General features: G+C 64.0%; 12 protein-coding genes. 2 read left to right on the top strand and 10 right to left on the bottom strand.

All coding sequences use genetic code 11. From position 1 onward, the window contains the following. Positions 1-568: 568 nt before the first annotated feature. The 10 genes from QMX88_RS19280 to QMX88_RS19325 all read right to left on the bottom strand — a co-directional run bounded on the left by QMX88_RS19280 (position 569) and on the right by QMX88_RS19325 (position 37,710). Positions 569-2,767, bottom strand: coding sequence for a TonB-dependent siderophore receptor (locus QMX88_RS19280; RefSeq protein ID WP_282371857.1), 2,199 nt, complete (start codon positions 2,765-2,767; stop codon positions 569-571). A gap of 176 nt (positions 2,768-2,943) precedes the next feature. Further along, positions 2,944-4,374, bottom strand: a complete 1,431-nt coding sequence (locus tag QMX88_RS19285) for an aspartate aminotransferase family protein (RefSeq protein ID WP_282371858.1) — start codon at positions 4,372-4,374, stop codon at positions 2,944-2,946. Next, a complete protein-coding gene (locus QMX88_RS19290) occupies positions 4,367-20,533 on the bottom strand; it encodes a non-ribosomal peptide synthase/polyketide synthase (protein ID WP_282371859.1) in 16,167 nt (5,388 codons plus the stop codon). Before QMX88_RS19290 ends, QMX88_RS19285 begins: the two co-directional genes overlap by 8 nt. Beyond that, positions 20,533-30,279, bottom strand: coding sequence for a non-ribosomal peptide synthetase (locus QMX88_RS19295; protein WP_282371860.1), 9,747 nt, complete (start codon positions 30,277-30,279; stop codon positions 20,533-20,535). Before QMX88_RS19295 ends, QMX88_RS19290 begins: the two co-directional genes overlap by 1 nt. 129 nt (positions 30,280-30,408) lie before the next feature. Beyond that, positions 30,409-31,755, bottom strand: a complete 1,347-nt coding sequence (locus QMX88_RS19300) for a lysine N(6)-hydroxylase/L-ornithine N(5)-oxygenase family protein (protein WP_282371861.1) — start codon at positions 31,753-31,755, stop codon at positions 30,409-30,411. 164 nt (positions 31,756-31,919) lie between these two features. Then, entirely contained in the window at positions 31,920-33,614 is a 1,695-nt protein-coding gene (locus QMX88_RS19305) for a multidrug ABC transporter permease/ATP-binding protein (RefSeq protein WP_192174278.1), read from the bottom strand. 45 nt (positions 33,615-33,659) lie between these two features. Next, positions 33,660-34,133: a sigma-70 family RNA polymerase sigma factor gene (locus QMX88_RS19310; protein ID WP_282371862.1), complete on the bottom strand. Its 474-nt coding sequence runs from the start codon at positions 34,131-34,133 to the stop codon at positions 33,660-33,662. 225 nt (positions 34,134-34,358) lie between these two features. Beyond that, positions 34,359-34,937 (bottom strand): GDP-mannose pyrophosphatase NudK, encoded by a 579-nt coding sequence (gene nudK, locus QMX88_RS19315; protein ID WP_282371863.1) that lies wholly within the window; start codon positions 34,935-34,937, stop codon positions 34,359-34,361. Positions 34,938-35,529: 592 nt separating this feature from the next. Next, positions 35,530-36,456: a Gfo/Idh/MocA family protein gene (locus QMX88_RS19320; protein ID WP_282371864.1), complete on the bottom strand. Its 927-nt coding sequence runs from the start codon at positions 36,454-36,456 to the stop codon at positions 35,530-35,532. Positions 36,457-36,522: 66 nt separating this feature from the next. Beyond that, positions 36,523-37,710 carry a XylR family transcriptional regulator gene (locus QMX88_RS19325; RefSeq protein ID WP_282371865.1) on the bottom strand — a complete coding sequence of 396 codons (1,188 nt, stop codon included), beginning with the start codon at positions 37,708-37,710 and terminating at the stop codon, positions 36,523-36,525. Positions 37,711-37,900: 190 nt separating this feature from the next. Here QMX88_RS19325 and xylA point away from each other — a divergent pair, with 190 nt between their 5' ends. Then, on the top strand, positions 37,901-39,217 hold the full coding sequence (gene xylA, locus QMX88_RS19330; protein ID WP_282371866.1) for a xylose isomerase: 1,317 nt from the start codon (positions 37,901-37,903) through the stop codon (positions 39,215-39,217). A gap of 287 nt (positions 39,218-39,504) precedes the next feature. Then, on the top strand, positions 39,505-40,506 hold the full coding sequence (gene xylF / locus QMX88_RS19335) for a D-xylose ABC transporter substrate-binding protein (protein WP_192174283.1): 1,002 nt from the start codon (positions 39,505-39,507) through the stop codon (positions 40,504-40,506). Positions 40,507-40,636: the final 130 nt, after the last annotated feature.

The following is a 40,636-nucleotide window of genomic DNA, read 5'->3' on the forward strand; positions in this document are numbered from 1 at the left end:
CGCTTGAGCTGGCCTCTTCCCGGCTGAAGCCGGTCCTACCAAGGCATCGCATGCGTCCAGTGGGATCGGCAGTGACATCGACTGTAGGACCGGCTTCAGCCGGGAAGCCTTTCGATCAATGCAGGGAGGGGGTGCGATCAGCACAATTGTTGGCGCCTGGGCTGGCCTCTTCCCGGCTGAAGCCGGTCCCACCAATCAGACCGCGCGCGCCTGTAGGACTGGCTTCAGCCGGGAAGCCGTTGCCATTGCCGTTGCCGTTGCCGTTGCCGTTGCTTTTGATCTTCGTACACAGGAAGTCCAGACGACACCCATCGCGACTTGGGTGCAGGCTGAATGGAGGTTTCGCGGAGTGGGCCGAGCGGCATGGATGCCGCGAGAGCGCCGTCAGGACATGGATGTCCGTTCGGCGCGGGCCCACGGAGCGGGACCGGAGTGAAGGAACCCGACGAAGTCGGGCCCAACCAGGAGCAAGCACCTTTGGTTACTTGGGGTGCTTTTCCAAGTAACTCGCCGAAGGCGAAACGTCTGCCCCTAGGCAGACGCTCTTGATCTTCTCGAGCCTGGCGCGTTACCAGCGGAACGCCACAGTCCCGAGCACGGTCCGCTCTTCGCCCCAATAACACCGACCCGCGTTATTGCAGCCGCTCACATACTTCTTGTCGAACAGATTCTTCGCATTCACATCCACCGACCAATGCTTATCGATGTCATACCCCACCAACGCATCCACCAGCGTCACATCACCCGTCTTCAACTTCCCGTACAGCGTCGGCGCGGTATACGCGAACGTATTGTCGAAATAACGCACCCCGCCACCCACACGGAAACCGCTCATCGGACCGTCGAGGAAGCGATACGTCGCCCACGTACTCGCCTGATTACGCGGTATGCCGGTCAACTGATGATCCTCGTACAACGACCCCGGACTGTCCTTCGTCACCCGCGCATCGGTGTAGGTGTACGACGCCGTCAGGCTCAGGTTCTTGGTCACGTCACTGTTGACCTCCAGCTCCACGCCCTTGGACTCGCTCTTGCCTATCTGACGGCTGAAGCCGTTGGAACCGGAAATCACGTCGTGGGTCTTGGTCAGGTCAAACACCGCTGCGCTGAACGTTGTGTTCCAGCCAGCCGGCTCGTACTTCAGACCCATCTCGTACTGCTCGCTGAGAATCGGATCGAGCAACTCGCCGTTCGGTTGCGACGACTGCTGCACCGGCGTGAACGCCGTCGAGTAACTCACGTACGGCGAAATGCCGTTCTCGAACTGGTACATCAAACCCGTCTGCCAGCTGAAACGATGGTCCCAGCCGTCCAGGTCCGATACGCCACTGATGGTGCCGGCGCGGTTGCGGTACTGGCTGTTGACGAAGTCCTGACGCCCGCCCAACAGGTAGATCCAGTTGTCGTACTTGCTCTGCAACTGGCCGTAAACGCCGTACATCTGCTGATCCAGCTGCGAGTTCTGAACCGTCGCGAGCATGCGCGGCTTGGCCGACGGAAACACCGGATTGAAGGCGTTGAACGTGCCGCCGTTGCCGGCCGCCCAGTCCTGGTTGTACGAAGTGCGGTCGTAGCTCGCGCCCAGAAGCACGGTGTTGTCCAGGGCGCCTGAGGTGAAGTGGCCTTCGAACTGGTTGTCCAGCGAGTAGGTGATGGACTTGTTGTCGCGATCGTACGCGGTGCTGGTCAGGGTGCTGCCGAAACCGGCGTTGTTCAGGTTGTTCGGCCAGGTCTCGTGACGGTCCAGACGCGATTCCATGAAGCGCGAGTTCTGGCGGAACTGCCAGGTGTCGTTGAGCTGGTGCTTGAACTCGTAACCCAGGGTCCAGGTTTCGCGCTCGAAGTCGTCCCAGTTCGGGTTGCCGTTGAACTGGTCCTTGCCGATCTTGCCGTTGACGTTGTTCAGCAAGGTGCCCGCAGCGGGGTAGCCGAGCAGCAGCTTGGTGCGGTCGCGCTGGTATGACGACAGCAGGGTCAGCGCGGTGTCTTCGTCGAAGTTGAAGGTCATCGACGGCGCGATGTAAATGCGGTCGTCCGGTACCGAATCGACCTGGGTGTCGGCGTTGCGACCGAGCATGACCACGCGGCCGAGGATGCGGTTGTCGTCGGTCAGCGGGCCGGAGACGTCGAGGGACAGTTGCCGGCGGTTGTTGCTGCCGTAGGTGAATTTGGCTTCGCCCTGGGCGGTTTCGGTCGGGCGTTTGCTGACCAGGTTGACCAGCCCGCCCGGCGCGTTTTCGCCGTAGAGGATCGAGCTCGGGCCACGGAACACTTCGGTGCGTTCCAGGCCATAGGGTTCGGTGGTGGTGTCGTAGCGGTTGCCCTGCAGACGCAAGCCATCTTTGAGCAGGCCGTAACCGTAGTCGGTGGCGTTGTAGCCGCGAATGGAGAACAGGTCGCCCGCGAGGCCGTCGCCGACGGCAAAGGGCGGGGCGAAGATGCCGGGGACGTAACCGAGGATGTCGGTCAGGCTTTGTGAGCCCTGATCCTGAATGCGCTGGCGTGTCACCACTGACACCGAGCGAGGGGTTTCCGACAGCGGTGTGCTGGTCTTGGTGCCCGCCGTGCTGTTTTTAACTTGATAGCCGACGGTTTCCTGCCCTTCAGGCGCTTCACCGCTGACCACCGAATTCTGCAGTTCGATAGTGGCGCCCTGCTCGGCCTTGGCCGGGGCATCCGCCGCCCATGCTGCGCCGTGACAGGCGACCGTTGCGACCAGCGCTGCCAAGGCATTGACCTTGAATTGACCCTTGTTATTGCTCGCCATCCGAACTCCCCCTCCCTTTAAAATCACACGGGGCAAAGCCCCAAAATTGACCACCAATGTCAAAAAAGCGTGAAAATGTAACAAAGAACGTTTCTCATTACCATTCTTATCATAAAAAAAGGGCGAAGGGCCATCGCTGGTCCTACGCCCTGTTTCAACGCTGTTACAACTAGGGTTTAACGCTGTTTGACGGCCGCTGAAACGGCGGCGGCAAAGATGTCGGCGATCTGGTCAATCTGCGCGGCAGTGACGATCAGCGGCGGCAGGAAGCGGATGACCGACGAGTGGCGCCCGCCCACTTCGATGATCAGCCCCCGCTGTAAGCATTCACGCTGGATGGTCGAGGCCAGCGCGCCGCTGTGGGGAAAGTGGCCGAGGGCGTCCGGGCGGCCGTCGAGATCGACCATTTCCACCCCGATCATCAAGCCCATGCCGCGCACATCGCCCATCTGCGGAAAGTCTTTCTGCAACGAGCGCAGGTGCCCGATCAGGCGTTCGCCCATGGCGGCGGCGTGCAGGTCCAGTTGCTGTTCGCGGACAATGCGCAGCGTTGTCGAACCGGCCACCATCGCCAGTTGATTGCCACGGAAAGTGCCGGCGTGGGAGCCCGGTTTCCACACGTCCAGGGACTTGTTGTAAACCACCACGGCCATGGGTTGGCTGCCGCCGATGGCTTTGGACAGCACCAGCACGTCCGGCACGATGCCCGCGTGCTCGAAAGCAAACGGCTTGCCGGTGCGGCCCACGCCACACTGGATTTCGTCGAGAATCAGCGGCACGCCGGCGTCGCGGGTAATGCGGCGGATTTCCCGCAGCCATTTCGCCGAGGTCGGCACCACACCGCCCTCCCCCTGCAGGGTTTCCAGAATCATCCCGGCCGGCGGCAACACGCCGCTTTCCGGGTCGGTCAGCTGGTTCTTGATGTAGTGCAGACCGATGCGCTCGCCGGCCTCGCCGCCGACGCCGAACGGGCAGCGGTAGTCGTAGGGAAACGGCAGGAACTGCGCGCCGTCGGCCATACCGTCCAGATAGGTCTTCGGCCCGAGATTGCCCATCAGCGCCAGCGCGCCCTGGGTCATGCCGTGATAGGCGCCGTGGTAGGCCATCAGGTTGCTGCGTCCGGTGGCGGTGCGCACCAGTTTCAGCGCCGCTTCCACCGCATCGGTCCCGGCCGGCCCGCAGAACTGAATGCGCGCGTCCTTGGCGAATTCTTTCGGCAGCAACGCGAACAGCTCGTTGATGAAGTCGTCCTTGGCTTCGGTCATCAGGTCCAGGGTGTGCAGCGGGCGCTGGCCGTCGAGGGTGGCGCGCATGGCCTGGATCACCTCGGGGTGGTTGTGCCCCAGCGCCAGGGTGCCGGCGCCGGCCAGGCAATCGATGAACCAGCGCCCTTCGCTGTCCTGCACGTGAATGCCCTGGGCGCGCTTGAGTTCCAGGGGAATGCGCCGCGGGTAGCTGCGCGCGTTGGATTCCACGGCGGCCTGCCGCTCCAGTCGCGGGGTCGGCGCAAAGCGGTAGTCGGCGTTGGCGACGGCGGCGTCCGGGCTGCTCGACAGCGCCTCGCTGTGGCGGGCGGCAATCGGCGTCACGTTGTGTTGGCTATGCATGTTCGTGCTCCTGGAAATCGTGGGAATGGGGGCGTTCGTTGACCTGCGCGAGGGCCTCGGCAAGTTGAGTGATGAACAGCTGATCACGGACGATCGAAAGGTGGTCGGCGTCGATCCAGGCCGAAACCTGCAAGCGAACACCCATGCCCTGCTCCAGAAGAGCCGGTGCGTTATCGTTATTTTCCGGCGAGCGCTCGGCCCACCAGGCGTAGACCGGCACGCTGAGGGAGTGGATCTGGCGGCATTGATTGGCCAACTGGCGCATGTGCCGCTCGACGCCGAGCAGCTGTTGCCAGTGCGCGTCGGCTTCCAGACCCTCGTCATCGGCGTCGAGAACCGGGGTTTCCGGCACGGCAGGACGCGGCTGACCGGCGCCCGGCACGTAACCGTCGATCAGGCCGACGAACTCGACGCGCTTGCCGAGTCGGGTCAGCAGCCGCGCCATTTCCAGCACCATCGTCCCGCCCATGGACCAGCCGATCAGCCGATATGGGCCGGACGGCTGCTGTTCGAGCAGCGCCTTGACGTAGTCGCGGGCCATTTGCTCGATGGAACTGTCGCGCCACTGGCCGTCCAGCACCTGGCGGTTCTGAATGCCCCACACGTCCCACTGCACAGACAGGCGCCGGGCCAGTGCGTAGTAGCCGACCACCGTGCCGCTGACCGGGTGCACGCAGAACACCGGCGGCTTGTCGCTGGCGCCGCTGCTCAGACGAATCAATGGATTCGGCGCGCCGTCACGGCTGACGACCACGCTTTGCGGCGCGGCAGGTGTTGATGAAGGCAAGCTGTCCAGCAACGCCACCAACCCGTCGCGATATGACGTTTGCAGGCGTTCGATGGTCTGACGCTGATAACGCTGACCGCTGAAACGGAAGGTCAGCCCCAGTTGCCCGGCAAAGACCTGGCCGTTGATTTCCAGCTCGCGATTGAGCGGCGTGGACGGGTCGACCAGCGCGCCCGCCGACACCTTCGACGGCGAGAAGCGGCCATCGCCCAGGTCCTGATCGAACTGACCGAGGTAGTTGAACACCACCTTGGGCTCCGGCAGCGCGGCCAGTGACTGACGCGCCGAATCGTCGCCCAGATAACGCAGCAGGCCGAAACCGACGCCTTTGTCCGGCAAGCCCCGCAGGCTGTCTCGCACCCCGATCAGGGTCTGGCGGATATCGGCAGCGGCACGCACCCGCAGCGGGAACAGGCTGGTGAACCAGCCCACCGTGCGACCGACATCTAGCCCCTCAGCCAAGGCTTCACGGCCGTGGCCTTCCAGTGCGACGAGACTGTCAGGCTGGCCAGTCCAGCCCTTCAGCGCTTCGGCGAGCACCGCCAACAAAATTTCATCGGTGCGCGCTGCCAGTGCCGCCGGGGCTTCGCGCAGCAAGCGACGGGTCAGACCCGCGTCCAGCAGCAGTTCGCACTGCTCAAGGTCCTGTTGCGTGGCGCGGCCTTCAGGGTGGTCCACCGGCCAGACCGGCTCGGCGGTGCCGACCTGTTTCAGCCACTGGCCCACTTCGGTTTGACGCTCAGGTGCCTGCGCCGCGTCGACCAGATGCCGCGCCCAGCGCTGGAAGCTGCTGGATTTCGGACCGAGATCCACCGCACCGCCCGAAGCGACCTGGGCGTACGCCCGCGCCAGATCCTCCAGCAACACCCGCCACGACACGCCATCGACCACCAGGTGATGAGCGACCAGCAACAGTTTTTGCCCTTCCGGCATCTGCGCCAGCACCACGCGCAGCAGCGGGCCGTCGTGCAGATCAAGGCTGCGCTGGGCCTGATCGCACAGCGCAGTCATGGCGTGCTCGTCGGCCACGTCACGCAGCCATAGATTGTCGGCAGCCGAAGCGTCTCGATACTGCTGCTGCCAGCCCTCGTCCGCGTGCTGACGGAAACTCAGGTTCAGGCCGTCGTGATGACCCAGCAGCGCGCCCAGCGCCTGGCTCAACAGCGCCGCCTCCAGCGGACGCTGCACGTCCAGCAACAACGCCTGGTTGAAGTGCGCGCGGTTGGCCATCGGTTGCTCGAAGAAGTGTGCCTGAATCGGCGTCAACGGCAGCTCGCCCTTCGGCGCGTCTTCGACCAACAGCGCTGCGCTGGCTTCGATGACCGTGAGGCGCAGGGCCAGATCCTTGAGCCGGGGATGGCTGAACACGTCCTTCGGCAGCAGCTTGAAACCGACCTGACGCAGACGGGTGATGACCGCCAGCGACTGGATCGAATCGCCGCCCAGCTCGAAGAAGCTGTCCTGACGGCTGATGCTTTCAACCCCCAGCAACTGCTGCCAGACCCGCGCCAGCTCGACTTCGCGCTCACCTTCCGGCGCTTCGAAGGCCTGACTGCCGACCTGCGGATCAGGCAGCGCGTTGCGGTCCAGCTTGCCGTTGGGCAACTGCGGCAAGCGCGCCATGACCACAATGTGCGCCGGCACCATGTATTCAGGCAGGGTGTTTTTCAGTTGATCCTTGAGGCTGTCTTCTGACAGGTCGTTGCCGCCGACGTAGCCGAGCAACTGCTTGCCGTTGCCTTTGTCGCGCACGATCACCAGTGCTTCACGCACACCGTCGCAGGCCTTGAGTGCCGCTTCGATTTCACCGGCTTCGATGCGGAAGCCACGGATTTTGATCTGGTGGTCGATACGGCCGAGGTATTCCAGCAGCCCTTCGCTGTTCAGGCGCACGCGGTCGCCACTGCGGTAGATGCGTTCGCCGGCACGGAACGGGTGCGGCAGGAAACGCTCGGCCGTTGCGCCGGGACGGTCCAGATAACCCCGCGCCACGGCGCCACCCAGATAGAGTTCGCCGGCAACGCCCTGAGGCAGCGGGTTCAAATCCGCGTCCATTACGTAGCCCTGACGATCCCCCACCAGATCACCAATCGGCGCGTACGCCGTGGTGAAATCAGCGGTCTCGGCAGACACCAGCCACAGCGTTGGCGTGACCACGGTTTCGGTCGGGCCGTAGCCGTTGATGATCCACAGCGGCTGCAGATTGCGAATCACGTCGTGGAGCATCTCGCGGCTGAAGGCTTCACCGGCAAAGCAGTAGGTTTTCACGCCCGGACCTTTGCCCTGCACGCCGGCCCAATCGGACAGCTGACGCAGGTAGCTCGGCGGGAACGAGGCCACGGTGATGCCTTCGCGAATCAGGGTGTCGTAGGTCTGCTCGACGCTCCACAGTTCCTGATCGCGCAGCACCACGCGGGCGCCGTAACACAGCGGCATCATCCAGCCTTCGTGGGCGCCGTCGAAGCTGATCGACAGGAAGTGGAACTTGCGGTCTTCCGGGGTAAAGCGGTACCGCTCGCCGATGGTCTGGATGTGCATCGAAATGTCGGCGTGGGCGATGGCTGCACCCTTTGGCTTGCCGGTCGAACCCGAGGTGTAAATCAGGTAGGCCAGTTGCTGCGGGTGAATCACCACATCCGGTGCCGTTTCCGGTTCGGACGAGCAATCGAGCTGATCGATGTTCAGCAGCGGCACATCGCCCACCGGTACCCGATCCAGCGCGGCGTCATGGCTGATCAACAGCTTCACGCCGCCGTCTTCGAGCATGTAGCGCAGGCGTTCGGTCGGGTAATCCGGGTCGAGCGGGATATACGCCCCACCCGCCTTGAGCACGGCATAAAACGCCAGCCACAGATCAATCCCGCGCTCCATGGCAATCGCCACCCGCACTTCGGTGCCGATGCCCCGGGCGCGCAAGGCGTGGGCCAGTTGATTGGCGCGACGGTCGAATTCGGCGAAGGTCAGGCGTTCATCACCATGGACCAGCGCAATGGCGTCGGGCCGAATACGCGCGTGGTCGGCGATCAGCTCGTGAATCGGCCGATCGACGTAAGGCGAAAACGGCGGCGTGTTCCATTGATCCAGCGCGGCCAGGTCGGTCTCGCCGAGCAACGGCAGGTCGCCGATGGCGGCGTCGGGTTGGGCACAGATCGCCCGCAGCAGCGTGACCAGTTGCTCGAACAGACGCGCCACGGTCGAGACGTCGAACAGGTCGGTGGCGTAATCGAGGTAGCCGCTGATGTGGCCATCGCGGTGCTCGAAGGTGCCGAGGACCAGATCGAACTGCGCACCCTTGATGTCCCACTGGCGGGCCTCGCAGCTCAAATCATCGAACTGCAGCAGCGACAGATCCGGCTGTTGCTGGTGGTTGTAGCTGACCTGGAACAGCGGGTTGACGCTCAGGCTGCGCGCCGGTTGCAGCGCTTCCACCAGTTGCTCAAACGGCAGGTCCTGATGGGCGTGGGCGCCGAGCAGGTTGTCCTTGACCTGGGCCAGCAGCGCGGTGAACGGCTGGTCGCCGCTGACCTGGGCGCGCAGCACCAGGGTGTTGACGAAGAAGCCGATCAGGCCCTGGGTCTGCACCTCGGCACGCCCCGCCACCGGCACGCCGATGCGCAGATCGCGCTGGCCGCTGAGGCGATAAAGCAGCGTGTCGAACGAGGCCAGGAACAGCATGAACAGCGTGGCGTCGTGGGCTTTCGCGGTATGGCGCAGTGTGTCGGCCAGGTCTTGCGGCAGCACGAAGGCATGGCGCCCGCCTTTGCCGTCGCGCTCGGCGGGACGCGAACGGTCCGCCGGCAGTTCCAGCACCGGCTGTTCGTCACCCAAGGCTTCACGCCACCAGTTCAACTGACGCTCGCGCTCGGCACCGCTCAGGTGCTCGCGCTGCCAACTGGCGTAGTCGGCGTAGTGGACGCTCAGCTCAGCCAGTTGGGCGTCGCTGCCCTGGGCGAACCGGCGATACAGCGCGGCGAAGTCTTCGAGCATGACCTGCACCGACCAGCCGTCGGAGATGATGTGGTGCATGCACAGCAGCAGGCGCCATTGATCGTCCGCCACCCGCGCCAGGGCCACCCGCCACGGCGCGCGCTCGGCGTCGAGGTCGAAGGGCTGGTTCATGAACGCTTCGGCCAGCGCGTCGAATGCCGCTTCTGGCGTATCGCTGTCGCGCAGGTCGTGACGGGCGATGTGCACGCTGCTGACCGGCAAAACCCGCTGCTGCGGCACCGCCTCCCCGTTTTGCATCGGCGACGGGCGGAAGCAGGTGCGCAGGGTTTCGTGACGGGCCGCGAGGGCGTCGAAGGTCTGCTGCAGGGCATCGAGCTTCAGCGCGCCGCTGAGGTTGAGCACGCACGGCAGGTTGTACGCAACACTCTCGGGCTCCAGTTGCGCGAGGAACCACAAGCGTTGCTGGGCGAAGGACTGCGGCGCGAACTCGCGGTCAGCACGGGGCTGCAGGGCCGACATCGCCGTGGCGAGCGCCTGGGTGTTCAGGTAGTGGGCCAGATCGGCGAGGACCGGCGACTCGAACAGCGCACGCAGGGGCAGCTCAAGCTTCAGATCGCGGCGGATCTGCGCCACCAGTTGGATGCCCAGCAGCGAGTGCCCGCCGAGGGCAAAGAAGTTGTCCTGACGCCCGACCTGGGCGACGCCGAGCAGGTCTTGCCACAGCGCGGCCAGTTGGGTTTCGACGCCCGCCAGTGGCGCCTCGAAGCTGCGCTGCTGGATCTGTGGATCGGGCAGCGCTTTGCGATCGAGCTTGCCGTTGGCGGACAGCGGCAGCTTTTCCAGTGCGACGAAGTGGGCCGGGACCATGTAATCCGGCAGGCGCTGTTTCAGCTGGGCGCGCAGGTGTTCTTCGTCGAAATCGTCAGCGACCAGATAGCCCACCAGCTGCATGCCGGTCGCCAGTTCACGGGCAACAACCACCGCTTCGCTGACCGCCGTGTAATCCAGCAGAGCCGCTTCGATCTCGCCGATTTCAACCCGTAAACCGCGCAGTTTGATCTGGTGATCGAGACGGCCAAGGTATTCCACCACGCCGTCGGCACGCCAACGGGCCAGGTCGCCGGTGCGGTACAGCCGCTCGCCGGTGCCGAATGGGCTGGCAACGAAACGCTCGGCGGTCAGGCCGGGACGCAAGTGGTAACCGCGAGCGAGGCCGTCGCCGCCGATGTACAGCTCGCCGGGAACGCCGATGGGTTGCGGATTCAGGCGGCTGTCGAGGATGTGGATTTGGAGGTTATTTAGCGGGCGACCGATAGGCACGGAAATGCCCGGCTCATCAACGCAGGTCCAGTGGGTGACATCGATGGCCGCTTCCGTCGGGCCATACAGGTTGAACAGGCCGGCATTCGGCAGGCGCTGCAGGGTTTCGCGGGCCAGATCGGCAGGCAAGGCTTCGCCGCTGCACACGATACGTTTCAGGGAGGCACAGCCGGTGAGATCGTCCTGGGCCATGAAGGCACCGAGCATCGACGGGACGAAGTGCAGCGTGGTGATCTGCTGTTTTTCGATCAGCTTGGTGAGCGCAACAGGATCGCGGTGATCACCCGGCTGAGCGACCACCAGACGCGCGCCGACCATCAACGGCCAGAAGAACTCCCACACCGACACGTCGAAACTGAACGGTGTTTTTTGCAGCACGGTGTCGGTTGCATCGAGCGCGTAGGCTTCTTGCATCCAGGCCAAACGGTTGAACAGCGCCGCGTGAGTGTTGCCCGCGCCTTTCGGTTTTCCCGTCGAGCCAGAGGTGTAAATCATGTAGGCCAGTTGCTCGGGGTGCAGCTCTACAGCAGGCGCGGTGAAGGGATAAGACGCCAGCGCCAGATGATCCAGATTTACGACACGAAGGCCTTCCACAACCGGCAGATCATCAATCACCGCATCGTGACTCAGCAGCAAGCCGATCCCTGCGTCTTCGAGCATGTAGCGCAAACGGTCCGCCGGGTACTCCGGATCAAGCGGCACGTACGCCCCGCCGGCTTTCAACACCCCGTACAGCGCCACCACCATTTCCACCGAACGCAACGCCGCCACGCCCACCAGGGATTCGCGCCCGACGCCCTGCTCGCGAAGGTAATGGGCCAGTTGGTTCGCGCGCTGATCCAGGTCGCGATAACTCAACACCTCCTCGCCAAAGCGCAACGCTTCCCGCTCGGGATACAGCTGCGCCAGCCGCTCAAAATGCTGATGCACAAACGGCTCCGAGTCCCAATCACGCGCCGTGTCATTGACCAGCGCCAACTGCGCGCGGTCTTCAGCATCCAGCAACTCGAAGTCGCCAATTGCCGCGTCCGGCTGCTCGATCAACTCGATAAACAGCTGCTCAAAGCGGGCATGCAAGCGCTCGATGCTGCCGTGATCAAACAGGTCCGTGGCGTAGTTCCACGACCCACCCAGCCCGCCGTCGGCGTCCTCAAAGGTGTTCAGCGCCAGGTCGAACTGGCTGCTGCCGTCGTCCAGCGGCAGCACGTCGGCACGCAGGCCGGGCAATCCAGCGAGGGATTCGAAGTCCTGCTGCTGGTGATCGTAGGCCACCTGGAACAGTGGGTTATGGCTCAGGCTGCGGTGGGGTTGCAGCACTTCGACCAGTTGCTCGAACGGCAGGTCCTGATGGGCCTGGGCACCGAGGGTCCGCGCCTTGGCCTGTTCCAGCACCTGGCGATAGGTCAGCTCGGCAGACACCTCGGCCCGCAGCACCTGAGTGCTGACGAAAAAGCCGATCAGCCCTTCGACTTCCAGCCGCGAACGGCCGGCAATCGGCACGCCGATGCGCAGGTCGTTCTGGCCGCTCAGGCGGTGCAGCAACACTTGATAGGCCGACAGGATCGCCATGAACGGCGTGATGCCCTGTTGTCTGGCGAACTCGCGCAGGCGCTGACTAAACGCGATATCGAAGGCGAACAGCACGCGATCACCGCGATAGCTCTGCTGGGGCGGACGCGGCCGGTCGGTCGGCAGTTCCAGCACCGGGTGCTCGTCACCCAGTTGCTCGCGCCAGTAGTTCAGTTGCCGCTCGCCCTCGCCCGCCGCCAGCCATTCGCGCTGCCAGGCAGCGAAGTCAGCGTATTGCACCGGCAATGGCGCGAGTTGCGGCGCGCGGTTTTCCACGGCCGCGCGGTACAGCTCGCAGAATTCCTGCAGCAGCACGCGCACCGACCAACCGTCCGAGATCATGTGGTGCAGGCACAGCAGCAGACGCTGTTCGTCAGGCGCGACACGCACCAGCGCCAGTCGCCAGACGGGGCTGCGCGACAGGTCGAACGGACGCTTGACGAAGTCTTGAGCCAGGGCGTTGAAGGCGGTGTCGATATCCCCTTCATGGCTGATATCCAGCCGCTCGATCTCCACCCTTGAAGCAGGCTCGATTTGTTGCATCGGCACGCCCTCGACCGCCAGGAACCGCGTGCGCAGCACTTCATGGCGTGCGGTCAGGCCGTCGAATGCCGCCTGCAATGCAACCTCGTTCAGCTCGCCGCACAAGCGCACGGCGCCCGGCAGGTTGTAGGCGTGACCGCCGGGTTGCAGCTGATCGAGGAACCACAACCGCTGCTGGGAAAAGGACTGCACGGCGCGGTTCTGCTGGCGCGGGGTCAGCTCAAGCTGCTTGGCTTCGGTGGATGCCAATCCGGTGATGCGCTGGGCGAAATCACTGAGGCGCGGCGCGTCGAACAGCGCACGCAACGGCACGCTCAGTTGATGCTCATGGCGCAGGCGGGAGATCAGCTGCATGGCCAGCAGCGAGTGGCCGCCGAGTTCGAAGAAGTGATCGTTGCGGCCGACGGCGTCGATGCCCAGCAGTGGCTGCCACAGCGCCGCCAATTGCTGTTCAAGGCGCGTTTGCGGCGCTTGGTAGTCGCTGGAGATCACCTGTGGATCGGGCAGCGCGTTGCGGTCGAGCTTGCCGTTGGGCAACTGCGGCAGGCGTTCCATGACCACGATGTGCGCCGGAACCATGTATTCCGGCAGGGTGTTTTTCAGCTGCTGCTTGAGGCTGTCCTCGGCCAGACCGTTGCCGCCGACATAACCGAGCAAGACTTTTCCGTTCGCGCCGTCACGGACAACGACCAAGGCCTCGCGAACGCCCTTGCAGGTTTTCAGCGCCGCTTCGATCTCGCCGGCCTCGATGCGGAAGCCACGGATCTTGATCTGATGGTCGATACGGCCCAGATACTCCAGCAGCCCTTCGCTGTTCAGGCGCACGCGGTCGCCACTGCGGTAAATGCGTTCGCCTGCACGGAATGGATGCGGCAGGAAACGCTCTGCCGTTGCGCCCGGACGGTCCAGATAACCCCGCGCCACGGCGCCACCCAGATAGAGTTCGCCGGCAATGCCCTGGGGCAGCGGGTTCAAATCTGCGTCCATTACGTAGCCCTGACGATCCCCCACCAGATCACCAATCGGCGCGTACGCCGTGGTGAAATCAGCGGTCTCGGCAGACGCCAGCCACAGCGTCGGCGTGACCACGGTTTCAGTCGGGCCGTAGCCGTTGATGATCCACAGCGGCTGCAGATTGCGGATCACGTCGTGGAGCATCTCGCGGCTGAAGGCTTCACCGGCAAAGCAGTAGGTTTTCACGCCCGGACCTTTGCCCTGCACGCCGGCCCAATCGGACAGCTGACGCAGGTAGCTCGGCGGGAATGAGGCGACGGTGATGCCTTCACGAATCAGCGTGTCGTAGGTCTGCTCAACGCTCCACAGTTCCTGATCCCGCAGCACGACTCGGGCGCCGTAACACAGCGGCATCATCCAGCCTTCGTGGGCGCCGTCGAAGCTGATCGACAGGAAGTGGAATTTGCGGTCTTCCGGCGTAAAGCGATAACGCTCGCCGATGGTCTGGATGTGCATCGAGATGTCGGCGTGGGCGATGGCTGCGCCTTTTGGCTTGCCGGTGGAGCCCGAGGTGTAAATCAGGTAGGCCAGTTGCTGCGGATGGATCGTGACGTCCGGGGCTGTGAATGGCTCGGATGAGCAGTCCAGTTCGTCCAGATTGAGCAGCGGCACATCACCCACGGGCACACGATCCAGCGCCGCATCGTGGCTGATCAACAGCTTCACGCCGCCGTCTTCGAGCATGTAGCGCAGGCGCTCGGTCGGGTAATCCGGGTCCAGCGGAATGTACGCCCCACCCGCCTTGAGTACGGCATAAAACGCCAGCCACAGATCAATCCCGCGCTCCATGGCAATCGCCACACGCACTTCGGTGCCGATGCCCCGGGCGCGCAAGGCGTGGGCCAGTTGGTTGGCGCGTCGGTCAAACTCGGCGAAGGTCAGGCGCTGTTCGCCGTGGACCAGCGCGATGGCGTCGGGACGAATACGCGCGTGGTCGGCGATCAGCTCATGAATCGGCCGATCCACGTAAGGCGAAAACGGCGGCGTGTTCCAGGCGTGCATGGCGTCGATGTCGCCTTCGGTGAGCATAGACAGCTCGCCGATGCGCGCCTCGGGGAAGCGGCAGAGGCCGTCCAGCAGTGCCTGGAAATGCCCGCACAGACTGGAAATCTGTTCGGCGCTGAACACGTTGCTGTGGTAGTTGACGTGAACGTGGGCCTGCTCGCCCGCCACCACGGCCAGGCTCAACGGGTAGTGGGTCTTGTCGCTGAGTTCCACGGAACCCAAGTTGACACCGTTGGCCTGCTTGTCCCGCAGCACCGCGTCCACCGGGTAGTTTTCGAACACCAGCAGGCTGTCGAACAGGTCACGGCCGGCGTGACCGGCATAGCGCTGGGCCTCGAACAGCGGCGTGTGTTCGTGCTCGCGCAGTTCCAGGTTGTGGGCTTGCAGGTCATTGAGCCAGTCGCCGACCTTCTGCTGCGCTTGCGGCGCCTGCACCAGCGGCAGGGTGTTGATGAACAGCCCGAGCATGCGCTCGATGCCCGGCACCTGCGCGGAACGACCGGACACGGTGGCGCCGAACGCGACCCGCTGCTGCCCGGTGTAGCGCTGCAACAGCAGGACCCAGACCGCCTGAATCAGCGTGTTGACGGTCACGCGCTGACGGCGCGCGGCGCTGTTCAGCAGTTCGCTGTTAAGGTCCATGGAAGTGACCCGCACCTGATTCGGCAACGGCTCGCCGGTGCTGGACGTCGGCGCGGTCAGCGTCGCCGCCATCATCGTCGGCTGGTCGAAACCGGCCAGGTGGGTCTGCCAGAAGGTCTTGCTACCCTCGGCATCGCGGCTCAGCAGCCAATCGACGTAATCCGCGTAATGCCCGGCGGGCTGCGGCGTGGTGTCGGACATCGCCGCCTGAATCACCTCGCCCAGCACCGCCGCGCTGCTCCAGCCGTCCAGCAGAATGTGGTGGAAGGTCCAGACCAGTTTCCACAGCGTCTCGCTCTGGCGAACCAGCAGCACGCGCATCAGCGGCGCGGCGTGCAGGTCGAACGGGGTTTCCCGCTCGGCCACCAGCACGTCCGCGAGGAATTGATCGCCAGCGCGCAGGTCAAGCTCACGTACGACCAGCGCAGCATCGCGACGAATCAGCTGCACTGGCTGTTCGCTGCCAGGCACGCGCAGGAACGCCGCACGCAGGATCGGATGGCGCTGAACCGCCGCCGCCCATGCCGATTTGAATCGGGTCACCGGCAGGTGCTCGATGTCCAGCGCCACCTGATTGATGTACAGGTCGCGAGCGCTGGCGGGATCGGCGACCTCGCTGCCGCTCAGCTCGGTGTGGAACAACAGGCCCTGCTGCATCGGGGTCAGTGGGTACAGCTGTTCGATGTCCCAAGCCGCGACCGGCAGTGCGTCGAGTTGTGCCTGAGTCAGAGCGAGTGCGGGGAAATCAGACGGCGTCACGGCTGAATGGCGACGGCAGTGTTCGATCACCTCGTCCAGCGCTTCGGCATAGGCGTCGAGCAGGCGCTGAACCGACGCGGATTCATGGCGGTCGCCGCTGAAACTGCAGGTCAGGCTGAATTGGCCGTCACGGATCTGCGCGTCGATGGACAGCTCGCCATTCAGTGGCGCATCGGCGGCGCGCTGGGCACCGCTGCCCTCCTCGGCCAGGCTGAAAAGCCCGCTGCTGTGTTGCAGCCGGCCCATGTAATTGAACAGCACGCAGCCGTCCAGCGCCGGCAAGGCTTCGCCGCGCAGATGGCGCAACAGGCCATAACCCAGGCCGCCATTGGGCACGGCGCGCAGGGTTTCCTTGGTGTGTTTGAGTGCCGCGTCGAGGTCGTCGTCGGCATGCAGGCTGACCGGGTACAGGCTGGTGAACCAGCCGACGGTGCGCGCCGGATCAACGCCGTCGAACAGGTCTTCGCGGCCGTGGCCTTCCAGGGCGATCATCGCCTGGGACTGGCCGCTCCAGCGCTTCATCGCCCGGACCAGTGCGGTCAGCAGCAGGTCGTTGATCTGCGTGCGATACGCCGCCGGGGCCTCGCTGATCAGCCGGTCAGTGCGCGCAACGTCCAGTTGCAGGTGCAGTTGACGCACGTGGCTTTGGCGCGCTTCCCCCTGGGGATTGGCGCACGGCAACGCAGGTGCTGACGGCAGGTTGCGCCAGTAATCGGCTTCGGCGAGCACGGCATCGCTGTAGGCGAAATCGAGCAGGCGGTTGGCCCAGCGCTGGAACGACGCGGTTTTGTCGCCGAGGTCGATAGCGAGGCCCGCTTGCACCTGGGTGTAGGCGCTTTGCAGGTCCTCCAGCAGGATGCGCCACGACACGCCATCCACCACCAGGTGATGAACCACCAGCAACAGACGCTCGCCGCCTTCGGCCAGGGTGAAATGCACGGCGCGCAACAGCGGGCCGTCTCTCAGATCGAGACTGGCCTGAGCTTCGTCGCAGGCCGCGGTCAGCTCGTTCAGGGGGATTTCACGCTGCCAGATCAGGCCGTTTCGGGACTGCTCGTCAGTAGAAAGCTCTGCACGATAGCGTTGCTGCCACGGGCCGTTGTCCTGCTGCACAAACCTCATGCGCAGGGCATCGTGATGGTTAAGTATGGCGTGAAGGGCCTGAGTCAGCGCCGGCAGGTCCAGCCCTTCGCTCGGGTTCAACAGCAGCGACTGGTTCCAGTGGCTGCGGTTCTTCATCGGTTGCTGGAAGAACCAATGCTGAATCGGCGTCAGCGGGATGTCGCGGTTCAGCTCGATGGGCTCGACAGCTGTCACATTCTGAGTGACCACCTGAGCGACCTGGGCCAGCTCGGCGATGGTCTGGCGTTCGAACATCTGCCGGGGCGACAGCACGATGCCGGCCTTGCGGGCGCGAGAGATGATTTGCAGGCTGAGGATCGAGTCGCCGCCGAGGGCAAAGAAGTTGTCCTGACGCCCGATTTGCGCGACGCCGAGCAGGTCTTGCCACAACGCCGCCAGTTGGGTTTCGACCCCGGCCAGCGGTGCTTCGAAAGCACGTTGCTGGATTTGCGGGTCTGGCAGTGCTTTGCGGTCGAGCTTGCCGTTGGCCGACAGCGGCAGGCTGTCCAGCGTGACGAAGTGGGCCGGGACCATGTAATCCGGCAAGCGCTGTTTCAGCTGGATGCGCAGGTGTTCTTCGTCGAAATCGTCAGCGACCAGATAGCCGACCAGCTGCATGCCGGTGGCGAGTTCACGGGCGATGACCACCGCTTCGCTGACCGCCGGGTGATCCAGCAGCGCCGCTTCGATCTCGCCGATTTCAACCCGCAGGCCGCGTAGTTTGATCTGGTGATCGAGACGGCCGAGGTATTCCACCACGCCGTCGGCACGCCAGCGCGCCAGGTCACCGGTGCGATACAGGCGCTCGCCTTTACCAAACGGGCTGGCAACGAAGCGCTCGGCAGTCAGTCCCGGACGCAGGTGATAGCCGCGAGCCAGACCGTCACCGCCGATGTACAGCTCACCGGGTACGCCGATGGGTTGCGGATTCAGGCGGCTGTCGAGGATGTGGATCTGCAGATTGGCGATGGGGGCGCCGATGGGTACGGAAGCGCCCGGTTCATCCACGCAGGTCCAGTGGGTGACATCGATGGCCGCTTCGGTCGGGCCGTACAGGTTGAACAGGCCAGCATTTGGCAGGCGCTGCAGGGTTTCCCGGGCCAGATCGGCAGGCAACGCTTCGCCGCTGCAGACGATCCGTTTCAGGGAGGCGCAGCCGCTCAGATCGTCCTGAGCCATGAAGGCACCGAGCATCGACGGGACGAAGTGCAGCGTGGTGATCTGCTGTTGTTCGATCAAGGATTTCAACAGCAGCGGATCGCGATGATCACCTGGCTGAGCTACCACCAGACGCGCGCCAACCATCAACGGCCAGAAGAACTCCCAGACCGACACGTCAAAACTGAACGGCGTTTTTTGCAGTACCGCGTCGGTGGTGTCGAGGGAATAAGCGTCCTGCATCCAGGCCAGACGGTTGAACAGCGCCGCGTGAGTGTTGCCCGCGCCCTTGGGTTTACCGGTCGAGCCCGAGGTGTAAATCATGTAGGCCAGTTGCTCGGGGTGCAGCTCTAATACCGGCGCGGTGACGGGATAAGACGTCAACGCCAGATGATTCAGATTCACCACCTGCAGGCCTTCAACCTGAGGCAGATCAGCAATCACCGCATCGTGGCTCAACAGCAAACCAATCCCGGCGTCTTCGAGCATGTAACGCAGGCGATCAGCCGGATATTCAGGGTCCAGCGGCACATACGCGGCACCGGCTTTCAGCACTGCGTACAGCGCAACCACCATTTCCACCGAACGCAACGCCGCGACGCCGACCAGCGACTCCCGGCCGACGCCCTGCTCCCGAAGGTAATGCGCCAGTTGATTCGCGCGCTGATCCAGCGCCTGATAACTCAGCACCTCATCGCCAAAGCGCACCGCCTCCCGCTCGGGATGCACCTGCGCCAGACGCTCAAAGTGGCGATGAACAAAAGGTTCATCGGCAGCCCAATCCCGCGCCGTGTCATTCATCGACAACAACTGCGCGCGGTCTTCAGCATCCAGCCATTCGAAATCGCCAATCGCAATGTCCGGCCGCTCCAGCAACTCGGCAAACAGCTGCTCAAAACGCCCATGCAGCCGCTCGATGCTGCCGTGATCGAACAGATCCGTGGCGTAATTCCAGTTGCCCGCGAGTTCCCCCGCCGCGTTTTCCCAGGTGTGCAGCGCCAGGTCGAACTGCGCGCTGCCGTTGTCCAGCGGCATCAGCGTGGCGTTGAGGCCGGGCATCAATTGCAGCGCTTCGTCCTGGCGTTGCTGATGGTTGTAGAGCACCTGAAACAGCGGGTTGTGGCTGAGGCTGCGTTCCGGCGCCAGGGCGTCGACCAGTTGCTCGAACGGCAGGTCCTGATGGGCTTGAGCGCCCTGGGACGCCAGGCGAACGCTGTCGATGATCTGGTTGAAACTGGCGTCGGCCTGCACATCGCCGCGCAGAATCTGGGTGTTGACGAAGAAGCCGATCAGGCCCTCGGTCTCGGCACGCTGACGCCCGGCAATGGGCACACCGATGCGCAGGTCGGTCTGCCCGCTCATCCGCTGCAACAGCACTTGATAGGCGGCGAGCAGGACGGTGAACAGTGTCACGCCGCGCTGGCGGGCCAGTTCACGCATACGCCCGGACAGCGCCGCGTCGAAGCTGAATGGCAGGCGCGCGCCACGGAAACTCTGGCGCGCCGGGCGCGGACGGTCCGCCGGCAATTCCAGCACCGGCGGTTCATCGCCCAGTTGTTGCTGCCAGTAGGCCAGTTGCCGATCACCCTCGCCCGCGTCCAGGCAGGCGCGCTGCCACAGGGCGACATCGGCGTAGCTCAATGGCAGAGGCGCCCAACTGGCGTCGTCACCCGACAGCGCCGCGCGATAGGCTTCGACGAAATCCAGCAGCAGCACTTGAATCGACCAACCGTCGGCGATGATGTGGTGCAGACAGACCAGCAGAACGTGCTCATCTGCCGCGCGTTCGATCAACGCCACGCGCCACAGCGGGCCCTGGGCCAGGTCGAACGGGCGTCGGGCGAACGCATCGGCCAGCGCCTGCATCTCGCCCTCGTCGTCTGCGTGCAGACGTTCGAATGGCAACGACTGATCGCCGAGAATCACCTGCTCCGGCGTGCCGTCTTCAGCTGTAGCGAACACCGTGCGCAGGCTGGCATGACGCTCGGCGACGCGCTCGAACGCCGTTCGGACGGCCCCAACATCCAGCTCGCCCTTCAGGCGCAAGGCACCCGGCAGGTGATAGGTGCTGTTGCCCGGTTCCAGTTGTTCGAGAAACCACAAACGCTGTTGGGAAAACGACGCCGGGCTGCGCTCGCCCGCCACGCCCGGTGGCACCGGCAACGACGACGCGTCCAGGCCCTGCTCGCGCAGCTTGTTCAAAAACACCCGACGCTGAGCGCTGCCAAGGCTGAGGAAACGCGTGGCCAGGGCCAGCAGCTTGCTCCGGGAAGTCATGCTCGGTTGCGACATCAGTTGCTTTCCTCCAGCTCATTCATTAACTCGTCCAGGGCATCGAGCCGGTCGAGTGTCAGGGTCTGCCCCTGCAAGGTGTCGATCAGCGCCGCCTGGGCGGCAACAGTGGTGGCCTCGAAGGCCTGGGCCAGCGGGATGCTCACCCCGAGGCGCTCGCGAATGCGCGACAGCAGCCGCGTCGCCAGCAACGAATGGCCACCCAGTTCAAAGAAGTTGTCGTGACGACCCACCTGCTCAACCTTCAGCAGGCTCTGCCACAGCTCAGCAAGGACTTCCTCACGCTCGCCTTCGGGCGCTTCGAACTCGCGTTCTTCCAGGCTCGGCGCCGGCAGCGCCTGGCGGTCGAGCTTGCCGTTGGCGTTGCGCGGCATCTGCGCCAGCACGACGATGTGCGCCGGCACCATGAACGCCGGCAGGGTTTGCGCCAGCGCGGTTTTCAGCACGTCGCTGGACAATGCCTGCCGGGCCTCGGCGACCACATAGGCCACCAGTTGCGGGCCATGGGGCGTCGGTTGCGCGCTGACCACGGCGTCGTGCACCGAGGGTTGCGCCAACAGCAGGTTTTCGATTTCGCCCAGCTCGATGCGCTGGCCGCGAATCTTCACCTGGAAGTCGGCACGGCCGACGTATTCCAGCGCGCCGTCGGCGTTCCAGCGGGCCAGGTCGCCGCTGCGGTACAGCCGCGCACCGGCCTCGCCAAATGGATCCGGCAGGAAGCGCTCGGCGGTCAGCCCTGGCCGCGCGGCGTAGCCACGACCCACGCCAACGCCGCCGATGTACAGCTCGCCCACCACACCGGGCGCCGCCAGTTGTAGATGGGAATCCAGCACGTACAGGCAGTTGTTGTCGGTGGGCCGGCCAATCGGCATGTTGGCGTTGAGCGCCGGCGCGGCGATCAGGGTGTGCAGCGCGACATCGTCGGCGCACTCGGCCGGACCGTAAGCGTTGACCAGCGGCACCTCGGGGTAGCGCGCAAACCAGCGCGCGGCGAGGTCCGTGGTCAATGCTTCACCGGTCGGCAGCAACCAGCGCAAGGCATCGAGCCGCTGGGGCGCGACCGCGAGCATGGCGTCGATCACCGCCGGCACGCATTCCAGCACGCTGACCTGATTGGCCGCCACTTCTTCCAGCAGGCGTTGCGGGTCCTGCACCACGGCGTCCGGCAGGATTTCCACGCGTCCGCCGAACAGCGGCGCGGTCAGGAACTGCCACACGGAAATATCGAAGCCGGTGGCGGCGGTCTGGGCAATGACGTCGCCCTCGCCCAGACGCAGATACGGCAGCTTGGACATCTGGTTGTTGAGCATGCCGCGCTGGTTGACCATCACCCCTTTCGGCTCACCGGTGGAGCCGGAGGTGTAGATGACGTAGGCCAGTTGCTCGGCGGTGGCGTAGCGGCCGGGGTTCTGGTCAGCGAGGGAATCGCATCCGGCCAGCACGTCCTCAAGCACCAGCACGCGGGGCTTGCGTTCAGCCAGCGCAACGATCGCCTCGACCTGGGTCAGGCACTCGCGGGGCGTCAGCAATACCGGCGCGGCGCTGCTCACCAGCATGCGCGCGCTGCGCCCGGCCGGGTGACGATCATCCAGGGCCAGATAGGCCGCACCGGCCTTGAACGCGCCGACGATCATCCTCAACAGCGGCAGGCCGCGCGGTGCAAACAGCGCCACTACATCATCGCCTTGCACGCCCGCTGCGATCAGTCCGTGACCGATGCGGTTGGCCTGACGATTGAGTTCGCGGTAGCTCAGGCTCTGACCCTGACAGCGGGCCACTTCCTGGGCCGGATGGGCCAGCACCCGCGCCTCAAAACGCTCCAGGTAGCTGATGTCGTACCAATGCTGTTGCACCGGACCGAGACCCTGGGCCAGCAACTGCTCGCGCTCCGTTTGCTCAAGGATCTGCAACTGGCTCAGCGTCTGCTGCGGGTTGTCGATCAACTGCGTGAGCAGACGACGGAAGTGGCTGACCAGCGTGCCCATGTCGGCGTCGTCGAAGTGCCGGGTGTCGTAGGTCAGCTGCAATTGCAGGGATTCGCCCGGCAGCAACACCACGGTCAACGGATAGTTGGTGTGGGTGCGGTTGGCCAGCGGGTTGATGCGGTATTCGTTCACGGCCTGCTGCACCTCGGCGCCCAACGGAACGTTCTCGAAAACAAACAGGCTGTCGAACAGCGGCTGGCCGCGCGGGGTGTCGGCGAGCAGCTGAATGTCGGCCAGGGACAGGTGTTCGTGCTGACGCATGTCGGCGTTCTGCCCCTGCAAGGCGTTGAGCAGCTCCAGTGCCGAGGCGCCGATGCCGGGCCGGCGGATGCGCAGCGGCAAGGTGTTGATGAACAGCCCCAGTGCGCCTTCGATGCCTTCCAGCTCGGTCGGACGACCGGCCACGGTGACGCCGAACAGCACTTCGTCGCGGTCGGCATGGCGCATCAGCAACAAGGCCCAGGCGGCCTGCACGAAGGTGTTGGCGGTCAGACGATGCTGACGCGCTTGTTCGGCGAGTTTTGCGGTCTGCTCGACGCCCAGCGCCAGGGTGACGTCGCGCATCTGCGTTTCACCCTGCTGGTTACGCTGCACACTGTGGCGATACGGCAGCGGCGTGACGTCGGTGAAGCCCGCCAGCGCGTTGCGCCAGTAATCACGGCTGACCGCTTCGTCCTGCTCGGCGAGCCAGGCGAGGAAGTCGCGGTACGGCCGCGCCGGCGGCAGGCTGACCTGACGCCCATCAAGAAACGCGCGGTAATGGGTGAAAAACTCAGTGAGCATCAGGCCCCGGCACCAGGCGTCAATCAAGGCGTGGTGGTGGCTCTGAACGATGCGGAAATCCGCTTCGCCGAACTTGATCAAGCGCAAGCGCAGCAGGGGCGCCCGGGCGAAATCGAAGCCCTGCTCGCGCTCGCTTTTCAGCAGCGCGTCGAGCTCGGCCTCAGCGGCGTCCCGGGACAGATGGCTGAGGTCGATCAGTTGCACCGGCGACGGCACGCGACGCATGACAATCTGACGCTGCACGCCGCTTTCCAGCCCATGAAACGCCGTGCGCAACGCAGGGTGACGCTGCACCACCTGCTGCCAGGCGAATTTGAACGCGTCGAAATCCACGTGGGCGCCGACATCGTACTGATCCTGCATCAGGTAGATGCCGTTGCCCTGCTCCAGCAGGCTGTGCAGCAAAATCCCCTGCTGCATCGGCGCCAGCGGCAGGATGTCTTCGATCTCCCGCGCAGGAATGCCCAGCCCGTCGAGCTGATCCTGATTCAGGCCGGCCAGAGGGAAGTCAGACGGCGTCAGGCCGGCGTTGGATTCATCGCTGCAATGGGCGATCAGCTGCAGCAACTGCGCTTCATACAGCGCCACCAGTTGCTCGATGCTGTCGCGGCTGAAGCGTTCGCGGCTGAAGGTCCAGTCCAGCTGCAACTGGCCGTCGCGGACCTGCCCGTCCACCGCCAGGGCATTGGCCAGCGGCCCTTGGGGGTCACGCAGAGTGTTCGGCGTGCGGCTCGACAATGCGAACAGCGCGCCCTCGCTGTCGTCGAAGCGACCGAGGTAGTTGAACGTCACGCCCTGCCCGATCAGCTCCGGCAACTCCGCGCCGGCGAGGTATTTCAGTACGCCATAGGCGAGGCCCTTTTCCGGCACGGCGCGCACGGTTTCCTTGACTGCCTTGAGGGTAGCGATCGCGTCATCCTCGGCGTTCAGCGCCAGCGGGTACAGGCTGGTGAACCAGCCGACGCTGCGGCTCAGGTCCAACTCGCCGGTGGCGTCCTCGCGGCCATGGCCTTCGAGGCTGATGACGTGCCGACGGCGGCCGCTCCACTGCCACAGCGCCTGGGAAAGCGCCGCCAGCAGCAGGTCATCGATGCGTGTGCGGTAGGCGGCCGGGGCTTCGCTGAGCAGGCGGCGGGTGGCGGTCGCGTCGAGGGTCAGGTGCAGGGTTTCGCTGTCGCCGACAAGGCTTTCCACCGACGCATCGCCGGGCAGGACGGCATCGGCGGCGTTCAGCCCTTGCCAGTACGGCAATTGCTTTTGCAGCTCAGGGCTGTGCGCCAAGGTACTCAGCGACTGCGACCAGGCCTGGAAGCTGGCGGTTTTATCGGCCAATGCCACGCCCTTTCCAGCCGCCAGTTGGCTGTAAGCCAGTTGCAGATCTTCCAGCAGCACCCGCCACGACACGCCGTCCACGGCCAGGTGATGGATCGCCAGCAGCAAACGCGCTTCGCCCGACGACAGGCGCGCATGGACCACCCGCAGCAGCGGACCGGTGTCGATGTTCAGGCTGCGCTGGGCCTCGTCGTTAAGCGAATCGAGGTCGTCTTCGCGGCTCAGTTCACAGGTCCACAGCACGCGCTCGGCACTTTCGCTGTCGCGGTAACGCTGCTGCCACTGGCCTGCATCGTTCTGATGGAAGCTCAGGCGCAAGCTATCGTGATGGGCCAGTACGGCCGCGAGGGCCTGTTGCAACCGCGCGGTGTCCAGCGCCTCGGGCACGTCGAGCAGCAACGACTGGTTCCAGTGCTGACGCTGGGCGATGGGCAGGCTGAAGAAGCGCGCCTGAATCGGCGTCAGGGCAAACTCGCGGGGTGCGACCGCCGCCGTGACGGGCGCGGCGACAGGTTTGGCTTCGGCCACCGTGGCGACCTGGGCGAGTTCGGCGATGGTCTGTTTTTCGAACAGTTGCTTGGGCGTCAGGCGAATGCCCTGACGGCGGGCGCGGGCAATGATCTGCAGGCTGAGGATCGAGTCGCCGCCGAGGGTGAAGAAGTTGTCGTGACGGCCCACCGCCTCGACGTTCAGCGCCGCTTGCCACAAAGCGGCCAGCGCGGCCTCCACTCCTTCACGGGGCGCTTCGAAATCGTCGGACGCCAGGGTCGGCGTCGGCAGCGCGCTGGCGTCGAGCTTGCCGTTGGCGGTCAGCGGGAAAGCATCGAGGGTCAGGATGTGGCTCGGCACCATGTAGTCCGGCAGGCTCTGGGCCAGCTGTGTGCGCAGCGTCTCGCCGCCCACCGTTGCACCACTCGCCACCAGCGCATAAGCGATCAACTGGCCGCGATCATCGACGCGCACATGGGCGTCACGCACGCCGTCCAGCTGGCGCAGGCGCTGGGCGATTTCACCCAGGGCCACGCGGTAGCCGCGCACTTTGACCTGATCGTCGGCGCGGCCGAGGAACTGAATCTGCCCGTTGGCCAGCAAGCGCGCGCGGTCGCCACTGCGGTACAACCGCGTGCCGTTGCCGCTCGGATCAGGAATAAACGCCGCAGCGGTCATGGCCGGACGCTGGTGATACCCGCGCGCCAGCCCCGGCCCGCCGATGTAAAGCTCACCGACGTCGCCCTGCACCACCGGCTGCAGTTGGTCGTTGAGAATCAGCGCCACGGCATTGGGCAGCGGCCGGCCGACGGGCACGCTGTCGCCCATCGACTCTTCAAACGCCTCATTGCTCAGCACGCCGACGGTGGTTTCGGTCGGGCCGTAGTGATTGATGACCCGGCAGCCGGGCTTTAAGCGCTTCACCTGCGCGACCAGCTCCCACGGCAGCGTATCGCCGCCAAGGATCAGCGCGTGTTCCGGCAGCACATCGGCCGCATTCGTCGCCTGCAACAGGCCGTTTAAATGAGTCGGCACGATCTTCAGCACACCCACCTTGTGCTCGGCCATGTAGGCGGCAAAGCGGTCGGCGTCGTTGGTGCGGTCGGGGCTGATCAGGTGCAGCGACCGCGCCGAGCACAGCGCGCCAAACAGCACGGTGTGGCCCAGGTCGGCGCCGACGGTGGAGACCATCGCCATGCTCGCCTCGGGCGCCAGATCAAGCCGTGCGAGCAAGCCCTGGACGTAATCGGCCAGTGCGCCGTGACTGATGACCACCCCTTTCGGCGTGCCGCTGGTGCCGGAGGTGTAGATCAGGTACGCGGCCTGATCGGCGCGGGGTTGCAGGTCCAGGGCTTGGGGCGGCAACAAGCGCCAAGGGGCATCGGCCGCCATGCTGACGACATCGCCTTGGAAGTCGCCCGGCGCCGCCACGTCGCTGATCAACCCGCTTGCGCCGCTGTCCGCCAGGACAAACGCCTGACGCTCGGCCGGCCATTTCGGGTCCATCGGCACAAACGCGGCGCCGCTCTTGAGCACCGCCAGCAGGCCGACGACGAACTCCTGCGAGCGCTCCAGCAGAATACCGACGCGGCTTTCCACGCCCACACCGGCCTGACGCAGGTGCTGCGCCAGCTGGTTGGCCTGGGCGTCGACCTCGGCAAACGTGGCGCTGCGCAGTTCGTCTTGCAGCGCCGGACGATCCGGCTGCGCACGCACGCTTGCATCCCAGAGGGTCAGCACATCAGTGGCCGGGAACGCCACTGTTTCGGCAGCGATGGAGGAAGGTTCGGCGCCGATCTGCAGATCAGCCAGCCGCACCTGAGGTTGCGCCACCACTTGCGCGCAGATCCACAGCAGATCACCCGCAAGACCGGCGATGCGCGGCTCGTCAAACAGGTCGCAGGCATAGGTGAACACCGCCTGAATACCGTCGGCGTCGTCGGTGATGTCCAGGCCTAAATCGAAATGCGCCGAGTAGTCGTCGAGCTGGCTGACGTCCATGCGCACGCCGGCCATTTCAACGTTCTGCGGCAGCGGGAACTGTTGGGTGAATTTCACCTGGCACAGCGGGTTGTGGCTGAGGTTGCGCGATACGCCGAGGGCTTCGACCAGTTGCTCGAATGGCAGATCCTGATGGTGTTGCGCGCCCAGCGCGGTGTGGCGCACGGCCTCGATCAGCGTGCTGAACGACTGCTGCGGCGACACCTCGCTGCGCAGCACCAGGGTGTTGACGAACAGGCCGATCAACCCTTCGGATTCAGTGCAAGTCCGCCCCGCCACCGGCACGCCAACGCGCAGGTCGGTCTGGCTGCTGTAACGCTGCAACAGGGTTTTGTAGGCGGCGAGCATGACCATGAACAGGGTCGCGCCGTGGCGGCTGGCGAGGTCGCGCAGGCCCTGGCTCAAGTCGCGGTCGAGGGCAATGGCGTAACGGGCGCCGCGATGGCTCTGTTGCGCCGGACGCGGGCGGTCGGCTGGCAGGTTCAAAACGGTCTGGGCATCACCCAGTTGCTCACGCCAGTACGCCAGTTGGCGCTGCCCTTCGCCACCGGCCAGACGCGCGCGCTGCCAGGCGGCAAAGTCGGCGTATTGAATCGGCAGCGGCGGCAACGCCGGCTCCGCGCCCTTTACATGGGCGCTGTACAGCGCGGCGAATTCCTTGAGCATGACCTGCACCGACCAGCCGTCGGCGATGATGTGATGCAGCACCAGCACCAGTTGCTGCCGATCCGCCGCCAACCGCACATTGAGCACGCGCCACAGAGGACCGTTCTGCAAATCCATCGGTTGCTCGACGGCTGCTCTGGCCAATTCGCTCAACGCCTCCTGCGGGTCGGTGTCCTCGCTCAGGTAATGGCGTTCGATCAGCACGGGGCCCGACGCGTGAATGCGCTGCACCAGCTTTTCGTTGGCGTCGATGGCGAAGGTGGTGCGCAGGCTTTCATGGCGGGCGGCCAGGTCGTCGAAACTGCGTTGCAGCGCGGCGTCATCCAGTGCGCCGTTGAGGCTCAACTGGCCGCAGAGGTGATAGGCGCTGCTGTCCGGCTCCAGCTGCGCGAGAAACCACAGGCGCTGCTGGGCAAAAGACTGCTCGGGGTCGCTGTCGCGGGAGATCAGCGGTACGCCAGCAGGGCGTTCGGCGCTGCGGGGCTGGGTGGAGACGTGGACAGCGACGTGGGCGTTAAAAGCGCCAAGGGTCGGGTGTTCGAACAGGTGCGCGGGCTCAAGTGTCAGGCCCAGCTCACTGTTCAGGCGCGACAGCACTTGCACCACGCCGACCGAATCACCGCCACGGGCGAAGAAGTGATCCGCGGCATTCAGATCGCTTTTGCCGAGGACCTCCTGCCACGCGGCCAGGACTTCCGGCAGCAGCGGCGATGCATCAGCGGCAACGTCCGCGCTGTCCGTATCGAGCAAGCGGCCGTCCTGCCAGATCGCGAAGCTGTCGAGGCTGCCGTTCTGCCAGCCGCTGCGGCAGGCGGAGCGTTGCAGCTTGCCGCTGGTGGTGCGCGGCAGTGCGCCCGGCTCCAGCAGCACAATGACTTTCGGCGCCACCAGAAACAGCTCGGACACCGCGTCGCGCACCGCTTCACAAATCATCGGCGGCTTCATCAGACGGCGCACGTTCCGGCTGATTTCCAGGGCCAGGCCAACGCCTTCGACGCCCTGCTCGTCCGTCACCGGGAAGGCGGCGATGCGCCCGCGACGCAGCAGCTCGACGCTTTTCTCCAGCGCCTGCTCGATGTCCTGGGGGTACAGGTTCTGGCCGTTGAGGATGATCAGATCCTTCAAGCGACCGGTGATGAACAACTCGTTGTCGCTGGCAATGCCCAGATCGCCGCTGCGCAACCAGCGCTGGCCGTCTTCCTCGACGAAGGTCTGCGCGGTGGCTTCGGCGTTCTGCCAATAGCCCTGGGCGACGCTTGGCCCGGCTATCCAGATTTCGCCGACGTGGCCGGACGCGAGGGGCTGCAGCGTGGCCGGATCGACAATCCGCAGATCGTGATCGGGCCGGCACCAGCCGCAGCCAGGCAGACGGCTTTTGGCTTTCTGATTGGCGAACACCGCCTCGGCGGCATCCCCGGCGGCGAGCTGGCTGCCGTCGAAATGCTTGATGCCGAACGGCCTGTCGCGCTCGGCGGCGCTCACGTACAGCGTCGCTTCGGCCAGACCATAGCTCGGGGTCAGGGCGCGGCGGTTGAAACCGGCCGGCGCAAAATGCTCGCTGAAGGCATCCAGGGTGGCGATGCGGATCGGCTCGGAGCCGGAAAACGCCAGGCTCCAGTTGTCCAGTGTCAGGTTTTTCACCGCGCTGGGTTTGATGCGCTCGACGCACAGGCGATAGGCGAAATCCGGGCCGCCGGAGAAGGTCCCGCCGTACTGACTCATCGCTTCCAGCCAGCGCGCCGGGCGGCCGAGGAAGTAGTTCGGCGACATCATCGTCAGGGTGCCGCCGTAGTACAGCGGCAACAGCAGACCGCACATCAGGCCCATGTCGTGGTACAGCGGCAGCCAGCTGACCCAGCTTTCCAGCCCCGAATCGGAGACGAAGTGCCGGGCCATGGCGACTTCGTTGGCCATGAGGTTATCGTGGGAAACCATCACGCCTTTCGGTGCGCTGGTGGAGCCCGAGGTGTATTGCAGGAAGGCCAGCGACGAGGTGCAGATCAGCGGCGCCTGAAAGCCTGCGTGGCCGTCGGTGATCTCTTCGACCGCAGCGAAACGCCCGCCAGCGGGCATGAACGGCTGCAACAGGTGCTGGAATTTATCCAGGTCTTCCCGGCGCCCGAGGACCATCTGCGGCGCCGCGTCGTGGAGGATGCCGGTCAACCGGTCGAGGTGGGTCTGCCGGTTGTACTCGGGGGCGAAGGCCGGCACCGCGATGACCCTGGCGTACAAACAGCCGAGGAACGCCGCCGCGTAATCGGCGCCGGTCGGCAGGATCAGCACGCAGCGCTCGCCGCCCTGCACACCGAGGTGCTGCTGCAGGCAAGCGGCAATCGAACGCGCCTTGGCATCCAGCTGGGCGTAGGTGGTCAGCAGCGGCGGCTGGTCCTCGTGGACGATGTGTCGAAGGGCAATCCGGTCCGGCTGGGTCTGCGCATAAAAGCCCACCAGTTCGGGAAAATGCGCGGCCTGATCTCGTATGGATTTCATTCTTTCACCTGTTTGTATCGGCAAGGCTCAACCCGCAGGCCGCGCAAAGGCGGCCCACAACGTTGTGAGAAAAGAGTGGGTGGCCGCTGACGACCACCGCTGTGACGGGCTTTGTTTAACGGCCCGGGCTTAGCGCGCCAGCTTGAGAGCCACGCGCGGCTCGGTCTGCGTCTGCAACGACCCATGCCCAGAGCGCGCCGAACACGGTTGCGCCTGATCGCCGAAGATCGATTCGACGACTTCCTGAGAACGGATCGCCAGCACCGACAACAGCGTGTCGCTCAAGCCGTGGCTGTCTTCGCAGCAACCCTGCAGGAAAATCCCCGCTTCGCTGCCGGGGGTCAGGGGCAAGCGGTAGTGACGGTCGACGTTGGCGCCCTGGATGTATTGCTGAATGCCCGAGAGCAGCTCCAGGTGATAGTCGCGGCGATAACCAGTGGCGAGCACCACGACGTCGAAGGTCTCGCTGCTCATCTGGTCATGGGGCGCATCGCGCAGGAACAGTTCGATGCCGTCAGCGGCGACTTCGGCGTGCACCACTTCGCGGTTGGTGAGCATGCGGTGACGCTCTTCACCGCGCACTTTCTGCTGGTACATGCGCTGGAAGATGGTCTCGATCAGGTCGGTGTCGACCACCGAGTAGTTGGTGTTGCGGAACTCGTCGAACAGCGCGACGCGACGCTCCTGGCTGTGATTGAAAATGGTGTCGGTGAACGACGGGTTGAAGATCTGATTGACGAAGGGGCTGTCATCGGACGGTTTCAGCGCACTGCCACGAATCACCAGGGTGGCCTCGACATTGTCGAAGCGCGAGGCCAGGTCTTCGAAGATTTCCGCCGCGCTCTGGCCGCCGCCGACCACCGCCACGCGCACCGGGCCAGGGCGATTGGCGAGGAGTTTTTCGATGCCGCCGCGATAGCCGGCAGAGTGCAGCACGCGCGCGTCTTCAAGTCCGTCGAAGGCCGCCGGCGACTGGGGAATGCCGCCGATGCCGAACACCAGATTGCGCGCGCGACGACGGGAGATTTCGCCATGCTCATCCCGGGACAACACGTCCATGGCGACAAAGCGGCCATCTTCGAAATGCGGCTCCACCGACATCACTTCGGCGCCGTAATGGGCCTGTTCGTTGAAGTGCGACGCGGCCCAGGTCAGGTAGTCGGTGTATTCCTCGCGGGTCGGAAAGAAGGTCTTCAGGTTGATGAAGTCCTGCAGGCGGCCACGCTCGTTGAGGTAGTTGACGAAGGTGAAACGGCTGGCCGGGTTGCGCAGGGTCACCAAGTCCTTGAGGAAGGAAATCTGCATGGTGGAACCGTCGATCAGCATGCCTTCGTGCCAGTTGAACGCCGGCTTTTTCTCGAGGAAACACACGTGGGGCGCCAGACCGCTGCGCTGTGCATGCTCCTGGGTGGCGATGGCCAAAGCCAGGTTCGACGGGCCGAAACCGATGCCGATGAAGTCGTAGACGAGTTCCATGCTTCCCTCTCGTAAGGCGCGATGCGCGATCGACTCCGGCAGGCCGCGCGACAAGGTCGCTGGCGCCGGATGGCAGTTCACGCGCATCAAAAATGTTTAAGACTGATTCTCATTAACATGACGACTGAGGCTGACGGCTGTTTAGTCCCGGTCGCCGAAATTTCTTACAACGCCTCGGCTGTGTTCATCTGGTAGGCGGCGCCGATCTCCTCCACAGCGTCGCGGCTGGCGTTTTCCCGGCGATCACCCTGCAGCTCGCTGAGTTGCCCGGACTCCATCTTCACCAGACGGTCGGCGAGGTCGAAGTACTGGTCGTCGTGGCTGATGGCAAACACCGTGACGCCAGCCTTTTTGAACATCGGCAGCAGCTCGCGGTAGAAAAAGCGGCGGAACAACGGGTCCTGATCGGCGGCCCATTCGTCCAGCAGCAGAATGTCGCGCTTCTCCAGCAGCGCCAGCATCAGCGCCAGGCGCTTGCGCTGTCCCTGGGAAAAACGCGTGTCGAGCAAGTGCCCGTCGGCGAGCTGCACCTTGTGCTTCATGTGCAGCTTTTCCAGCCAATGCTCGACATCCGCCACGTCAGCGTTCTGCCCGTCGGGACCGAGCAATTGCGCAAACAGGTGGAAGTCGGTGAACACGCTGGCGAACAACTGACGGTAGGCCAGCCAGTCGTCCGAACCGATGACCTGGCCGTCGATCAGGATCGCCCCCGCCGATGGTCGATACAGGCCGCTGAGCAAACGCGCCAGGCTCGATTTGCCGCTGCCGTTGCCGCCCATGAGGAACACGGTTTCGCCCCGGCGCAGGGTCAGGTTCACCGGGCCGACATCGAAACCGGGCTCGTCGCCCTGGGGCGCGTAGTGGTATTCGACGTCACGCAGTTCGAGGGTCTGCCAGTGACCGGCGATGTGGCTCGGGGCGACGTCGAAGCTTTCGTGGTGCTCGGCCAGGGCCAGCGACTCGACTTTATCCAGCGCCACGCGCCCGGAGATCTGCGCCGGAATCGCTGCCACCGCCAGCACCAGCGGCGTGCGCATGAACAGCACGGTCAGCGCATAGGTCGCCGCCACTTCGGTCGGCGCCCAGCCCAGGCCGTTGGCCAGGTAGAACGCCAGGCCGATGGTGCCGAGGACCATGATGTTGGCCCAGTTGCTGGCCAGGCCGTGATACCGGTCCGCCAGGGTGAAATGCTCGCGGTAGCGCTGGGCGGCGACGTCGAAGGTTTCTTCGTACAGCCGGCGGGCGCGGTCGCGGTTGAGGGTCAGCTCTTTGCGCCCGTCGATCACGCCTTGATAGCTCTGATAGAGCTTGTCTTCGGACTCACGCAGCGCGCGGATGTGGGCGTTGAGTTTGCCCACCAGCAACCAGCCCACCCCCAACGTGAACGCCATCCAGCACAGCGTGGTGATGAACAGCGACGGCGACAGCCAGGCCAGATAACTGAATGACGCGACGCTGAGCACCGAGCCGTAGATCAGGTCCGGCAGCTGCACGAAGGCCATGGTCACGGCGCGAATGTCGCTGGACAGGCTGGCGAAGATCTTCGCCCCGCCGATGGATTCGATGCGCTCGATGTTGGTGTCCAGCAGGCGCTTGACCATCACCCGGCGCAGGCCATAAACAAATCGGTGACCCAGCGCGGTCAGCGACAACGACGCACCGGACGCCAGCGCCAGCAGCACGGCGAGCATCAGGCCAAATTGCCACAGCGCGGTGCCGAGGCCTTCGTGGCTGCTGATCATGCGTTGGTTGACGAAGGCAATCACGCCAACGCTCAACAGCCCGCTGCTGACGCTCAGCAGCAGCACCATCGCAAGCGGCCAGCGGTATTGCTGGAAGACCAGACGAACTAGTTTCATGAATGACTCCGGGCAGTGAAAACGAAAGACATGACGCGGCGATGCCTAGATATCGCCGAGCCGCGCGCGGCAGTGAGACAGGGTGTCGCGCAGGAGAAAGTTGACCATGGTCGGTGAGGTGCCGATGACCTTGGCCACGTCGCGCTGGGTGTAGCCCTCGATCTGGCTGAGGTTGAAGACGATGCGCATGCGCTTGGGCAGTTCGTTGAGCGCGCCGACCAATTGACCGAGGGACTCGCGACCGGCCAGCACGCGCTCCGGAGACACCTCGAAACGGATCTGCTCTTGCTGCTCGGCTTCGGCGCCGTGGTTGCGTTCGAGACGCTGGCGGCGAAGACGGTCAATCGACAGATTGCGCACGACGCGAAACATGTAGCGCGCAGGTTCCGTGGACGCGAGGTCGCTTTCGAGCATCTTCACGAAAGCGTCCTGGACCACGTCTTCGGCGCGGGCGCGACAGCCGAGGAATTTCGCCGCGAGGCGCAACAGTGCCTCGCGGTGGGTGTTGTAGGTGCCCATCAGCGCCTCGAGGCGCGGGTCTCTCGCGCCACGGGTGGCGCCAACACAAGGTGAGCCAGACCGGGCGGGCTGGCTCATTGCAGGGCGAAAATCCATCTTGTTCGACATCCCTGGTAACAAAGGAACGCGAAGGATAACGCAAACGATTCTCATTGCAACGTAAGAAAGTTTACCGATGGGTGAAACTTTTTCGTCGCGCTTCGAGTCGTTCTGGCCCTGCCGTCTTCATTTCAGCAGGCGCAGCTCCAGGTATTGCAGGAGCATGATGGTCTTGCCGTCGTTGATTTCGCCGCTTTCCACCATGGCGATGGCCCGCTCGAAATCCAGCTCCAGCACTTCGATGTCTTCGCCCTCCTCTTCCAGCCCGCCGCCATCGCTGACCCGATCATCGGGCTGATATTCGCCGATGAAAAAGTGAATGCGCTCGGTCACCGAACCCGGGCTCATGAAGGCGTCGAATATCTTCTTCACCGAACGCACGACGTAGCCGGTTTCTTCTTCGGCTTCCATGCGGATGCGCTCTTCGGGGCTGGCGTTGTCCAGCAACCCTGCTGCCGCTTCGATCAAATAACCATCGTGGCCGTTGACGAAGGCCGGCATGCGGAACTGGCGGGTCAGCACCACGGTGCGGCGTTCGAGGTTGTACAACAGAATCGTCGCGCCATTGCCCCGGTCGTAGACCTCGCGGGTCTGTGACTGCCAACTGCCGTCACGGCGTTGCAGCTCGAAGCTGTATTTCTTGAGCACGTACCAGTTGTCGGAGAGGAGTTGTTCGTCGGTGATGCGGATGGGGGTGGAAGGCATGGTGGTCCTTATGGGTAGGGGGTGGCTGGATTGGGCTTGGGCTCTGGCGGCTACCGAGGATTAGGCAATGACGCAAACCTTGTGGGAGCGAGCTTCTCGCGAAGGGGCCGGTACATCCGCCACATCTCCAGCGGCTGGAATGCCATCTTCGTGAGCAAGCTCACTCCCACAAGGGCAGCGTTTGCCTTGCGAAAGCAGCGCTTCAGAAAGATGGGCTCTGCTCAATCATGACCACACCAGAGATGTATCAGTTGCCGCAAATCCTGTGGGAGCGAGCTTGCTCGCGAAAAGTGGCGCAGCTGCAAGGGCATCTCTCTGAAAAACCCCGAACTATTATTTCCATCGATTGCCAACATAGGCACGAACGCCGTTCTGTTTGCCCGTGCAAATCCGGATGATGGCGGCATTGATTAACCAGACAAGGATTTGCCCGCAATGTCCATCAACATGACCATTCTGTTGACCCTGATCGTTTCGTTCTCAATCGCTCTGGCCGGCGTGGTGCATATCTGATCTGACGCTGGCCGCACAAGCGCAGTCAGCGCCAAAGCCCGATCCAGCACACCAGACCGGGCCATCGATCGTCACTTATTTATTCGTGAAAAGCCGCCACCGTCTCCTTGCTGCCGACAAAAAAGCTGTCGGCGACGATGCGCAGCGGCTGCAAATCCAGATCGCTCTTGCCCGCGTCTATCAGCCGCGCGAAGTGCCCGTACATGGCCGGGTACTCGCCCTCCTCCGACACGGTCTGCGCCACGCCGTCGATGCTGACCTGCGCGCCGCCGGCGTCCAGGCGCATGACGCCTTCGTTGCAGTGCAGTTCGATGCTCCACTGCTCGTTGACGCTGTGATCGAAATCCAGTTCGGCAACCACTTGCACGTCCCCACCTGCGCGCATCTGCAACGACGCTGCAATCGGCGACTGGCAGTTGCTCGGCACACTCAGGTTCGCCGATTCGACGAACAGCGCGCGGGGCAACAACTCGGTGACGATCGACAGCGCATTGATCCCCGGATCGAACACCCCCAGCCCGCCCGCCTGCCAGATCCACGCCTGGCCCGGGTGCCATTTGCGCACCTGCTCTTTCCAGTCGATACGCACCTGCTTGAGGGTCTTGCCTTCCAGCCATTGCGCCGCATTGCTCACGCCCGGGGCGAAGCGTGAATGCCAGGCAAACAGGCCGCTGACGCCCGCTGCATTGACCTCGTCGATTAGGGCGAGCGCTTCGCCCAGGGTCGAGCACGGCGGTTTTTCCACCAGCACGTGTTTGCCAGCCTTCAGCGCCTCTTCAACCAGCGCAAAACGCCCCTGAGGCGGCGTGCAAAAGGCGATGGCGTCCACTGCCGGACCTTCTGCCAGCAGCTCAGCCAGCGAGCTGAAATTGGGCACGCCCGGACAGTGCTGACCCAGCGTCGCCACGGCCACCAGCTCAAAGCGGTCACTGGCGTGGATCGCCGGCACGTGCTGGTCCTGGGCGATCTTGCCGTAACCCACCAGCCCTAAACGAATCGGATGCATCGATGACTCCTGTGATGTTGTCGTTGTTATGACAGACGCGCCCCAAACGGGACGCCCTAAAGCAAATCAATGAATCGGTGCTTCCTCGCCCTGCTGATATTCGCGGGGGGTGCAGCCGAACTCCCGGCGGAACACCGTGTGCAGGTATTGCGCGGATTTGAAGCCACAGTTTTGCGCGATGTCGGCGATGGCTGAGTCACCGTCTTTCAGACCTGACGCGGCGGCCGTGAGTTTGAAGCTCAATATCTCGTCATGCACGCTGCAGCCGCGTTCCTTGCGAAAGTGCGATTCCAGGGAGGAACGGGAAATGCCGACGTAGCCCGCGACCTGGGCGGTCTTGATGCCCTGGCAGGCGTACTGGCGAATGAAGTGCAGCGCCTGCATCACATACGGATTGCCCAGCGGCTGATGCAGGCTGGAGGCCTGAACGTTGATGGCCTCGGGCGGCACCAGAATCTGGCTCGCGGTCGAGGGCATGCCGTGGAGCATTTGGTGCAGCAACTGCGCCGCCGTGCGCCCCATCAGTTGAGTCCCCTGAGTGACCGAACTGAGCGGCACCCGCGTCAGGGTGCGGGTCAGCGGGTCGTTGTCGATGCCGATCAGCGCCACCTGCTCGGGCACCGCAATGCCCGCCGTCAGGCACGCCTGCAGCAACTGCCGCGCGCGGGCGTCGCTGACGGCGATGATGCCGATGGGTTTGGGCAGGCTTTGCAGCCAGGTGATCTGCTGTTCCACGGCGCTGTCCCACAATGGCGCGCTGGTGCTCAGGCCGCGATAGACCTCACCGTGCAAACCGTCGCGCTGCAGCAGCCGGCGGAAGGCTTTTTCACGTTCCTGGGCCCAACGATTGCTTTGCGCTTCCGGCAGGCTGAAACAGGCGAAGCGCGTCAGGCCAGCCTCGATCAGGTGTTCGTAGGCCAGCTTGATCAGGGCGAAGTTGTCGGTGGCGACGTAGGGAATGTGTTTCGGATAGGCCCGCTTGTCCTCGTAGGAACCGCCCACGGCCACCACCGGCACCGTGCTTCCGGCCAGGGCCTCGCCGATCAGCGGATCGTCGAAGTCAGCAATGATGCCATCGCCCTGCCAGCGCTCGATGCCCTTCAGGCGGCAGAGAAAGTCCTCTTCCAGAAACAGATCCCAGGTCGCGCGGGTGCTGCTCAGGTAATTGCCGATGCCGGTGATGATGCCGCGGTCATAGATCTTGCCGCCGTTGAACAACAGCGCGATGCGGTGAGCGGGCGGGACGGTTTTCATTATTGTTCCCCGGGCCTGTGAAGCGAGTCGGCACAGACTAGGCCTGCGCCGGGGGAATCTCAATACTCAAAATCGAACACCGGGTTGGTGATTTTCGCAATCGGCGCGGACGGGGCCGTTGCTAGTATCGGGAGCAGCCAAGAACAAAACCATGAAGACCGCCGTCAACAAAAACAATAAGGAAACCCCGATGCCCTGCTTCCCCGATGTCGACACCATTCGCTACGAAGGTCCCGGCAGCGAGTCGCCCCTCGCCTTCCGCCATTACGACGCCAACAAGATCATCCTCGGCAAGCCCATGCGCGAACACCTGCGCATGGCCGCCTGCTATTGGCACACCTTCGTCTGGCCGGGCGCTGACATGTTCGGCGTCGGCACCTTCAAGCGTCCGTGGGTCAAGCCGGCGGACGCCATGGACCTGGCGCGTTTGAAGGCCGATGCGGCGTTCGAATTCTTCTCAAAACTGGGCATCGACTACTACAGCTTCCACGACACCGACGTAGCACCCGAAGGCGCGAGTCTGAAAGAGTACAGCCACAACTTCGCGCAGATGGTCGACGAGCTCGAACGCCATCAGGAACAGAGCGGCATTCAACTGCTGTGGGGCACCGCCAACTGCTTCAGCAACCCGCGCTTCGCCGCCGGTGCCGCGAGTAATCCGGACCCGGAGGTGTTCGCCTTCGCCGCCGCTCAAGTGTTCAGCGCGATGAACGCCACCCATCGGCTCAAGGGTTCGAACTACGTGCTGTGGGGCGGTCGCGAGGGTTACGAGACACTGCTCAACACCGACCTCAAGCGCGAGCGGGAGCAACTGGGCCGCTTCATGGCCATGGTGGTCGAGCACAAACACAAGATCGGCTTTACCGGCGACCTGTTGATCGAGCCCAAACCCCAGGAGCCGACCAAGCACCAATACGATTACGACACGGCCACGGTGTTCGGCTTTCTGCAACAGTTCGGTCTGGAGAAAGAGATCAAGGTCAATATCGAGGCCAACCACGCCACCCTCGCCGGGCACAGTTTTCACCATGAAATCGCCACGGCGGCGTCCCTTGGCATCTTCGGCAGCATCGACGCCAACCGTGGCGATCCGCAGAACGGTTGGGACACCGACCAGTTTCCCAACAGCGTCGAAGAGCTGACCCTGGCCACCTACGAGATCCTCAAGGCCGGCGGGTTCAAGAACGGCGGCTATAACTTCGATTCCAAAGTGCGCCGGCAGAGCCTGGACGAAATCGACCTGTTCTACGGCCACGTCGCCGCCATGGACGTGCTCGCGCTGTCGCTGGAACGGGCGGCGGCGATGATTCAGGACGATAAGCTGCAGGCGTTCAAGGACCAGCGCTACGCCGGCTGGGACCAACCGTTCGGGCGCGCCGTGCTGTCGGGGGATTTCAGTCTGGATGCCCTGGCGCAACATGCCATGGACAACGAACTCAACCCGCAGGCCGTGAGCGGTCGCCAGGAAATGCTCGAAGGCGTGGTGAACCGGTTTATTTATCCCTGACAGGTGATGCTCGCAAAGCTTCCCGGCTAAAGCCGGTCCCACTAAAGGCATGCGATGTTTCTGTGGGACCGGCTTTAGCCGGGAAGACGCCAATGCGTGCAACATCCATCTTGCGGTGTGACGCCAAAAGCTTCCCGGCTAAAGCCGGTCCTACTAAAGGAATAGCGTTGGTTACATTCTCACGACAATTCCCCGCTCGCGGCGCACAACCAGTATCTACAGTTTCACCGGAAAACCCGTACACGCTCGGACAGTGTCTCTAAACAAAAATAACAGGACGCACCCCCATGAAGAGTTTCAAGACCACCCTGCTCGCCAGTGCCCTGGCCCTGCTCAGCCTGCCCGTCATGGCCGATTCGGCCCATCCGAAAATCGGCTTTTCCATTGATGACCTGCGCCTCGAACGCTGGGCCCGGGACCGCGACTACTTCGTCGCGGCAGCGGAGAAAATGGACGCCAAGGTGTACGTCCAGTCCGCCGATGCCAACGAAGGCAAACAGATCTCCCAGATCGAAAACCTGATTTCCCGCGGCGTCGACGTCATTGTCATCGTGCCGTTCAACGCCACCGTGCTGACCAACGCCGTCGCCGAAGCGAAGAAGGCCGGCATCAAGGTGGTGTCCTACGACCGGCTGATCCTCAATGCCGACATCGACGCCTACATCTCCTTCGATAACGAAAAAGTCGGTGAGATGCAGGCGACCGGCGTGCTCAAGGCGGCCCCGAAAGGCAATTACTTCCTGCTCGGCGGCGCGCCCACCGACAACAACGCTAAGGTCCTGCGCGAAGGCCAGATGAAAGTGCTGCAGCCGGCCATAGACAAGGGCGACATCAAGATTGTCGGTCAGCAGTGGGTCAAGGAGTGGAACCCGACCGAAGCCCTGAGCATCGTCGAAAACGCCCTGACCAAAAACAGCAACAAGATCGACGGCATCGTCGCTTCCAACGACGCCACCGCCGGCGGCGCCATTCAGGCCCTCGCCGCGCAGAAACTCGCCGGCAAAGTGCCGATTTCCGGCCAGGACGCCGACCTGGCAGCGGTCAAGCGCGTGATCGACGGCACCCAGACCATGACCGTCTACAAACCGCTGAAACTGATCGCCTCGGAAGCGGCGAAACTGTCGGTGCAACTGGCGCGCAACGAGAAGCCTACGTACAGCTCGCAGTACGACAACGGCGCGAAGAAGGTCGACACCATCCTCCTGACCCCGACGCCGTTGACCAAGGACAACATCGATCTGCTGGAGAAGGACGGGTTCTACACCAAGGATCAGATCGCGGGTAAATAGCCTTCTTGTCATTTTGCCCGCTTTCTCAGCAAGTACGGGGGCCATGTGGGAGCGAGCTTGCTCGCGAATGCGGTGTTACAGCCAAAAAGTTTGTCAGGGCTGTCTGACCTCTTCGCGAGCAAGCTCGCTC

Source organism: Pseudomonas sp. PS02290 (assembly GCF_029960075.1).
Taxonomy (GTDB): Bacteria; Pseudomonadota; Gammaproteobacteria; order Pseudomonadales; family Pseudomonadaceae; genus Aquipseudomonas.

Excerpts from the sequence above, each read along its gene's own strand:
- xylF (WP_192174283.1), top strand. The coding sequence starts at position 39,505 with ATGAAGAGTTTCAAGACCACCCTGCTCGCCAGTGCCCTGGCCCTGCTC.
- QMX88_RS19300 (WP_282371861.1), bottom strand. The coding sequence starts at position 31,755 with ATGGAACTCGTCTACGACTTCATCGGCATCGGTTTCGGCCCGTCGAAC.
- nudK (WP_282371863.1), bottom strand. The coding sequence starts at position 34,937 with ATGCCTTCCACCCCCATCCGCATCACCGACGAACAACTCCTCTCCGAC.
- QMX88_RS19325 (WP_282371865.1), bottom strand. The coding sequence starts at position 37,710 with ATGAAAACCGTCCCGCCCGCTCACCGCATCGCGCTGTTGTTCAACGGC.
- QMX88_RS19285 (WP_282371858.1), bottom strand. The coding sequence starts at position 4,374 with ATGCATAGCCAACACAACGTGACGCCGATTGCCGCCCGCCACAGCGAG.
- QMX88_RS19320 (WP_282371864.1), bottom strand. The coding sequence starts at position 36,456 with ATGCATCCGATTCGTTTAGGGCTGGTGGGTTACGGCAAGATCGCCCAG.
- QMX88_RS19290 (WP_282371859.1), bottom strand. The coding sequence starts at position 20,533 with ATGTCGCAACCGAGCATGACTTCCCGGAGCAAGCTGCTGGCCCTGGCC.
- QMX88_RS19295 (WP_282371860.1), bottom strand. The coding sequence starts at position 30,279 with ATGAAATCCATACGAGATCAGGCCGCGCATTTTCCCGAACTGGTGGGC.
- QMX88_RS19310 (WP_282371862.1), bottom strand. The coding sequence starts at position 34,133 with ATGGGCACCTACAACACCCACCGCGAGGCACTGTTGCGCCTCGCGGCG.
- xylA (WP_282371866.1), top strand. The coding sequence starts at position 37,901 with ATGCCCTGCTTCCCCGATGTCGACACCATTCGCTACGAAGGTCCCGGC.
- QMX88_RS19305 (WP_192174278.1), bottom strand. The coding sequence starts at position 33,614 with ATGAAACTAGTTCGTCTGGTCTTCCAGCAATACCGCTGGCCGCTTGCG.
- QMX88_RS19280 (WP_282371857.1), bottom strand. The coding sequence starts at position 2,767 with ATGGCGAGCAATAACAAGGGTCAATTCAAGGTCAATGCCTTGGCAGCG.